The 54435-nt window shown below is 68.9% G+C and carries 61 protein-coding genes and 1 tRNA gene (2 of these 62 cut by a window edge); 33 read left to right on the forward strand and 29 right to left on the reverse strand.

Annotated features, from left to right (window positions below; all coding sequences use genetic code 11):
- Positions 1–595 carry the 5' portion of a M48 family metallopeptidase gene (locus tag NOW55_RS08750; RefSeq protein ID WP_256399716.1) on the reverse strand. 236 nt of this gene lie to the left of the window's left edge, so only the first 595 of its 831 coding nucleotides appear in the window; it begins with the start codon at positions 593–595; its stop codon lies beyond the left edge, outside the window.
- A gap of 353 nt (positions 596–948) precedes the next feature.
- Here NOW55_RS08750 and dapA point away from each other — a divergent pair, with 353 nt between their 5' ends.
- The 9 genes from dapA (at position 949) to NOW55_RS08795 (ending at position 9426) form a co-directional block, all read left to right on the forward strand.
- Positions 949–1872 carry a 4-hydroxy-tetrahydrodipicolinate synthase gene (gene dapA / locus NOW55_RS08755; RefSeq protein WP_256399717.1) on the forward strand — a complete coding sequence of 308 codons (924 nt, stop codon included), beginning with the start codon at positions 949–951 and terminating at the stop codon, positions 1870–1872.
- The gene (dapB, locus tag NOW55_RS08760) at positions 1872–2648 is read left to right on the forward strand and encodes a 4-hydroxy-tetrahydrodipicolinate reductase (protein WP_368407745.1); all 777 of its coding nucleotides are present in this window, start codon (positions 1872–1874) and stop codon (positions 2646–2648) included. The genes dapA and dapB overlap by 1 nt, the downstream gene beginning before the upstream one ends.
- The gene (locus NOW55_RS08765; RefSeq protein ID WP_256399718.1) at positions 2645–3472 is read left to right on the forward strand and encodes a 2,3,4,5-tetrahydropyridine-2,6-dicarboxylate N-succinyltransferase; all 828 of its coding nucleotides are present in this window, start codon (positions 2645–2647) and stop codon (positions 3470–3472) included. Before dapB ends, NOW55_RS08765 begins: the two co-directional genes overlap by 4 nt.
- Positions 3469–4794: a diaminopimelate decarboxylase gene (lysA, locus tag NOW55_RS08770; RefSeq protein WP_256399719.1), complete on the forward strand. Its 1326-nt coding sequence runs from the start codon at positions 3469–3471 to the stop codon at positions 4792–4794. Before NOW55_RS08765 ends, lysA begins: the two co-directional genes overlap by 4 nt.
- The gene (gene dapF, locus NOW55_RS08775) at positions 4791–5672 is read left to right on the forward strand and encodes a diaminopimelate epimerase (protein ID WP_256399720.1); all 882 of its coding nucleotides are present in this window, start codon (positions 4791–4793) and stop codon (positions 5670–5672) included. The genes lysA and dapF overlap by 4 nt, the downstream gene beginning before the upstream one ends.
- On the forward strand, positions 5672–6787 hold the full coding sequence (locus tag NOW55_RS08780; RefSeq protein ID WP_256399721.1) for a M20 family metallopeptidase: 1116 nt from the start codon (positions 5672–5674) through the stop codon (positions 6785–6787). Before dapF ends, NOW55_RS08780 begins: the two co-directional genes overlap by 1 nt.
- A 301-nt stretch (positions 6788–7088) precedes the next feature.
- The gene (locus NOW55_RS08785; RefSeq protein ID WP_256399722.1) at positions 7089–8042 is read left to right on the forward strand and encodes an ABC transporter ATP-binding protein; all 954 of its coding nucleotides are present in this window, start codon (positions 7089–7091) and stop codon (positions 8040–8042) included.
- A complete protein-coding gene (locus tag NOW55_RS08790) occupies positions 8042–8830 on the forward strand; it encodes a DUF2705 family protein (protein WP_256399723.1) in 789 nt (262 codons plus the stop codon). Before NOW55_RS08785 ends, NOW55_RS08790 begins: the two co-directional genes overlap by 1 nt.
- The gene (locus NOW55_RS08795) at positions 8827–9426 is read left to right on the forward strand and encodes a TetR/AcrR family transcriptional regulator (RefSeq protein ID WP_256399724.1); all 600 of its coding nucleotides are present in this window, start codon (positions 8827–8829) and stop codon (positions 9424–9426) included. The genes NOW55_RS08790 and NOW55_RS08795 overlap by 4 nt, the downstream gene beginning before the upstream one ends.
- Positions 9427–9429: 3 nt before the next feature.
- Here the strand turns inward: NOW55_RS08795 and NOW55_RS08800 are convergent, their stop codons facing one another.
- Both NOW55_RS08800 and purB read right to left on the reverse strand, forming a co-directional pair.
- A complete protein-coding gene (locus tag NOW55_RS08800; protein ID WP_256399725.1) occupies positions 9430–10512 on the reverse strand; it encodes a phosphotransferase family protein in 1083 nt (360 codons plus the stop codon).
- A gap of 361 nt (positions 10513–10873) precedes the next feature.
- Positions 10874–12253 (reverse strand): adenylosuccinate lyase, encoded by a 1380-nt coding sequence (gene purB / locus NOW55_RS08805; RefSeq protein ID WP_256399726.1) that lies wholly within the window; start codon positions 12251–12253, stop codon positions 10874–10876.
- 178 nt (positions 12254–12431) lie between these two features.
- On the opposite strand from purB, the gene purH reads away from it, so the two are divergent.
- Positions 12432–14057 carry a bifunctional phosphoribosylaminoimidazolecarboxamide formyltransferase/IMP cyclohydrolase gene (gene purH, locus NOW55_RS08810; RefSeq protein WP_256399727.1) on the forward strand — a complete coding sequence of 542 codons (1626 nt, stop codon included), beginning with the start codon at positions 12432–12434 and terminating at the stop codon, positions 14055–14057.
- Between the two features lie 83 nt (positions 14058–14140).
- Here the strand turns inward: purH and NOW55_RS08815 are convergent, their stop codons facing one another.
- Complete coding sequence (locus tag NOW55_RS08815) at positions 14141–15064, reverse strand: hypothetical protein (protein WP_256399728.1); 924 nt, start codon at positions 15062–15064, stop codon at positions 14141–14143.
- Between the two features lie 61 nt (positions 15065–15125).
- Between NOW55_RS08815 and NOW55_RS08820 the strand changes: the two genes are divergently transcribed.
- Positions 15126–15356, forward strand: coding sequence for a hypothetical protein (locus tag NOW55_RS08820; RefSeq protein WP_256399729.1), 231 nt, complete (start codon positions 15126–15128; stop codon positions 15354–15356).
- Positions 15357–15406: 50 nt separating this feature from the next.
- Positions 15407–16069, forward strand: coding sequence for a hypothetical protein (locus tag NOW55_RS08825; RefSeq protein WP_256399730.1), 663 nt, complete (start codon positions 15407–15409; stop codon positions 16067–16069).
- Here the strand turns inward: NOW55_RS08825 and NOW55_RS08830 are convergent, their stop codons facing one another.
- The 9 genes from NOW55_RS08830 to NOW55_RS08870 form a co-directional block, all read right to left on the reverse strand.
- Complete coding sequence (locus NOW55_RS08830; RefSeq protein ID WP_256399731.1) at positions 16070–16777, reverse strand: adenosylcobinamide amidohydrolase; 708 nt, start codon at positions 16775–16777, stop codon at positions 16070–16072.
- Positions 16755–17777: an aminotransferase class I/II-fold pyridoxal phosphate-dependent enzyme gene (locus NOW55_RS08835; RefSeq protein ID WP_256399732.1), complete on the reverse strand. Its 1023-nt coding sequence runs from the start codon at positions 17775–17777 to the stop codon at positions 16755–16757. The genes NOW55_RS08830 and NOW55_RS08835 overlap by 23 nt, the downstream gene beginning before the upstream one ends.
- A 17-nt stretch (positions 17778–17794) precedes the next feature.
- A complete protein-coding gene (locus NOW55_RS08840; RefSeq protein ID WP_256400401.1) occupies positions 17795–18391 on the reverse strand; it encodes an NTP transferase domain-containing protein in 597 nt (198 codons plus the stop codon).
- A complete protein-coding gene (gene cobS / locus NOW55_RS08845) occupies positions 18391–19176 on the reverse strand; it encodes an adenosylcobinamide-GDP ribazoletransferase (RefSeq protein ID WP_256399733.1) in 786 nt (261 codons plus the stop codon). Before cobS ends, NOW55_RS08840 begins: the two co-directional genes overlap by 1 nt.
- Positions 19167–20069: an adenosylcobinamide-phosphate synthase CbiB gene (cbiB, locus tag NOW55_RS08850; RefSeq protein WP_368407746.1), complete on the reverse strand. Its 903-nt coding sequence runs from the start codon at positions 20067–20069 to the stop codon at positions 19167–19169. The genes cobS and cbiB overlap by 10 nt, the downstream gene beginning before the upstream one ends.
- Positions 20070–20109: 40 nt before the next feature.
- The gene (locus NOW55_RS08855; protein WP_256399735.1) at positions 20110–20739 is read right to left on the reverse strand and encodes an HAD family hydrolase; all 630 of its coding nucleotides are present in this window, start codon (positions 20737–20739) and stop codon (positions 20110–20112) included.
- A 66-nt stretch (positions 20740–20805) separates the two neighbouring features.
- The gene (locus tag NOW55_RS08860; RefSeq protein WP_256399736.1) at positions 20806–21228 is read right to left on the reverse strand and encodes a Rieske (2Fe-2S) protein; all 423 of its coding nucleotides are present in this window, start codon (positions 21226–21228) and stop codon (positions 20806–20808) included.
- Positions 21229–21438: 210 nt separating this feature from the next.
- Entirely contained in the window at positions 21439–21630 is a 192-nt protein-coding gene (locus tag NOW55_RS08865) for a hypothetical protein (protein WP_256399737.1), read from the reverse strand.
- Between the two features lie 226 nt (positions 21631–21856).
- A tRNA-Tyr gene (locus tag NOW55_RS08870) sits at positions 21857–21930 on the reverse strand.
- 146 nt (positions 21931–22076) lie between these two features.
- On the opposite strand from NOW55_RS08870, the gene NOW55_RS08875 reads away from it, so the two are divergent.
- The 3 genes from NOW55_RS08875 to ftsZ all read left to right on the forward strand — a co-directional run bounded on the left by NOW55_RS08875 (position 22077) and on the right by ftsZ (position 24216).
- Complete coding sequence (locus NOW55_RS08875; RefSeq protein ID WP_256399738.1) at positions 22077–22595, forward strand: double zinc ribbon domain-containing protein; 519 nt, start codon at positions 22077–22079, stop codon at positions 22593–22595.
- 221 nt (positions 22596–22816) lie between these two features.
- Complete coding sequence (cdrS, locus tag NOW55_RS08880; RefSeq protein WP_256399739.1) at positions 22817–22993, forward strand: transcriptional regulator CdrS; 177 nt, start codon at positions 22817–22819, stop codon at positions 22991–22993.
- Positions 22994–22995: 2 nt separating this feature from the next.
- On the forward strand, positions 22996–24216 hold the full coding sequence (gene ftsZ / locus NOW55_RS08885; RefSeq protein ID WP_256399740.1) for a cell division protein FtsZ: 1221 nt from the start codon (positions 22996–22998) through the stop codon (positions 24214–24216).
- A 45-nt stretch (positions 24217–24261) separates the two neighbouring features.
- Here ftsZ and NOW55_RS08890 read toward each other — a convergent pair whose 3' ends face one another.
- From NOW55_RS08890 to NOW55_RS08900, 3 genes are all read right to left on the reverse strand, one after another.
- Positions 24262–24804, reverse strand: a complete 543-nt coding sequence (locus NOW55_RS08890) for a hypothetical protein (RefSeq protein WP_256399741.1) — start codon at positions 24802–24804, stop codon at positions 24262–24264.
- A gap of 109 nt (positions 24805–24913) precedes the next feature.
- Positions 24914–25894: a tRNA 2-thiolation protein NcsA gene (ncsA, locus tag NOW55_RS08895; RefSeq protein WP_256399742.1), complete on the reverse strand. Its 981-nt coding sequence runs from the start codon at positions 25892–25894 to the stop codon at positions 24914–24916.
- 46 nt (positions 25895–25940) lie between these two features.
- On the reverse strand, positions 25941–26636 hold the full coding sequence (locus NOW55_RS08900) for an alpha/beta fold hydrolase (protein WP_256399743.1): 696 nt from the start codon (positions 26634–26636) through the stop codon (positions 25941–25943).
- 134 nt (positions 26637–26770) lie between these two features.
- Between NOW55_RS08900 and NOW55_RS08905 the strand changes: the two genes are divergently transcribed.
- From NOW55_RS08905 to NOW55_RS08920, 4 genes are all read left to right on the forward strand, one after another.
- Positions 26771–27202, forward strand: coding sequence for a lamin tail domain-containing protein (locus NOW55_RS08905; protein ID WP_256399744.1), 432 nt, complete (start codon positions 26771–26773; stop codon positions 27200–27202).
- A 194-nt stretch (positions 27203–27396) separates the two neighbouring features.
- Positions 27397–27849, forward strand: coding sequence for a DUF4442 domain-containing protein (locus NOW55_RS08910; protein ID WP_256399745.1), 453 nt, complete (start codon positions 27397–27399; stop codon positions 27847–27849).
- A 133-nt stretch (positions 27850–27982) separates the two neighbouring features.
- Entirely contained in the window at positions 27983–30115 is a 2133-nt protein-coding gene (locus NOW55_RS08915; RefSeq protein WP_256399746.1) for a histidine kinase N-terminal 7TM domain-containing protein, read from the forward strand.
- 8 nt (positions 30116–30123) lie between these two features.
- Positions 30124–30777 (forward strand): DUF7095 family protein, encoded by a 654-nt coding sequence (locus NOW55_RS08920; RefSeq protein ID WP_256399747.1) that lies wholly within the window; start codon positions 30124–30126, stop codon positions 30775–30777.
- A gap of 142 nt (positions 30778–30919) precedes the next feature.
- Here NOW55_RS08920 and NOW55_RS08925 read toward each other — a convergent pair whose 3' ends face one another.
- The 9 genes from NOW55_RS08925 to NOW55_RS08965 all read right to left on the reverse strand — a co-directional run bounded on the left by NOW55_RS08925 (position 30920) and on the right by NOW55_RS08965 (position 39828).
- The gene (locus NOW55_RS08925) at positions 30920–32020 is read right to left on the reverse strand and encodes an aminopeptidase (protein WP_256399748.1); all 1101 of its coding nucleotides are present in this window, start codon (positions 32018–32020) and stop codon (positions 30920–30922) included.
- 91 nt (positions 32021–32111) lie between these two features.
- On the reverse strand, positions 32112–33200 hold the full coding sequence (locus NOW55_RS08930; protein ID WP_256399749.1) for an aminopeptidase: 1089 nt from the start codon (positions 33198–33200) through the stop codon (positions 32112–32114).
- A gap of 57 nt (positions 33201–33257) precedes the next feature.
- Entirely contained in the window at positions 33258–34211 is a 954-nt protein-coding gene (locus tag NOW55_RS08935; RefSeq protein ID WP_256399750.1) for a hypothetical protein, read from the reverse strand.
- Positions 34212–34507: 296 nt separating this feature from the next.
- Entirely contained in the window at positions 34508–35587 is a 1080-nt protein-coding gene (locus NOW55_RS08940) for an aminopeptidase (protein WP_256399751.1), read from the reverse strand.
- A 56-nt stretch (positions 35588–35643) separates the two neighbouring features.
- A complete protein-coding gene (locus NOW55_RS08945) occupies positions 35644–36549 on the reverse strand; it encodes an ArsR/SmtB family transcription factor (protein ID WP_256399752.1) in 906 nt (301 codons plus the stop codon).
- 70 nt (positions 36550–36619) lie between these two features.
- Complete coding sequence (locus tag NOW55_RS08950) at positions 36620–37423, reverse strand: class I SAM-dependent methyltransferase (protein WP_256399753.1); 804 nt, start codon at positions 37421–37423, stop codon at positions 36620–36622.
- A 205-nt stretch (positions 37424–37628) separates the two neighbouring features.
- Positions 37629–38465: a deoxyribonuclease IV gene (locus NOW55_RS08955; protein WP_256399754.1), complete on the reverse strand. Its 837-nt coding sequence runs from the start codon at positions 38463–38465 to the stop codon at positions 37629–37631.
- Between the two features lie 284 nt (positions 38466–38749).
- Positions 38750–39565 carry a lipoate--protein ligase family protein gene (locus NOW55_RS08960; protein WP_256399755.1) on the reverse strand — a complete coding sequence of 272 codons (816 nt, stop codon included), beginning with the start codon at positions 39563–39565 and terminating at the stop codon, positions 38750–38752.
- 59 nt (positions 39566–39624) lie between these two features.
- Positions 39625–39828 carry a hypothetical protein gene (locus NOW55_RS08965; protein ID WP_256399756.1) on the reverse strand — a complete coding sequence of 68 codons (204 nt, stop codon included), beginning with the start codon at positions 39826–39828 and terminating at the stop codon, positions 39625–39627.
- Between the two features lie 124 nt (positions 39829–39952).
- Here NOW55_RS08965 and NOW55_RS08970 point away from each other — a divergent pair, with 124 nt between their 5' ends.
- From NOW55_RS08970 to NOW55_RS09010, 9 genes are all read left to right on the forward strand, one after another.
- The gene (locus NOW55_RS08970; RefSeq protein WP_256399757.1) at positions 39953–40705 is read left to right on the forward strand and encodes a DUF2071 domain-containing protein; all 753 of its coding nucleotides are present in this window, start codon (positions 39953–39955) and stop codon (positions 40703–40705) included.
- 260 nt (positions 40706–40965) lie between these two features.
- Positions 40966–41874: a serine/threonine-protein kinase RIO2 gene (locus NOW55_RS08975; RefSeq protein WP_256399758.1), complete on the forward strand. Its 909-nt coding sequence runs from the start codon at positions 40966–40968 to the stop codon at positions 41872–41874.
- 660 nt (positions 41875–42534) lie between these two features.
- Positions 42535–42723, forward strand: a complete 189-nt coding sequence (locus tag NOW55_RS08980) for a hypothetical protein (protein ID WP_256399759.1) — start codon at positions 42535–42537, stop codon at positions 42721–42723.
- 90 nt (positions 42724–42813) lie between these two features.
- Positions 42814–44049, forward strand: a complete 1236-nt coding sequence (locus NOW55_RS08985) for a trans-sulfuration enzyme family protein (RefSeq protein ID WP_256399760.1) — start codon at positions 42814–42816, stop codon at positions 44047–44049.
- A gap of 370 nt (positions 44050–44419) precedes the next feature.
- Positions 44420–45100 (forward strand): hypothetical protein, encoded by a 681-nt coding sequence (locus NOW55_RS08990; protein WP_256399761.1) that lies wholly within the window; start codon positions 44420–44422, stop codon positions 45098–45100.
- A gap of 16 nt (positions 45101–45116) precedes the next feature.
- The gene (locus tag NOW55_RS08995) at positions 45117–45944 is read left to right on the forward strand and encodes a hypothetical protein (protein WP_256399762.1); all 828 of its coding nucleotides are present in this window, start codon (positions 45117–45119) and stop codon (positions 45942–45944) included.
- Positions 45945–45966: 22 nt separating this feature from the next.
- Positions 45967–46176 carry a hypothetical protein gene (locus NOW55_RS09000; RefSeq protein ID WP_256399763.1) on the forward strand — a complete coding sequence of 70 codons (210 nt, stop codon included), beginning with the start codon at positions 45967–45969 and terminating at the stop codon, positions 46174–46176.
- 102 nt (positions 46177–46278) lie between these two features.
- Positions 46279–46653, forward strand: coding sequence for a bacterio-opsin activator domain-containing protein (locus NOW55_RS09005; protein WP_256399764.1), 375 nt, complete (start codon positions 46279–46281; stop codon positions 46651–46653).
- 39 nt (positions 46654–46692) lie between these two features.
- Entirely contained in the window at positions 46693–47979 is a 1287-nt protein-coding gene (locus tag NOW55_RS09010) for an MFS transporter (protein WP_256399765.1), read from the forward strand.
- A 25-nt stretch (positions 47980–48004) separates the two neighbouring features.
- Here NOW55_RS09010 and NOW55_RS09015 read toward each other — a convergent pair whose 3' ends face one another.
- A complete protein-coding gene (locus tag NOW55_RS09015; protein WP_256399766.1) occupies positions 48005–48583 on the reverse strand; it encodes a DJ-1/PfpI family protein in 579 nt (192 codons plus the stop codon).
- Between the two features lie 51 nt (positions 48584–48634).
- On the opposite strand from NOW55_RS09015, the gene NOW55_RS09020 reads away from it, so the two are divergent.
- On the forward strand, positions 48635–49660 hold the full coding sequence (locus NOW55_RS09020; protein ID WP_256399767.1) for a deoxyhypusine synthase: 1026 nt from the start codon (positions 48635–48637) through the stop codon (positions 49658–49660).
- A 5-nt stretch (positions 49661–49665) separates the two neighbouring features.
- On the opposite strand, the gene pdhA is transcribed toward NOW55_RS09020, so the two are convergent.
- Positions 49666–50772, reverse strand: a complete 1107-nt coding sequence (gene pdhA, locus NOW55_RS09025) for a pyruvate dehydrogenase (acetyl-transferring) E1 component subunit alpha (RefSeq protein ID WP_256399768.1) — start codon at positions 50770–50772, stop codon at positions 49666–49668.
- A gap of 265 nt (positions 50773–51037) precedes the next feature.
- Here pdhA and NOW55_RS09030 point away from each other — a divergent pair, with 265 nt between their 5' ends.
- The 4 genes from NOW55_RS09030 to NOW55_RS09045 all read left to right on the forward strand — a co-directional run bounded on the left by NOW55_RS09030 (position 51038) and on the right by NOW55_RS09045 (position 53532).
- Positions 51038–51970 carry an alpha/beta hydrolase gene (locus NOW55_RS09030; protein ID WP_256399769.1) on the forward strand — a complete coding sequence of 311 codons (933 nt, stop codon included), beginning with the start codon at positions 51038–51040 and terminating at the stop codon, positions 51968–51970.
- A gap of 116 nt (positions 51971–52086) precedes the next feature.
- The gene (locus NOW55_RS09035; RefSeq protein ID WP_256399770.1) at positions 52087–52434 is read left to right on the forward strand and encodes a thioredoxin family protein; all 348 of its coding nucleotides are present in this window, start codon (positions 52087–52089) and stop codon (positions 52432–52434) included.
- 145 nt (positions 52435–52579) lie between these two features.
- Complete coding sequence (locus NOW55_RS09040; RefSeq protein ID WP_256399771.1) at positions 52580–53233, forward strand: lactate utilization protein; 654 nt, start codon at positions 52580–52582, stop codon at positions 53231–53233.
- Between the two features lie 65 nt (positions 53234–53298).
- Positions 53299–53532, forward strand: coding sequence for a DUF7385 family protein (locus NOW55_RS09045; protein WP_256399772.1), 234 nt, complete (start codon positions 53299–53301; stop codon positions 53530–53532).
- Between the two features lies 1 nt (position 53533).
- Here NOW55_RS09045 and NOW55_RS09050 read toward each other — a convergent pair whose 3' ends face one another.
- Together NOW55_RS09050 and NOW55_RS09055 are read right to left on the reverse strand one after the other, a co-directional pair.
- Complete coding sequence (locus NOW55_RS09050; protein WP_256399773.1) at positions 53534–54334, reverse strand: HAD-IIA family hydrolase; 801 nt, start codon at positions 54332–54334, stop codon at positions 53534–53536.
- 91 nt (positions 54335–54425) lie between these two features.
- Positions 54426–54435, reverse strand: the 3' end of a protein-coding gene (locus NOW55_RS09055; protein WP_256399774.1) for a HalOD1 output domain-containing protein. 359 nt of this gene lie beyond the right edge of the window; the window shows 10 of its 369 coding nt (coding positions 360–369); its start codon lies beyond the right edge, outside the window; its stop codon occupies positions 54426–54428.

Raw genomic sequence — 54435 nt, forward strand, 5'->3', positions numbered from 1 at the left:
TGGCGAGCACGAACACCATGACGAGCATCTGGGCCACCATGCCCGCGATCCAGCCAAGTATCCAGTCGACGATGGCGTTGTCGCCGGCGAGGATGACGACCAGCTGGACGGCCATGCCGACCATGGCGGCGACGGACTGACCGACGACCATCGTGACCACGTCGCGGTTCTTGATGTGTGCGAGCTCGTGGGCGAGGACGGCCTCGACCTCGTCCGGTTCGAGCACCTGCAGGAGTTCGGTCGAGACGACGACGACGCCCGCGCCCTTCCGGCCGGTTGCGAAGGCGTTCGGGACGCCCATCCGGGCGAGCTTGAGTTTCGGCTTCTCGATCTCCATGTCCGCCGAGAGCTCCTCGACCATGCGGTGTATCTCGCGGAACTCGTCCTCGGGCATGTCCTGTGCGCCGACGCTCCTGAGGGCGGCCCACTTGCCGAACTTGTACTGGAAGCCGACGAACAGCAGCGTCCCGACGGCGACGAACGGCCAGACGCCGGTGCCGAACACGCTGAGTGCGACGAGCGCCAGCGCGGAGTAGAATCCGAACAGGATGGTCCCGACGAACGCCATCCTGAGCTTGAGACCCGTGTGTTGCATCTGTAGACGGCGGTTGCGGCGCACGCTACTTAAACGCCAGCCAAACGTACCATGGGACTCCGGGGGAGTGGGAGTCACAGGCACGCCACTGTGGCCCATGTCACCGTGTTCGAGCCGCGACAGGTTCTGCCGGTCAGCACAAGCGTTATACTGGTCGCGCTCCGTGAACCATGTGATGACCGTCGCCGCTCAAAGCCGGGCTCGACCCGAGATGAGCGGCGCGTTCGGTTTCGGCTTTACAGGGAAATTCTATACACGGTAAGTGCTCGGTGCGGGCGTGGCGACCCCGTCCCGGGTGCACTCGACTTCTGAACCGTGTGACGACCGACGACTCCCGACGAAACCCGAACGAAATGACGACAATCGAACTCAGTGGCGTCCACCCCGCCATCACGACACCGTTCCACGACGACGGCAGCATCGACTACGACACACTCCGCGCGAACGTCCAGCGCCTCGAAACCGCAGGCGTCGACGGCATCGTGCCCGTCGGCTCGACCGGCGAGTCCGCGACCCTCAGCCACGACGAGCACGTCGACGTGGTCGCGGCCGTCGCCGACACCGTCTCCGACGTGCCAGTCATCGCCGGCTCCGGCAGCAACAACACCGCCGAGGCGCTCTCGCTCTCGCGCCGGTCCGTCGAGGCCGGTGCCGACGCGCTCCTGCTCATCTCGCCGTACTACAACAAGCCCGAGCAGCGCGGGCTCGTCGAGCACTACCGCACCATCGCCGACGAGGTCGACGTCCCACAGATCGTCTACGACGTGCCCTCGCGCACGGGGCAGGGGCTCACGCCCGACACGGTCGTCGAGCTCGCGAGCCACGACAACATCGCGGGCTTCAAGGCCGCCAGCGGCGACCTCGGTCAGATCAGCGAGATCGCAGAGCGCACCCGCGACGAGGCGTTCGCCGTCCTCTCCGGTGACGACGGCCTCACGCTGCCCATCTGCTCGGTCGGCGGCGTCGGCACCATCTCCGTGGTCGCCAACGTCGAGCCCGAGCGGACCTGTGCGCTCGTCCAGGCTGCGCTCGACGACGACTACGAGCGCGCCCGCGAGATCCACCACGAGCTCGGGCCGCTCACGCGCGAACTGTTCGTCGAGACCAACCCCATCCCGGTGAAGGAGGCGCTGCATATCCGGGGCCACGCGCCGCCGCACCTGCGCCTGCCCCTGACCCGTCTCTCCGAGGAGTACGTCGAGCCGCTGGCGGACCTGCTGGCCGACCTCGACGACTCGGCGAGCGGCGACGAGGCGCTCGCGGAGGTGGGCAACTGATGCGACTGGCCGTCACGGGCGCGTCCGGGCGGATGGGCGGCGAGGTGCTCGCCGCCGCGGCCGACCGCGACGCGAGCGTGGTGCTGGCCGTCTCGTCCGACGCCGACACGGTCGACCCGACCAGCGCCGAGGCGGACACCGAAATCGTCGCCGACGCCGACCTCCCCGCCGCGCTCGCGGCGCACGAGGTCGACGTCCTCGTCGACTTCACCGCGCCGGCGGCCCTCGCAGACTACGCTGCCGCCTGCGCCGACGCGGGTGTCGCGCTCGTGACGGGTACCACCGGACTGACCGACGAGCACCGGGCGGCACTGGCGGACGCGGCCGACTCCGTGCCGGTGCTCCACGCGCCGAACTTCTCGAAGGGCGTCGCCGTCCTCCACCGGCTGGTCGGGGACGCCGCCGCCGCGCTCGCGGACTACGACGTGGAGCTGGTCGAGGCCCACCACGACGGCAAGACCGACGCCCCCTCCGGCACCGCGCTCTCGCTGCTCGACGCCGTGGACGACGCCCGCGGCGAGTCGCCGCGCGTCCACGGGCGCGAGGGCGAAGCACCCAGAAGGGAGGGCGAGATCGGCGTCCACGCCGTCCGCGCGGGCGACGTGACCGGGATGCACGAGGTGTGGCTCGCCGGCGGTCGCGAGGAGCTCCGGCTCACCCACCGCGCCGAGTCGCGCCGCGTGTTCGCCGAGGGCGCGCTCGACGCCGCCGCGTGGTTGGCTGGACGCGACGCGGGCGAATACAGCTTCGCCGAAGTGCTGGAGGTGGGCGCATGAGCCTCGAGTCCGATATCCGGGACCTCTGGGCGCGCCACGAGGCCGACGAACTCGACGCGCACGCCCCCGAGACCCACGACGTGCTCCACGCGCTGCTCGACGCACTCGAAGCCGGCGAGGTCCGCGCCGCGGAGAAGCGCGACGGCGAGTGGCAGGCGAACGCGTGGGTGAAGCAGGGCGTCCTGCTCAACTTCGTCTGCCACGACATCTCGGCGTACGACTACGGCGGTGTCACCTACAACGACGTGCTCCCGCTGCAGGACACGAGCGACCTCGGTGCGCGCGGCAGCCGGAACACGCCCGACGGCACCGTCGTCCGGGCGGGCGCGCACATCGGCGCGGACTGCATCCTGATGAGCCCGAGCTTCGTCAACATCGGCGCGCACGTCGGTGACGGCACGCTCGTCGACTCCTGTGACACCGTCGGCTCCTGCGCCCAGATCGGAGCGAACGTCAAGCTCGGCGCGAACACGCTCATCGGCGGCGTCCTCGAACCCGTCGAGGGCGCGCCGGTCGTCGTCGAGGACGGCGTCTCGCTCGGGGCCGGCTGTCGGGTCACCTCGGGCTTCGTCGTCGGCGCGAACTCGGTCGTCGGGGAGAACACGCTGCTCACGCCCCGGATTCCGGTGTACGACCTCGTCGAGGAGGAGATCCTGTACGGCGAACTCCCGCCCGAGCGCCGGGCGTTCCAGCGCTTCGTCGAGTCCTCGCTCGGCGAGCACGACCTCATCGACGGCGGCGCGTACAAGCCCGCCGTCGTCGCCACCGGACTGGAGGCCGAGACGCTCGAAGCGACCCAGCGCGAGGAGGTGCTGCGCGAATGAACGGCGAGGTCGCGCGGGACGACCGGCAGGACGGCGGTGACGCCCCGGCCGACACGTCCGCCGGCGCGCCGTTCGACGGTCCCGCGGCCGACGGCGGCCCCGACATCCGCCGGCTCGACGACTGGGATGCGGGCGTCCTGCGTGACCTCGTCGCCGACTTCGGCGGGCCGCTGTACGTCCTCGACATCGACCGCGTCCGGGAGAACTACCGCCGACTCGCGGCGGCGTTCCCCGACGCGGACGTGTACTACGCCGCGAAGGCCAACGCGCTCGGGCGAGCACTCGCCGCGCTCGCCGACGAGGGTGCGGGCATCGAGTGTGCGAGCGCCGGCGAGGTGCTCCGGGCGCTCGACGCCGGCGTCCCCGCGGAGCGCGTGCAGTACACGGCGGTCAACCCGCCGGCGCGCGACCTCGACCTCGTCGTCGACCGCTGGCGCGAGCACCCTGAGCTGACCGTCACGGTCGGCGCGCTCGACACGCTCGACCGCCTCGCCGAGCGCGGCTACGACGGCCGGCTCTGCCTGCGGGTCACGCCCGGCGTCGGTGCGGGCCACCACGAGAAGGTCCGCACGGGCGGCGACGCCACCTTCGGCGTCCCGTACGACCGCGCGGTCGACGCGCTCGCCGCAGCCGACGAGTACGGCTTCGACGTGGTCGGCGTCCACGCCCACGCCGGCTCGGGCATCACCGACGCCGACGACCTTGCGGCCCACCGCGAGCTCGTCGGTCGGATGGGCGACCTCGTCCGCGAGGCTCCGTTCGACCTGGAGTTCGTCGACGTGGGCGGCGGCTTCGGCGTCCCCTACCACGCGGACGACGACCCGCTCGACCTCGACGCCGTCGCTGCAGCCACCCGCGACGCCCTGGGCGACGTGGACGCGACGCTCAGAGTCGAGCCCGGCCGCTACGTGGTGGCCGACGCGGGCGTGCTCCTGACCACGGTCAACACCGTCAAGGAGACGCCCGACACCGTCGTCACCGGCGTCGATGCCGGGATGACGACGCTCGCGCGCCCCGCGATGTACGGCGCGTACCACGCGATCCGGAACCTCTCCGCGGACGGCCGCGAGACGGTCCCCCAGACCGTCGCCGGCCCCATCTGCGAGAGTTCGGACACGTTCTGTACGGACCGCCCGCTCCCCGCCCCGGAGCGCGGCGACACCCTCGCCATCGGCAACGCCGGCGCGTACGGCTACGAGATGGCGAGCCACTACAACTCCCGGCCGCGACCAGCCACGGTCTCAGTCACGGCGGGGACGGCGACGCTCGCGCGACGGCGCGAGACGCTCGCCGACGTCACGAGACCGGAGGTACCAGAATGAGCATCTCACAACGACACGTACGATACGGCAAGTACCACGGCACCGGCAACGACTTCATCGTCGTCGACGCGGACGAGTACGTCCCCGACCGTGGGGCGTTCGCGGCACACCACTGCGACCGCGTCAACGGCATCGCTGGCGACGGCGAGCGCGCTGGCGCGGACGGCGTGCTCTTCCTCGCACTCGAGGACAAGTACAACCCGCCCCGCGTCGTCATGACGCTCGTCCAGCCCGACGGCTCGACCGCCGAGATGTGCGGCAACGGCGCGCGCGTCGCCGCCGAGTGGGCGATGGCCCGCACCGGCGCGAGCGAGGTCATGATCGACACCCAGGCGGGCACCCGCCACGCGCGACGGATCGACGGTCCCGACGGCGGGCCCGAGGTCGCCATCGAGATGGGCGAGCCATCCTTCGCGCCGGAGGTCGTCCCGCTCGACCGCGACGAGCCGCTCGTCGAGGGTCAGCTCGAGGGCTACGCGGTCACCGGTATCAACACCGGCGTCCCGCACGCCGTCATCTTCGTCGACGACGTGGCGGCGGTCGACCTCGCGGCCGACGCGCCGCCGATCCGCCACCACGACGTCTTTCCCGAGGGTGCGAACGTCACGTTCGCCGCACCGCGCGACACCGGTGGCTACGACCAGCGCACGTTCGAGCGCGGCGTCGAGGGCGAGACGCTCTCGTGTGGCACCGGCGCGGTCGCCATCGCCGCGGTCGCGGCCCATCTCGGGCGCTGCGAGGACGACGTGGTCACCGTCTCCCCGCCGGGCGGCGACCTCCGCGTCGAGGTGCCGGACGACGGGCCGGCCGTGCTCTACGGCCCAGTGGCCCACGAGTTCGACGGCGAGGTGCCGGTGACGCCGCCGACGGCCGACTGATGGACGAGGCGTTCGACCCCGTCGAGTTCCTGCACCGGGCGGTGCCGGTCGCGTCCCACGAGGACGTCTCCGAGATGCGGACGCTCCTCGTGGACGAGCTGGCGAGACACGGCGTCGACGCGACGGTCGACGACGCCGGCAACACCCTGGCGACACGCGGCTCGGGGCAGCCGCACGTCGTCCTGAACACGCACATCGACACCGTTCCGCCACACGTCCCCTACGAGTACGACGCCGACGCTGGCGTGATTCGGGGGCGCGGCTCTTGCGACGCGAAGGGACCGCTGGCGGCGCTGCTCGCTGCCTTTCTCACCACCGACCCCGGCGACGGCCGGGTGACACTGGCGGTAACGCCGGACGAGGAGGTGCTGTCGACCGGCGCACACCACCTCGTCACGGGGAACGACGGCGAGCCCGTGCCTGCAATCGCAGACGCGGACGCCTTCGTCGTCGGCGAGCCGACCGACCTCGACGTCTGCACCGCAGCGAAGGGCCGGTTTCAGGGCACCGTGACGCTCTCGGGCGAGAACGCACACGCGGCCGAACCTGGCTCTGGAGTCAACGCCGTGAGCGCGCTGGCGCGGGTGCTCGACGCGCTGGAAACGTTCGACGAGCGTGACGACGCGCCCGGGACACACCCGCAGCTCGGCCGAGCGACGCTCACGCCGACGACCGTGGAGGGCGGGACGGCGACGAATCAGGTCCCGGCGTCGGCGCAGCTGGTGCTGGACCGCCGGTCGATCCCACCCGAGACCGCCGACGGCTTCCGGGCGGCGCTGCTTGACCACCTCCGCGAGGCGGTGCCCGCCGACGTTGGTGTCGACTTCTCGTTCACCGACCGCGAGACGCCGTTCCTCGGGCCGTGGGCGACCGACGAGGACGCCGCGGTCGTCCGGGCCATGCGCGGGGCTGGCGCTGGCGCGTGTCGGCCGTTCACCGCGGCGACGGAGGCGTCGTACTTCGCCGAGCGCGCGCCGACGGTCGTCTTCGGCCCGGGGGTACTGGCCGACGACGAGGGCGCGGTCGCACACGCGCCGCGGGAGTACGTCACCGTCGACGCCGTCGAGCAGGCGGCGGCGGTGGTGACGGATGCGGTCGAATCACTGGTCGGCTGAGCGCGGAGCAGCAGCTATCGGTTTCGACTGGCGAACAGGCGGCACGTGCTTCTCCGTCCCGGGTGTGCCACGCTCCCGCCCAGGCCACGGAACGGCGGTGTTCAGACCACGCCGCGTCTGGTTACGTGCTGGTATTTGAACCCTCGTCCACGCAACCGCGTCGGGCCAGCAACGAACCATACTGCTTCTGGTGGGTCGGTTTCTTCGAGGAAAACGTCGAAACTCAGCTCTAGAGGCCACGAAGAACCTCGAAAATATCCGAACAGAATATTTATGGGTTCACGTATCTAATTCTGGAGTTATGAGCGCGATTTCGGTGGACGGGCTGACGAAGGAGTACGGAGACATCCTCGCCAACGACGCGGTGTCGTTCGAGGTCGCGGCGGGTGAGACGTTCGGCTACCTCGGGCCGAACGGGGCGGGGAAGACGACGACCATCCGGACCATCATGGGGTTCCAGTCCCCGACGTCGGGCACGGCGTCCGTTCTCGGTGCGGACGTGCGGGACGAGGCAGCGCTCGTCGAGGCGAAGGCGAACGTCGGCTACCTGCCGTCGAACCCGGGGTTCGACGGGACGGCGACCGGGACGGAGATTCTCGACCTGCACGCGTCGGTCAAGGGCGACTCGCGTCGCACGGAGCTACTCGACCTGTTCGACGTGCCCGTCGAGCGGAAGATCCGGAGCTACTCGACCGGCCAGAAGCAGAAGCTCGGGCTCGTGCAGGCGTTCATGCACGACCCGGACCTCGTCGTGATGGACGAGCCGACCGCCGGGCTGGACCCGCTCGTCCAGCAGCGTTTCAACGAGTTCGTCCGGGAGGAGACCGCGAACGGGACGACCATCTTCCTCTCCTCGCACGTCCTGAGCGAGGTGCAGCGGGTCTGCGACCGTGTGGGAATCATCCGCGACGGCCGCATCGTCACGGTCGAGCGCGTCGGCGACCTGCTCGACCGTAGCGGGAAGTTCGTCCGCCTCGGCGTCGCCAGCGACGTGGCCGCAGAGGACATCACGCTCGACGGGGTCCACGACGTGTCGGTTCGACCCGTCGATGGCGTCGCCGCCGAGGCAGCAGCTGGCGGCGCGGGCGGTGCCGTCACCGCGGCGGCGACCGAGCTCACGTTCACCTTCACGGGCGACCTCAACGAACTGGTCGACTTCGTCGACGACTTCGACGTGCTCGAACTCGACGTCGAGGAGGCACCGCTGGAGGACGTGTTCATGCGCTTCTACGACGACGAGGAGGTGACGGTCTGATGTTCGAGTTCGCGTGGTACCACGGCCGCCGCCGCATCAAGGGCGCGGGGGCGCTGACCGTCGGGCTCGGGCTGATGACCGCGCTGTACGTCTACATGTTCCCGACCATCACCAGCGAGGTGAACCTGGACGAGTACGTCGAGGCGTGGCCGCCCGCCCTCCGGGAGGCGTTCGGCGTGGAGTCGCTGAGCACCATCGAGGGCTTCCTCGCGACGGAGCTGTACGCCTTCGGCTGGGTCATCCTGCTCGGGCTGTACGTCGCCTACAGCGCCGCGTCGCTCGTCGCCGACGACGTCGAGCACGGCCGGATGGACATGACCCTCTCGCTGCCGGTGACCCGGTCGCGCGTGCTGCTGGAGAAGTTCGCCTCGATGCTCGTGCCGGTGTTCCTCGTGAACCTGGCGATGCCCGTCATCGTCTACGTCGGCGTGTTCGCCATCGACGAGTCCATCTCCGTCGCGGACCTCGTGATGGTCCACGCGCTGTCGATTCCGTACCTGCTCGCGGCGGCGGCGGTCGGGCTCCTCGCGTCGGTCGCGTTCGACCGGGCGAGCATCGCCCAGCGCGCCGCCATGGGCGTCGTCTTCGGGCTGTTCCTCGTCGACTCCGTCACCTCGGGCACCGACTTCGCGTGGCTCGGGGCGCTCTCCCCGACCCGCTACTACGACCCGGCCGCGATCCTCGTCCGCAGCAGCTGGGACCTCCAGGGGGCGGGTATCCTGCTCGGGGCGACGGTCGTGCTCGTCCTCGCCAGCCGTGAACTGTTCCGCCGGAAGGACATCCAATGAGCGGTGGATTCAGCGACGCAGAACGCGAACGGATCCGCGAGGGGCTCGTCGCCGAGGGTCGAGAGCTGTTCAGCCGCTACGGGCTGTCGAAGACGACGCTCGCCGACCTCACCGACCCGGTGGGTATCGCCACGAGCACGTTCTATCAGTTCTTCGACTCGAAGGAGGCGCTCTACCTCGAAATCCTCGAACGGGAGGGCGAGGAGCTGCTGCCCCGGATGCTCGCCCCGTTCGAGGAGCACGACGACCCAGAGAACGCCATCGTCGGCTTCCTCACCGCGCTGATGGACGAGATAGAGACGAACCCGCTGATGCGCCAGCTCGTAATCGACTCGGACGAACTCGACAGGCTCCGCGAGCACCACACCGAGGCGGAGCTGCGCGAGGAGCGCGAGCAGAGCCTCGCGTACTTCCTGCCGTACGTCGAGGCGTGGTACGAGGCGGGCCAGGTGGAGGGGCCGAGCCCGGAGACCGTCGCGAACGCCATCCGGTCGGTGTCGTTCCTGACGCTGCATCAGGAGGACATCGGGGAGGACCGCTACCGGGAGACGCGGGACCTCGTCATCCGGGCCGTGGCGAAGGGGCTGACGGCGTAGGCGCTACGGCTGCCACCGGGAGCAGCGCTCGTGGACGGTCGCTCGGAGCCGGTCGGCTCCCGCCTCGCGCTCGGCTTCGTCCACGTCGAACACGTCGAGTGCGGCGTCGAAGTTGAACAGCTCGTGGCAGTCGACGAGCAGCGCGTAGGCGTCTCGGTTCGCAGCGAACCGGTCGGCGGTCTCGTCACCGCCGGCTTCGCGGTAGCCGGCGACGAGGCCCGCACGGATGCGCTCGTGTCGGTCCGGCGCGTCGACCGTGAACGACCAGGAGCCGCCGGCCAGACTGCGCTCCACGAACGCGAGGTCGTACGCCGGTGTGCCGGCGAACTGGAACTCCCAGTCGAGGAACGCAGCGATCTCGCCGCTCTCCGGGTCGGCGAGCAGGTTGTCGAGCGAGTGGTCGATTCTGCAGACCGCCGGGTCGTCGGGGTCGTCCACGCGCTCGATGGCCGCCTCGACCGCTGGCGCGACCGTCTCCTGAAGGTCGGCGAAGCGCGTCTCGTCCAGCCCGGCGACCACGCCCTCGACCGACGACCGGAGACAGTCGCTCCAGTCCTCGACAGGGTCCGCGACGACGAGCTGGTCGGTGTCCGCGCTTGGGCGGCCGCCCGCGAGCGGCTCCTCGTACTCGACGCCGACGTAGCCGTAGTCGTCGACGGCGCCCATCGCGTGCAGGCTGGCGAGGTGCCGGCCGGACGAGCGTGCGAGGGCGTCGATCCGGTCAGCGGTCAGGTCGCCCAGCCAGGTCCGGTCGAAGTCCGCGCCGGGTTCCCGCGACGAGAGGAAGAAGGGTGCCGGGAGTTCGTCGTGCTCGTCGACGACGCCGAACACCTCGGGAACGGGGACGGTCGTGTGCTCGCCGACGATGGCGAGCATCCGCGCCTCCACGTCGCAGGTCGCCGGTTTCCCGTCGGGCGTCGCCTTGAGGACGCAGTCGCGCGGTCCGCTCCCGGTCTCGACGGTGAGCAGGTAGACGATCTGGTGGCCGGCCGTCGCGGGCGTCGCCTCGACCACCCGCCAGTTCGGTTCTATCTGCTGTACCATCCGCTGTATCGTGTCGCCATCGGTGGTTCTGTCGTCGTTCATGTGTCGTGTGTCTCTGTGGTTCGTGTCCGGCTGCTGTGCGTGGTGATACGTCCGTCGTCGGGACGGTGCGTGGTGTCGTGTGTGGAAGCGTGCATGGCTGGCTGGTCGCTGTGCTGCGATCGATGCAAAGCCAGTCGACGAAACGGCCCGTCGGCTGGCTACTGGTGAATGCGAGAGAGAACCGCCGACGCGGACGCTATCGGGGGCGTCGCGGTCGGCGGGGAACCGGCGTCGAGTCGAGCCCGGACGACGCGGTGCCCGGAGGTGGCTGGCTCGACGGCCGGGCGAGTTCAGTGACTCATCGTTGCCAGACGCATCGGGAACCGACGTAAAAGCCTTTGTGGAGGTGTGAGGGCTGGTTTCAGTCCAGCTCGTCCACCAGCTCGCTGCCGACACCCACGTAGCCGGCGGGGGTGAGCGCCTTCAGTTCCTCGCGGACGCGCTCGTCCACGTCGAGGTCGTCGAACAGGTCGTGGAAGTCCGCGATGGTGACGCGCTTGCCCCGGGTCAGCTCCTTGACGCGCTCGTAGGCCGCGGTGTCGCCCTCGCGTCGGAGGATGGTCTGGACGGCCTCGCCGATGACCTCGGGCGTGGCTTCGAGGTCGTCCCGGGCGACCTGTTCGTTGGGAACGACCTTCGCGAGCCCGCTCCCCGTCTTGCCGTAGGCGACGAGGCAGTGGGCGAACGCCGCGCCGATGTTGCGCTTGACCGTCGAGTCGGAGAGGTCGCGCTGGAGCCGCGAGGTGGTGACGTAGTCCGCCAGGAACGTCAGGTCGGAGTTCGCCTTCGAGAGGTTGCCCTCGCTGTTCTCGAAGTCGATGGGGTTGACCTTGTGGGGCATCGTCGACGAGCCGGTCTCGCCCGCGGCGGCCTCCTGGCCGAGGTAGCGCTTCGAGACGTAGAGCCAGGCGTCGCGGTCGAGGTCGAGCAGGACGTTGTTCGCCCCGCGGACCGCGTCGAACACGGCGGCGAGGTCGTCGCAGGGGTTGACCTGCGTCGTCAGCGGCTCGTGTGCGAAGCCGAGGCCGGTGACGAACTCGCGGCTGAACGCGCGCCAGTCTACGTCGGGGTAGGCGGCGACGTGCGCGGCGAGCGTGCCGGAGGCACCGCCGAGCTTGCCGGTGATGTCCTCGCTCGCGGCGCGGATGCGGGCCTCGGCGCGGCCGAGCCGGGCGGCGTAGACGGCGAACTCCTTGCCGAAGGTGGTCGGTGTGGCGGGCTGGCCGTGGGTGTGCGCGAGCATCGGTACGTCGCGGTACTCGCGGGCCATCCCGGTGAGCGTCTCCCGAATCGAGGCGAGCTCGGGCAGGAGCACGTCCTCGACGGCCCCGCGGACGAGCAGCCGGTGTGCGAGGTTGTTCACGTCCTCGCTGGTCAGACCGAAGTGGATCCACTGTGCGGCGTCGAGGCCGTCGGGCAGGTTGAGGCGGACGAAGTACTCGACGGCCTTCACGTCGTGGTTCGTCGCGGGGAGCTCCTCGTACCCCTCCGTCTCGATGGTCTTGACGAGCTGGGCGTCCTCGCCGTCCCAGTCCTCGTAGAGGGACCGGAGTTCCTCGCGCTGGTCGGCGTCGACCGACAGTGGGGTGGCGTCGAGGTCGGCGAGCGCGAGGAGGTACTCGACTTCGACCTGCACGCGAGCGCGCAGGAGCGCGGACTCGCTGGCGTACGGCGCGAGCGGACGTGTGCGACCGGCGTAGCGACCGTCCAGCGGCGAGACGGCGTCGAGGGGGTCGGGCATACGCGACACTGCTCCCCGACCCGGAAAAAGCGTGTCGGATGCGCGCTCGGAAACGCAGCCGTTCTATGCACGTTTGTGTTTATTCGGGGCGCCCGAACACGCCGAGACTGGTTGGTGGGTGCATAGAATCTCGGCGTGGACCGCAACTCCTTTTGCCCGGGCCGGACCCACTTCAGGTATGACACGCATCGCTGGCCTCGCCGGCAACCGCGGCCGGAACCTCCTGCACATCGACGACCTCGAACCGGGCGGCGCAGCGCTCGCCGTCGTGCTCGCGACCGATGCGGACGCGCCGGTGCTCGACGCCGCAGCCGAGCGCGGGATTCCGACCGAAGTCGTGCCCCGGGACGGCGACTCCCGGCGCGACCACGAGCGACGGGTGCTCGACGCGCTCTCACCCTACGAGTTCGACCTCGTCTGCCTCGACGGCTACATGCGCATCCTCAGCGACACGTTCCTCGACGAGGTCCCGACGACGCTGAACGTCCACCCGAGCCTCCTGCCCTCGTTCCCCGGCATGGACGCCTGGGGCGACGCGCTCGACGCGGGCGTCAAGACCGTCGGCTGCACCGTCCACGTCGTCACCGACGCGACCAACGCTGCCGGAAACGTCGTCGAGAGCGAGGTCGACGGCGGCCCCATCGTCACCCAGGAGCCCGTCCCCGTCTACGAGGGCGACGACCGTGAGAGCCTGAAGGAGCGCGTGCTCTACGAGGGCGAGTTCAAGGCCTACCCCCGCGCCGTGAAGTGGTTCGCCGAGGGTCGCGCCACGGTCGACCTCGAGTCGAACACGGTCGCCGTCGAGGCCGACGAGGGCGGCGCGCTGCCCGCCCGTCGGGTCGTCACCGAGGACCGCCACGCCGAGCTGCGCTACGGCGAGAACCCCCATCAGGACGCCGCGCTCTACGCCGACTACACCTGCGAGGAGCCCAGCGTCGTCCACGCCGACCAGCTGAACGAGGGCGCGAAGGCGCTGTCGTACAACAACTACAACGACGCCGACGGCGCGCTGAACCTCATCAAGGAGTTCGACGAGCCCGCCGCCGCCGTCATCAAGCACACCAACCCCGCCGGCTGCGCCACCGCCGACACGCTCGCCGAGGCGTACTCCGACGCGCTCTCGACCGACGCGAAGTCGGCCTACGGCGGCATCGTCGCACTCAACCGCGAGTGCGACGCCGAGACCGCCGAGCTGGTCAACGACTCGTTCAAGGAGGTCGTCGTCGCGCCCGGCTACACCGACGACGCGCTCGCGACCCTCACCGAGAAGAAGAACCTTCGCGTGCTCGACCTCGGCTGCGAGCCCGCCGCCCTGCGCGAGCGTTCCGAGCCGATGACCAGCAAGGACCTCGTCGGCGGCACGCTCGTCCAGGAGCGCGACCTCGCGGCGGTCACCCGCCGCGACCTCGAGGTCGTCACCGAGCGCGAGCCCACCGACGAGGAGATCGAGACGATGCTGTTCGCGTGGAAGGTCCAGAAGCACGTGAAGTCCAACGGCATCGTGTTCGCGAAGGACACGGAGACGGTCGGCCTCGGCGTCGGTCAGGTCTCCCGAGTCGACGCGGTCGAGATCGCCGCGATGAAGGCCGAACGCGACGCCGAAGGCAAGTCCGCTGACGGTGCCGTGATGGGCTCGGACGCGTTCTTCCCGTTCCCGGACGCCGTCGAGAAGGCCGCCGAGGCCGGCATCGAGGCCGTCATCCAGCCCGGCGGCTCGAAGCGCGACGACCAGGTCATCGAGGCCTGCGACGAGCTCGGGATGACGATGGTCATGACCGGCCAGCGGTGTTTCCGGCACGACTGAGCGCTAGCGAGGGAATGCCGGAAACTCGTGACAGCTCTGCTGGCACGGTGCTACAAACACGACTGAGCGGTCCAATCCAGCCGTTAGTCCTTCCGTTCGACGGGCACAGTCTTCTCCGTCCCGCCGAACCCCCAGGAGGCCTCGAACGTCACCTCCTGGGCTTCCCAGAGCGAGACCAACACGCTCCGTGAGGCCCTTCGCTGCTCACCTGCCGGCACCGTCAGCTGGACGGGCCACCCGCCGTCTTCGATCCTGTCGTGGTCGACGATACAGGTGAGCGTCCATGGTCGGTCGCCGTCGTTCCTCACGAGGAACTCGACCTCGACCTCCGTCGAGTCGTCCGAGGCCGAGATGACCTCGGGGAACGACGTGGCCACCGAGATGTCTGGCGAGTCTCCCATCGCGGACCGAACCCGGTCGGGTAGCTGGTATCGGTACCGTCTGTCCGGGGCGACGAACCAGAGCGCGGCAGTTCCGGGCACCTCGCCGACCGGCAGGGGAACGCCGAGGCGGGCCGTCCGGCCATCGGAATGGTCGCCGATATCCACATGTAGCTGCGAATAATCGAGGGAGATCGGGTTCCCATCGACGGTCACCTCGAACTGGGAGCCGGTGAGGATGTTCTCGTTGTCGTAATCGGACAGGTCCGCTTCGAGGACGGCGTAGATCCGGTCGTCACCACCCCGAACGTATCCACTGATTCCCACGACGAAGAAGTTCGCCCGGGTTCCGATGAACTGACCGAGCGTGATTGTTCCCTGAGGGAGTTCCACGTCGTCCCCAGGGGCGACGACGACGGTCTCGGTCGGTTCAGCAGCTGTCGTCTCCGTCGGCTGTTCGGTCCCTCCGGTGGGCGTGGCGGGGTGCTCGGTCGCCGTCCGGGTGTCCCGGGTCGTCGTCCGCCCGGTGGTCGGCGGTGGGTTCGTCGTCGATACAGCGGGCTGGTCCCGCTCGGAACAGCCGGCGAGGCCGACAACCAGACCGGCGAGGAGGGCGCGGCGGCGCATACCGGACACCTTATTTCCAACGGTAAGTGCTTTGCCCGTCGGGCGAGTCCGTGCAAATATCATGCCGAACGGCAAACCGGGCGACAGCCCCTACACCGACATCGTGACCCACGGGAGAGACATCTACAGCCCCGAGGTCGACGACCTGATTCGAGAGCTCGACTCGATGGGCGCGGCCATCGACGTCCACGACGTGTTGAACGGGTACGAACTGGACCCAGACGAGGAGGCACTGGCGGCGATGGCGGCCGACCTCCGCGAGCTGAAGCGGGAACGCGAGTCGGGCGACTGACCACGCCGGCACCGCCCAGTTGAAGTGTCACGACGGCATACCCCTCTCCAATGGGACGCTTCGGGGACAGCAAGGTCAAGGCGCTCACCGTCGGCCTGGTGCTGGGCCTGTTCGCCCTCGTCGGGACGACCGTCTGGGGGCTCCTCCAGGGCCTGCTCGCGCTGCTCGCGCCCGGCAGCCAGCCGCTGCTGGCGGCGGTCGTCGGCGCGGTCGCGCCGTGGCTGCTCGCGAGCATCCTCCTCGTCCTCCTCTCGGGCGGGCTGTTGCTCTGGCTCGTCATCACGCTGGCGAGTCGCATCTCCCTCCCGTCGCCACGGCTGGAGAGCGAGCGCCTCTCCCGGCTCGCCGCGGGCGTCGAGTACTACGTGCCGGCGGCGCGGGCGGCGGACCTCTCGGGCTGGCTCGCGCCGCCGGAACCGACGGCCGAGGAGAAGCTGGCGCAGGTCAAGGAGGACTACGTCGAGGGGAAGATATCCGGAGAGACGTTCGAGCGCAAGGTCGAGCAGCTCCACCGCGAGGAGGAGGCGTTGGACCGTTCCAGCATGCCCTCGCGGCTGGACAAGCTGCTCGACGACGCGGACAGACGGGCGGGGGACACCGACGAGGAACCGCCTGCGGACGACTTCTCCCGCACCGCCGTCGTCGACGCGATGGACGTGACCGTCGTCGACGAGCTCGGCGACGACGACGAGCCGGCGACCGAGCAGGCCTGACTACAGTTCGAAGGTGTCCGCGCGGGCGTCGGTGCTGACGCCGTAGCGCGCGTCGTCGACACCCGTCGGCGGCTCGTCGTCGCCGTATCTCGCGGCCAACGCCGCCGAGACTGACTCTCGAACGCACGCACGAGCGGCGGCACCGACGCGCGTCGCGCTCCCCGAGAAGGTCGCGGGCTCGCCGTCGGGGTCGCTGGCGACGACGACCGCGTCGCTCGTGGTGCCCGGGACGCCGACCGCGTCGAGCAGCGTCGCGGCCTTCGCCTCGGCGGCGACCGCGACGAGGTTCGCGAGCGCGCCGTCGGCCAGCGCGTGGGTCGTCCCGACGACGACGTTGACCGTGCCGGGGACGAGTTCGCCGTCGGGCAGTTCGCCGCCGGGCGGGTCCATCGGCAGCTCGGCAGGGTTCGAGACGCCGGCCGTGGCGCAGGCGACGACGGGTCCGAGTCGCGCGCCCCTGGCGTTCCGGGCCGCGACGCCGGTCAGGAGGACTGGCGCACCGTCGTCGACCTCGTCGGTGTCGAAGTCCGCATCCTCGACCTGCTCGGCGACGAACGCTTCCACGTCGTCGCAGTGCCAGTCCTCTGGGACGGTGACGCTGTAGGCCGCGTCGGCGACCCGGCGGCCGCCCCGCCACCCCGTCGAGAGCCACTCCGTCTCGGGCGCGCCGAGGCGGACCACGCCGTCACGCGTCGTCGGGGCGAACATCCAACACCTCCAGCGTGCGGTCGGTCGTGTCGTCGTTCTTGACGGCGACTCTGACGTGCGAGTCAAGTCCGCGGAACGTCCGGGCATCGCGGAGGACGACGCCCTGCTCGCGGGCGTCGGCCAGCAGCGCGTCGACGTCCCGGTCGCCGCAGTCGAGCAACAGGTACGGTGCTGCGGAGGGGTGGACCTCGAACGACGGTTCGAGGCCGTCGCGGAGTCGGCGACGTTCCCGGCGGACCGTCTCGCGGGTCTCGCGGACGAACCCGTGCTGGCGCAGACAGTGCGCGCCGACGGCCGCCGCGGGCGCGCCGAGGTTCCACGCGCGGCGGGCCGTCGCGAGGTCCTCCCGTGCCGCACCGGTCGCGACGGCGTAGCCCGCACGGAGACCCGGCAGCCCGTAGAGCTTCGTCAGCGAGCGCGCGACGACGACGGCGTCGTGGCCGGCGAGCGACGCCTGCCCGGTGTATCCGAGGAACGCCTCGTCGGCGAGCAGGCGCGTGCCGGCGTCGGCACAGCGGTCCGCGAGGGCGACGAGCGCGGAACGGTCGGGGAGCGCGCCGGTCGGGTTGTTCGGCGTGCAGACGACCACGGCCGCGAAGTCACCGGGGTCCACGTCCAGCACCGCTTCGGGTCGGAGGAACACCGGCTCGCCGTCCTGGAGGCGCACCTCGCGGGCGTACTCGCCGAAGCTCGGGGCCGGTACCGCGACACGGTCGCCCGGGTCGACGGCGGTCGCGAGCGCGAGCCGGATGGCCGCGAGCCCGCCCGGCGTCGGCACGACCTGGTCGGGGTCGACGCCGACGACCGTCGCCGCGGCCTCGCGGAACTCGGCATAGTCGTCGTCCGGGTAGCGCCGGGACTCGGCGAGTGTGGCGTCGTAGACGGCCGTCGTGCCGGGCGGCGACCGTGGGTTCGTGTTCGCGCTGAGGTCCAGGACGTCCCGGTCGGTCGTCCCGCCGTGGGGCACGCGCTCGGCGTCCCGCACCGACTCACGGTCCACGTCGGCTCACCTCCGAGTCACGGACCACGGGTGTCCACCTCCCCGGCGAGCGCCTCGGCGACGGCGGCGTCGCCGGGTCTGTTCACGTTCACGGCGAGTCTGGCGTCGTAGCTCACGAGCGTCTCGCTCTCGGTTTCGGGGCCGACCACGTTGAGTCCCGTGGGTGCGAACCCGTCCATCTCGGTGTCGACGCTCGCGCCCAGTTGCGCCTTCAGCGCGGCCGGGACCACGACGGTGAGGCTGTGTGTGGTCCCCTCACCGCCGGCTCCGGCCGGGTCCGACGTGGCCACCTCGACTGCACGGTCCACCGGCCCCGCGGCCAGCAGCGGGAGGTCGGCGGCGGCGGTCAGCACGGGTTCGCCACTGGCCGCCTCGATGGCCGCACCGAGGTCAGCGACGTAGCCCTCACCCGGCGTCTCGACGGTCGTCACGTCGGGCCGGTTCGCGAGGTGGGTCCGGGTTTCGGGCGCGTTCGGGGAAACAGCGGCGTACACGTCGTCGACGCGGCTGGCCGCGAGCGCACCGCAGACACGGTCGACCATCGGGACGCCGCCGACCCGGAACAGGGGCTTCTCGACGTCGCCCTCGAACCGGGTTCCCTCGCCGCCGCACATCACGAGAGCGTCCACGCGATCACCCCCACGTGCAGCCCGGCGACGCGGGCGAGTTCGTTGGTCGCACCGAACACGTCGCCGGAGACGCCGCCGAGCCGTCGGCGCGCCCAGCGGGCCGCGACGGCGGCGACCAGCAGCGCGGCGACGACGGGGAGGGTGGCGACGAGGAGTCCGGGAACGTCGCCACCGGCCCACCAGCCGACGCCAGCGACCGGCAACGCGAGCGCAACGGTGGCGAGGACACCGACCACGCCCGACCCGTCGGCGAGCGCACTTCCGAGGCCGTCGTGGGGCGGGTCCGCGACCGCGGCGAGCGTCGCCATCGCCGCCTTCGCGCCGACCTCGCTGGCGACGACGACGGCGACCGCTTCCCCGACACCGAGCCCGGCGACCGCGACGGCGGCCAGTGCGAGGCCGACGACGACGAGCGCGACCGCCGCAACCGCGCCGACGCCGGTCGTGGTGTCCTTCAGCACCTCGCGGCGGCGCTCGGGGTCGCCGTGGACGACGGCCGCGTCGCCGCAGTCCGCGACGCCGTCGAGGTGGGTGATGCCGGTGAGTCCGTAGGTCAGCAGGAGGTACCCGAAGGCGACGACGGTGGTGGGGACGCCGACGGGGACGCTTCCGGCCGCGACGAACGGCAGTGCGAGGCACGCGCCGACGAGGTAGCCGACCGGGACGGCCGCGACCGGCGATGCAGTGAAGGCGGTCCACGCCTGCTCGTCGTGACCGACCGGAATCCGGGTGAGGAAGCCCACTGCGCCCCGGAGCGCGCTCAGAGCCACGCGACCACCCCCGCGAGGATCGTCGCGACGACGCCGGACGAGGCGACCTGTAAGACACCGCGCTGGGCCTTCCGCGGGGAGGGGAGCGACGCACCGGCGTTGAGCACGTACACGCCCGGTTTCTCGAGTCGCACCTCCAGCGCGGCCGCGAGGGTCCCCATCGGCCACCCCGAGTTCGGCGACGGGACCTCGCGGAGCCACTGTCGGGCACGCAGGAGCGCGCGCGGCCGGCCCGCGACCTGTGCGAGCAGCAGCGCCGAGAGTCGCGCCGGGAGCCACATCACGAGGTCGTCGAGGCGCGCGCTCGGCCCGCCGACGGGCTTCGATCGATAGCCCAGCATCGAGTCCAGCGTGTTCACCGCCTTGACCCAGGCCGCTCCCGCCGCCGCCAGCGTGAGGGAGACTGGGGCGAGGACGGCGAACGCTGCCAGCGGTGCGACGAAGCCGTCGGCGAGGTTCTCGGCGGCGCTCTCGACCGCGGCGCTCCGGAGCAGGCCGGGCGAGAGCTCGCTGGCGTCGCGGCCCGCGAGCGAGCGCAGCGACTCCCGTGCCCCCGCGACGTCCTCGGTGGAGAGCTGAACGATACGGAGTGCCTCGGCGACGAGCATCCGGAGGCTCGTCGTGACCGTCAGCGCGAGCCCGGCGACGACCGCGCCCGCCCAGGGGTCGACCCACATCGACAGCCAGACGACACCGGCGATGACGCCCGCGGCGAGTAGCGGGAGCGCGAGCGCGGCGAGCACGCCGACGAGCCGGGGATGGGTCCACTCCCGGTCGACGGCGGCGACGAGCCGCCCGAACCACGCGACCGGGTGGAACCGGTTCGGGGGCTCGCCGACCACGACGTCGAGGACGACCGCGATGACGACCGCCGCGGTCGCGGTCATCGGCACGACGACCACCTCGGCGGCGTACCCCGACGTTCCGACGCCGTCATCCGTCCCACCCCAGCTCGTCGGCGAGGTCGGAGAGAGGCACGTCGGCAACGTCGACGAAGCGTCCGCCCAGTGCCTCGATACCCCCGTCGGTCCTGGGGTCGTCGCCGACGTGGACGAGATCTCCGGGGACGGCGTCGAGCCGGTCGGCCGTCGTCTCGAACATCTCGCAGGCGGGCTTGCGCCACCCGCAGCCGACGCTGCTCACGACGGCGTCGAAGTCGCCTCTGGAGAGTTCGGAGCGGATGAGCGTGCGGCCCACGAGCTCCGGCACCGAACAGTTCGAGCACAGTGCGACCGGACCCACCTCGCGTGCGGCCGCGACCGCGTCGACGGCACCCGGACGTGTCCGAATCTCGGGGTCGAACGCGGCGACGACCGCCCGGCGGGCCGCGTTCCCCGGTGCGTCGACGCCACGGCTCGCGAGCGCTGCGGAGACGTGCGCCGGGAGCGGGACCTCCGCCCCCTCGGGCGCATCGATGTGTCTCTCGCGGTAGGCCGCCGCCCAGTCGTCCGGGACCGCCACGTCGCGGGCCGACAGCTCGGCCCCGACACGCGCCGCCGGGTCGTCGCCCCCGGCATCGACGCGCTCGACCAGCGTCCCGAACAGGTCGAACGAGACTGCCACTACCGTGAGACTAGCGCAATTCTACTTGAACGACGCGGTCCCGGCGGGCCGGACGACACCGTCGTCCTACAGCCCGATGTGCGAGGTCGAACTCGGCATGTCGTCGTCATCGTCGTCTCCGTCGTCGTCCGCCCCGCCCTCGTGGCTGAACTCGTAGGTCGCGTCGTCGAGGTACACCGTCCCGTCCTCGACGGTGACGTCGACGGAGACGAGCGTCGTCTCCGCCGCCTCGCCGTTGTCGCAGTAGCCCGAGCAGCTGTCGAACATCGAGCCGTGCTTCGGACAGATGATCCGGCCGTCCCGCATCGCCGCACCGAACCCCCTGTCGAGCTGCTGTGCCTCGTGTGTACATCGGTTCACCCACGCCTCCACTCCCTCCTCGCAGGGGACGAGGATGACCTCCTCGGGCTCGCCGTAGGGGTCCCGCGCGGTGAACAGCCACGACCGCTCGTCGTGGACCGTCTCGACGTCCGTGAGCTCCGTCGTCATACCCGTGTCGTGGACGGCCACCCGCCTAACTTCTGTGGGTTGTCAGACACCCGCCGTTGCCCTCGCGGTCCCTCCGAGAAGGCACGGCAGCGCCCCTCGGTATCGACGTCGGACGGAGCGTGCCCACACGCTCGCGTTCCACCTCGCCGTCGCGGTCGCGCGTCTCGTCTGACTGCCTGTGCGGGGTCGGAGCAGTGGCCTCGAACGTCGTCAGCTCGATGTGCTCGCCGCGGTGAGACGCGGTAGGGAGCCGCGGAACGTCGAGCCGAGGACGACCTCCGGCCAACTGTCGGACGTGCCGGTGATGTGCGCACCACTGTAGACGAGATTCTCGCCGTTGTGCTGTGTCGTGACTGGGTCGCCGAACGAGGCATCGAACGGCGCGCCGCCGCCACTGTCCATCGACAGCCCGCGACAGCTGCGGTCGTCGTCGCGGCAGCGGCACCGAGCGTCGCGAGGTACTTTCTGATTCAGACGAAATATATGGGGTGCCGTCGGCAGCTTCCGCGCCGTTCCGGCGTCCGTGCGTGTTTACGGCTCTCCATCCTAGATCGCATTCGCACAGCTGCGTCAACCGATAGAATAGATACACCAGCGGGTCTCGACTGTGAATCGGCTTCCAGAGAAGTCCGCCCTCCCCGATTTGAACGGGGGGCAAGTCGATCTACAGTCGACTGCTCTACCAGTCTGAGCTAAGGGCGGGCGCACTCTCACGTAGTCGCCGAGTACGATTTAAGGGTTATCATTCGCGCTCCCTCCCCCCGGATGATGGGCGTGTAGTACGACGGGTGTCAGACGAGGCAGATAGATTGAAATAGTTGGCGCATAGAACTGTGTGCAAAGCGGGTATGAGTAAGATTACCGTGCGTGCGGACGACGAGCTGGTCGAGCGCCTGGAGGCGCGCGAAGAGTCGAAGAGCCAGCTCGTCCGGGAGGCGCTTCGGGCGTACCTCGCCGACGAGTTCGCCGACCCGCGCGGTGACTCGTCCGACGTGCAGGCCGCCACGCTGGACGGTTTCCTCGCCGACCGGGTGGCTGCACTCGTCGACGAGCGCGTGGAGCACCAACTGCGCACGCGACAGCAGGACGTGAACGTGAACCTCCGACTCGAGGGGGCGACTGCGGAACGTGCGTCGGTGTCCGACGAATCACTGGGGACGCCGGAGCGGGAGCCGAGGTCGGTCGACCGGGACTGTGGGCAGTGTGGCGTGGCGCTCGGCGAGGACCACGTGTACTGCCCGAACTGCGGTGAGAAGGCCTCGCGCCGGGTCTTCTGTGACTGTGGCGACGAGATCAGGTCGGACTGGGCGTTCTGCCCGAGCTGCGGTCGTCGGACGCCTGCAGCGGACGTGTTGGACTCGGCGTAGGACAGATCCGGGTCGTCGTCACATATGACGACGAATCGGACAGTGAGTTAGGCGGTACCTTTATTATGTATGACACAGTGCATACAATCGCGTAAGACGGGTGTCTTACACACAGGAATTCGGGAGAATACGGGGCTCCCGCGTACGAAATCGGTGTGTAAGACGGAACGCGTGCGAAAGAATCCCACGCGGAACGTCTTACCCAAAGGGGAATCAGAACCATGGAGCGTGTGACACTGCGAATACCGAAACAGCAGATCGAGGAGGTTGAACAGATGGTCGAGACGGGCGAGTACCCGAACCGGAGCGAAGCGATCCGGTCGGCAGTCCGTGAGATGCTCAACGAGCAGAACGACCGGTCGAACGAGAAAACCCAGCGAACCTGGGCCAAGGTCTAACGATGCAGGATATCGTCCAAGAAGCCCTCGAGCACGAGGAACGAGAGCAGAAACAGCAGGCCGACGCGACGGGTGACGAGTTCGGCGACCCGCGCATCGTCATCGTCGGTTGCGGTGGCGCCGGCAACAACACCGTCAACCGACTGTACAACATCGGTGTCGACGGTGCCGACACGGTCGCCATCAACACCGACAAGCAGCACCTCAAGATGATAGAGGCCGACACGAAGATACTCGTCGGCAAGTCCCTCACCAACGGGCTCGGCGCTGGCGGCGACCCCTCGATGGGCGAGCGCGCGACCGAGATGGCGCAGGGAACCATCAAGGAGGTGCTCGGCGACGCGGACCTCGTGTTCGTGACCGCCGGCATGGGCGGCGGGACCGGCACCGGTGCCGCTCCGGTCGTCTCCAGCATCGCCAAGGAGCAGGGCGCAATCGTCGTCGGCATGGTGTCGACGCCGTTCAACGTCGAGCGCGCCCGCACGGTGAAGGCCGAGGAGGGGCTGGAGAAGCTCCGCGAGGAGGCCGACTCCATCATCGTGCTGGACAACAACCGGCTGCTCGACTACGTCCCGAACCTGCCCATCGGCAAGGCGTTCTCGGTCATGGACCAGATCATCGCCGAGACGGTCAAGGGCATCTCGGAGACCATCACGCAGCCCAGTCTCATCAACCTGGACTACGCCGACATGACGTCCATCATGAACCAGGGTGGCGTCGCGGTGATGCTCGTCGGCGAGACACAGGACAAGAACAAGACCCGCGAGGTGGTGAACGACGCGATGAACCACCCGCTGCTGGACGTGGACTACCGTGGTGCATCCGGTGGACTCGTCCACATCACGGGTGGCCCCGACCTCACACTGAAGGAGGCCGAGGGCATCGCGAACAACATCACCGAACGGCTGGAGGCCAGTGCGAACGTCATCTGGGGCGCACGCATCCAGGAGAACTACAAGGGCAAGGTCCGTGTCATGGCCATCATGACTGGCGTCCAGAGCGCGCAGGTGCTCGGCCCGAGCACGCAGAAGCAGGCCAACAAGTCGCGCCAGGCCATCGACGGCGTCGACGAAGCCGAGTTCGAAGCCCAGCCCGGCGGTCAGCCGGTCCAGAACGGCGGCAACCAGTCCGTCAACGGCGGCGGCTCGAACTCCGGTAGCACCTGGGGCGACGGTGGTCAGGAGGAGATCGAGCAGAACAACGGCCTCGACGTCATCCGCTGACTCGGTATCCGCGCCTTCTTTCGACCCAACCGGCGGAGCGGCAGCTCAGTCCAGAACGGACGTAAACGTCGTCTCAGACCGGAACGCGCCGGTCGCGACGGCGAACGGGTCGACCGTCTCGTCGCCGTTGGTGACGACCCAGTCGCCACGCTGTGTCCACTCCCAGCCTGCGTCGCGGACGAGGGTCTCGCCGCAGTAGCTGCCGAACGAGCGGACGACGCGCTCGAACGCCCGTGCGTCGGCACCCCCGGCCGGATCGGGCTGGACGCCGACGAACCGGCGCGAGTCGAACCGCTCGTCGACGGCGTCATCGAGCCGTGCGAGCGAGTCGGTCGTGAAATCGAGGTCGTAGTCGCTCCAGAAGTCGGCACAGTCCTCGGCCTCGTGGGTGAACAGCTCGGGTGGGTCAGACGGACGCTCCGTCCCGACGGGGTCGAGGGCAGGGCCATCGTCGTCGGTATCGTCGGACGGAGCGGTGGCGTACATCCGGTCGGGGTCCGACGCCGGGGTCGCGCGCTCGGCCGGGTCCTCGATCGAACCGTCCGACGACGACCGGAGCAGGCTCCGCAGCGTGTCGAGCAGTCCCATGGTCGGCGTTTCGGGGGGCGTCGGAAATCCGTTTCGGGGCGTGTATTACACGTCACACGCTCGCCGACGATGCGTCTCACGCCCCGGATGGACGGCGAAAACAGTCGATTCAGACCGCTTCGAGCGAGTCGAGCAGCGAGCACTTCCGGCAGCGCTCTCTGGTCGTCGTCGCGCCGCAGTCCTCGCACTCGTGCAGGTCGGGGCCGTCGCCGTCCTCGTCGTACCGATCCGCGAGCACGCCCGCGAGCTCCTCGTAGCCGGCCATGATGGAGTGGCGGGTGCCGGGGTGGTTCTCCTCCAGCCCGTACAGCAGCTGCTGGATCTCCCCGCGGTAGGCCTCGCTGGAGTGCGGGCACTCCGTGATGTGGGCGGGCAGGTCGCGGAGATGGCAGTAGAGCGCGACCTCCTTCTCGGGCACGTCGCGCAGCGGCTTCGCGCGGGGGACGAACTCGTCCTGCTCGCTGCGGGCGTCGTCGCCGTCGAAGCCGCCGATCGAGGCGTCGAAGTGCTTGGCCATCTGGGCGACGTCGCCCTCCAGGAAGTTCATCATCGCGGTCTGGGCCTCGTCGTCGAGGTTGTGGCCCGTCAGGAGCTTGTCCGCGCCGAACTCGTCGGCGTAGCGTTCGAGCAGGTCTCGGCGGAACACGCCGCAGTAGGCACAGGCGGCCATGTTCTCGGGGTCGTCCTCGACCACGTCGTCCATGCGGACACCGAACTCCTCCTCGTAGGTGACCAGCTCGTGGCGCATCGAGAGCTCGTCGGCGAGTTCGACGCAGGCGTCGACGCTCTCGTCGCGGTAGCCCTCGATGCCCTCGTGGATGGTCAGCGCGACCAGCTCGATGCGGGGGTCCTCGGCGAACGTCTCGTCGAGGATCTGGGTGAGGACGACGCTGTCCTTCCCGCCGGAGAGCCCGATCACCCACGTCTCGGGGTCCTCGGGCGTGGCGTCGCGTGGCACCAGGCCGTCCTCGCGGACGCGCTTTCGCACCCGCTTCTCGACGGATTCGCGGAAGTGCGACTCACAGAGGTGTGCCCCGGAGTAGGCGGCGTGCATGACGGCCTCGCGGCCGCACCTGGTGCACTCGGTCATCGGCGGTTCCTACCCCGTCCGGCGGGATACGGGTTTCGCTGTCGGTTCAGACCGCGTCCAGCCCACCGTCCACCGACCGGAGGACCGCGTCCACGTACGCGTCGCGACGGCGCGAGGAGAACAGCTCGTGGCCGCCCTCGTAGATGCGGATCTGGTCGGCGTCGGCCGCCTCGCCGATGGCTCTGACGCTGACGACCTGGTCCCGCAGCGAGCAGAACACCACGGCGTCCTCGTCGATGGCTGGCCGGTCGCGGTGGCCACGACGCGCCTCGCGGACGAACCGCGGCGACACCTTGGCAGGGATAGCTGCCAGCTGCCGGTCGGTCGTCAGCTCGCCGATGGCGCGCCGGTCGTCGACCCCGGAGGGGATGAACCTCGCGTCGAGCCCCAGCTTCGAGACGAGCGAGAACAGCGCGCCCTTCGACTCCGGCGGGAAGTCCCACCACGGGCTCAGGTAGGTCGTCGTCTCGGCCCCGTCGAGGAACGCCGCGATGAGCCCGCCTGTGCTGTGGCCCGCGAGCCGGAACTCGTCGAGGTCGGCGACGTACGACCGCACCGGCTCCACGTAGTCCGCGTAGAAGTCGTCCGGGAAGACGGGTATCTGGAGCGCGTGGACACGGTAGCCCGCGTCGGCGAACTGCCCGACCAGCCAGTCCACGTTCTCGTGCTCGTGGCGGTTCCCCCAGCCGAGGACGAACACCAGGTCCGCATCCCCGTTCTCGTTCGTGACCCGTGGTTGCATACCACGTCCGTCGGACCGGCGCGCCATAAACGTCCCAGAACTGTCGACCCACCGTCTCTCCCGGCCGCTCCGCCAGCGCGGTCCGTCTCCCCGTGTCGGACACGTATTTGTGCCTCCCCCTGCAAGCCCGTGCCATGTATCCGGCGTCCCGCCGTGCGGTCCTGACCACGGTCGTCGCGAGCCTCGGCGGCTGCCTCAGCACGTTCGACACCGTCGAGGCCCCCGGCACCCACCCGTCCGACGCCGAGCTCCGTCTCGACATCGAACGCCCCGGCGAGAACGGCGAACGCGTCTACGTCCACAACGACGGCGCGACCGACGTGCCGATGCGTGGCTACACCCTGGAGTACGACGACGGCGTCGTCTACGAGTTCGACCGCCTCACGCTCGAACCCGGGAGCTGGGTCGCCGTCGAGTCCACGAGCGTCATCGAGGGCATGGACCGCTCCGACCCCCCGAAGTTCGTCCGCGGTGCGAACCGCGACGAGCACCTCTGTCCCGACGGCCGCGTCACACTCGTCGGCCCGCAGGGCACCATCGTCGGCAGTACGACGTGTCCGGGCTGACCCAGCGTTCGTCGTCTGTTACCCGGGACTTTCTGGGCGATGTCGATCGCAGCGATACCATCGACGGGCGGGGCGGTCTGGCTGTCTCCGCCACACGCGACGCCGTCGACCGAGCACAGCGGCGTCGAAAACACGAGACGACGCGACATCAGTTCCACAGCACTCACAACCTCGAACGGCCTCGAACAGAACCAATGAGCGAATCGTGGCGCACCCGGCTGCAGCGGCTCGGGTTCAACCTGTGGCCGTCGTATCGGGGGACGGGCGGACGGGTCCGGTACATCGCCGAGGACTGGCAGGAGGTCAGGGTCGAGATCCCGCAGAACCTCCGGACGCGGAACTACATGGGGACGACGTTCGGCGGGAGCATCTACGGGGCGTGTGACCCCATCTACGCGATGATGCTCATCCAGGCGTTGCCGGACGAGTACACGGTGTGGGACAGGGCTGCGTCGGTGGCGTTCAAACGCCCCGGCACCGAGGACCTGTACGCCCGGTTCCGGCTGTCCGACGAGGAACTGACGACGATACGGGAGCGCCTGCGGAGCGAGGAGAGCGTCGACCGCGAGTACGAGGTCGACGTCATCTCGGCCGACGGGACGACGCACGCGACCGTCGAGAAGACGGTGTACGTGGGGCGGGACTGACGGCAACAACCTTCTTTGGCGTCTGGACCTCATACCAGACGATTATCGTATTTCGTCCTCCCTGTCGGTCGCCGTCGTTCGAGCGGCAGCCAGCCGTGGGTCCGCGGGACGGACCGCTCCGCCGGGGTGAGCGATGGCGCTGCAGCTGACGCCGTACCACCTGCCGCTGGTCTGCTCGCTGGTGCTCTCGGTCGCGGTCGCCGCATTCGCGGTCCGGAACCGGGACGTGCCGGGTGGTGCACCGCTCGCGGTGTTCGCGGCCGCGACGGCGGTCTGGACGGCCGGCGAGCTCGGCAACGTCAGCGCGACGGGGACGGCCGCGAAGACGCTGTGGACGAACGTCGAGATCACGGCCTCGACGCTGGTTCCGCCGGCGTTCCTGCTGCTCGCGCTGGAGTACACGGGCCGGCTCGACGGGCTGGACCGTCGACTGCTCGGCGCGCTGGGCGTCGAACCTGTGGTGCTCTCCCTGCTCGTCTGGACGTCGGGGCACGGTCTCGTCAGACGGGCGACCGGCCGTCGGCTCGCCGAGGGTGGCTACTGGATCATCACCGAGTCGCTCGGCCCGGCCTTTTTCGCACACGTCGCCTACTCCTACCTCGTCATCGGCCTCGGTATCGCCCTCATCGTGCGGACGTCGCTGCTCTCCCGCGGGGTGTACCTCGTCCAGGGGACTGCGTTCGTCCTCGGGGTCGCCGTCGTCCTCGTGGCGAACGTCGCCTACGTCTCCGGCCTCACCCCGCCGGGGCTCGACCCGACGAACATGGCCTTCGCCGTCTGCAGTCTGCTCCTGCTCGCGGCGATCCGCAGCCAGCGCTTGCTCGACGTGTCGCCGGCGACGCGCGAGCTCGCCCGCGACGAGCTCATCGCGACGCTGCCCGACGCCATCGTCGTCCTCAACGAGTCCAACCGGGTGGTCGACGCGAACCCGGCCGCCGAGGAGGTGTTCGACATCTCCACGTCGGACGTAATCGGCGAGCCGCTGGCGGCGGTGGCCCCGTCGCTGGCCGCCGCGCTCGAGGACGGGACGCGCATGCTCGCGCTCGAGCGTGGCGGCGAGACCAGACACTACGACCTGCGGGAGTCGGAGCTCGACCGCGGCTACGGAACCGTCACCGGCCGGGTCGTCACGCTCCGGGACGTCACCGACCGAAAGCAGACCGAGGAGCGCTACCAGGCGCTGCTCGACCGCTCGCTCGACATCGTCACCGTCATCGACGAGGCCGGTGCCATCACCTACGAGACGCCGTCGGTCGAGGAGGTGCTCGGCTACGCCCAGCCCGAACTCGTCGGCGAGTCGGCGCTGGAGTACGTCCACCCCGACGACCGCGAGCACATCGCGGAGACGCTGACCGGGCAACTCGCCGAGCCGGGCTCCGAGGCGACGCTGGAGTTCCGGTTCCTGCACGCCGACGGCTCCTGGCGCTGGCTGGAGGCCCGCGCACGCAACCGGACCGACGACCCCGTCGTCGACGGCATCATCGTCAACTCCCGGGACGTGACCGAGCGCAAGCGACGCGAGCAGCAGACCGACGTCATGCGCCGGCTCCTCCGGCACAACCTCCGGAACGACATGACCGTCGTTCAGGGCTACGCCGACCTGCTCTCGGAGGCCGCGGTCGACGGCGAGGCGGAGACGCGCCCCGGCGACGACGCACCGACCGACCCACCCATCGCGGAGTACGTCGACGCCATCGAGGAGCGCGTCGAGAAGGTCGTCGAGCGCAGCGACAAGCTCCAGCGCGTCACCGCCGAGCTGCGCGCCGACGAGCGGCGACTCGTCGACCCGACCATGGTCATCGAGAAGACCGTCGACAGCGTGCGGCTCGCTCACCCCGACGTGAGCGTCGAGACCGACCTCGAGGACCTTCCGCCGGTGCGGGCCGGCGACGCGTTCGAGGTCGCGTTCACCGAGCTGGTGGAGAACAGCATCGAGCACTGCGACGGCGAGCCCGCGATCACCATCACGGCGACTGCCGAGCCCGAGGATGTCCGCGTGCAGGTCAGCGACGACGGCCCGGGCATCCCCGTCGACGAGCTCGACCCGCTGCGGAACCGCAAGGAGACGGCGCTCGAACACGGTAGCGGCGTCGGGCTCTGGCTCGTCATCTGGGTCGTCCGTTCGGTCCGTGGCGATCTCGAGTTCGACGTCGAGGACGGCACGACAGTCACCCTCAGGCTCCCCCGGGCAGACAGGCCGACCGGCGTCAGCGCTGCCGACACGTCCGCCGACGGAGCGAGGGCGTTATCCACCTCCGACGAGTAGCCGCGGGTATGAGCCTCCCACGCGACGACGCGCTCGACCGCGTCGCGGCTATCCTCGACACCATCGAGCACGAGGAGATGCCCGTGCCGGTCCGCGAGGTCTGGGTGTACGGCGACGTGGCGCTCGGCCTGGATCCCGTCGACCGCCTCGACGTCTACCTCACGAAGGACATCCTGCTCGGCGGCGACGCCTCCCGCGCCGACGAGTTCGAGGCGGAGTACGGCGTCCAGGGCGTCGGACAGACCGTCCGGACGGAGTGGGCCGACGAGTACCCGGAGCACCTCCGCGCGAACGCCAACGGCCACGCCGCCCCCGAGAAGTGCCTCGGCGCGCACCTGCTCCCCGACGAGGACGAACCCGTCCATCTGGAGGTGTGCAACGCCAGCTTCGACGACAACGTCACCCAGCGCCTCGCCGGCGCGAAGCGGCGCGAGGACTGGTCGACCCTGCTCGACCCCCGCGGCGTCTGTCTCTGGGTCGACGGCCGGCGCAGCGACGAGGCGATGCGCAAACTTCGCGAGTCCGAACTGGCGCTGCCGACGCTCTCCCGGGCGCTCGGGATGCTGGGACTGGAGGACGAGCAGGCGGAGGCGGCCGCCGCCGAACTGCACCAGTGGCGCGAGCAGCAGGAGGGTGCGACGGTGCGCGGCGACGTGGTGTAGACGCGCTCCCGCTCGCGGGTCGCTCGCGCTCCCCGCTCGAATCTCGGAGACGTCTCCCTGCGCTCGGCGTCTCCCTACTCCTCCACGGCTCGCTGCGCTCGCCGTTTCGGTTCGAGATTTCTCGCTGGCGCTCGAACCCTCGCTACTCCTCGAACCCGTCCTCGAACCAGAACGTGCCGTCCTGCTGGACGAGTTCGCCGTCGATGGTGATGGTCGAGTCCTCGCTCATGTCGACGATCATGTCCATGTGGATGGCGGACTCGTTGCGCTCGACGTCGCAGTCCTCGGGGACGTTCTCCTCGTAGGCACGCCCGAGGGCCATGTGGACGGTGTCGCCCATCTTCTCGTCGAACAGCATGTTGTAGGTGAACCGGTCGATGTCGCGGTTCATGCCGATACCCAGTTCACCGATTCGCTTCGCGCCGTCGTCGGTGTCCAGCACGGCTGCCAGCACCTCCTCGTTCTTGCCGGCGCTGAAGTCGACGACCTCGCCGTCCTCGAACGTCAGGTGGACGTCCTGTACCTCCCGCCCGTGAGCCATCAGCGGCATGTCGAACAGCACCTCGCCCTCGACCGAATCGGGGACGGGCGCGGTGAACACCTCGCCGCCGGGCAGGTTGTTCTCGGCGTGGTCGTTCTTGCCGACGGTGCCCTCGATGCTCATCACGATGTCCGTCGTGTCGCCGCTCACGATGTGGACCTCGCTGCCCTCGTCGAGCCTGTCGGCCATCGGTTGCTGGAACTCGCGCTGTTCCTCCCAGTCCTTGTTGATGGCGTTCCAGACGAACTCCTCGTACGCTTCGGTGCTCATCTCGGCGTCCTGTGCGTTGCCCGGGGCGGGGTACTGCGTGCCCACCCACCGTTTCTCCATCATCTGGGACTGGATGGGCTGGAACAGCGTCGCCATCGCCGTGTTCTTCTCCGGCGGGATGTCCCCCTGCTCGTGGGTGTTCTTCGCCGCTCGGATGCCCACGGTGGCGTCGACGTGCTCGACCATCGCCGCCAGCGTGTCCGGGACGTCGTCGTAGTTCTCGGGGTCCATCGCGTGCATGAACGCCCGGTGCGCTCGCGAAGGCCGGCTCCACACGACGGGGAACGCGCCCCGTTTTCCGATCTCCTCGTGGAGCGCGATGAGCAGGTCCTCGGCGAGTTCGCCCCCGGAGAGGAGGACCTCGTCGCCTGCCTGCAGGTCGATGGAGTGTTCGACGATGATGCGTGCGTGTTCGCGGACTCTGTCGTCCATAACTGGGGGTGTCCCGCACGGGGGATAATGATTTTCAGAACGATTATTCTGTATAGCGATTGATGGTTTGTCGCGGGGGGAGTCCCCCCGACTACTCGAACCCGTCCTCGAATCTGAACGTCCCGTCGCGCTGCACGACCTCGCCGTCGACCGCGATGAACGAGTCCTCGCTCATGTCGACGAGCATATCGACGTGGAGCGAGCTCTCGTTGCCCGACATCCCCTCGGGGACGACCTCGTCGAGACACCGCCCGAGCGCGAGGTGGACGGTGTCGCCCATCTTCTCGTCGAACAGCATGTGGTTCGTGAGCCGGTCGATGTCGCGGTTCATGCCGATGCCGAGTTCGCCGAGGCGATGCGAGCCGTCGTCACGTTCGAGGATGGATTCGAGGGTATCCTCGCCCGACTCCGCCTCGAACTCCACGACCTCGCCGTCCTCGAACCGGAGCCAGACGTTCTCCAGCTCCTCGCCGCGGGTGACGACGGGCAGGTCGAACAGCACCTCGCCCTCGACGCCGTCGGGCACCGGCACCGTGTACGCCTCGCCGCCGGGCAGGTTCCGCTTCGCGTCGTCGTTCCCGGCGTCCATCCCGGCGACCGAGAGCGTGATGTCCGTCCGGTCGCCCGAGACGATGCGGACCTCGTCGGCGGGGTCGAGGATGTCGACCAGCTGCTGCTGGAACGCCCGTTGTGCGTCCCAGTCCTTGTCGATGGCGTCGTAGACGAACGCCTCGTAGGCGTCGGTGCTCATCTCGGCCGCCTGTGCATTGCCCGGCAGCGGGTGCATCGTCCCGACCCAGGGCATGTCGAGGTGTGCCTCCATGATGGGCTGGTTCGCCTCACCCAGCGCGTTCGACACCTCGTCGGGCACGTCGCTCGTCTCTCTCGTGTTTGCCATCCCCCAGGCCATGACGAGCTTGTCCGCCGCTTCGAGCGCCGCCAGCTTGTGCTCCTTCAGCGCCGCCGCATCTGGGTCGAACTCGCGGAGGTACGCCCGGGATGCGCGGGGGCTCGCCCCGATTCGCATCGGAATCGCGTCGCGCTTTCCCAGCTCCTCGTACAGCGCGACGACGAACTCCTCGACCGCGGGTTTCGCGTCCACCAGCACCCGGTCGCCGGGCTGGACGTCGAGACAGTGGTCGACGACGATCTCTGCATGGTTCCTGATTCGCGGGTCCATGCACACAGGCTGTGGCGTGGGCCACAAAACGGCTCGCAGAAATTCGTTTCTGTGCGATTACCGAGAGTGGTCGGTGGTGAACCGGCCGACCATCGCACCGGCGAGGACGACACATGGTGTGGCGACGCACGAAGCCGTCTGGACGAGGAGGTAGAGGGCCCCCTCCGGGTCGACGAGGTAGCCGGAATCGGGCGACGCCACCAGCACCTGGCCGAGGTAGAGGGAGACGTACCCGAACACGGCGGCAACGAGTACGATTCCGAACACCGACCGCCACTCGCTCGCCGGGTCGTGCTGCCGACCCCAGACGGAGCCGAGGCCGAACAGCAGTACCCAGTTGAGGACGAAGCTCAGCGGGAAGGCGGTGGCGGTCAGCAGTCGCAGCAACGCGGGGTCCGTCTGCAGGTCGAGCAGGAAGACGAGCCCGAACCCGGTGACGTGCCACCGCGCCAGACCGGCGAGGAGGCCTGCAACGCCGAGTCCAATCGCCCATCGGAGCGACAGCGTCGAATCCGCGCCGGACTCCCGGACGGACCGTTCCGACACGCGGTGCCGGACGGACGCGACAGACGCACCGCCGAGCAGGACGAACGGTGTGGCGAGTATCGGCAGCACCTCGACGAGGCCGAAGCCGGCGATCCCGAGTGGCCACCCGTAGGCTGCCTGCTCGGGGAACAGAAACCGGGGAAGCACGGCCAGCCCGAATCCGAGGAGATGCGACGCCGTGACGGCGACGAGTGCGTGCTGATACTCGGACTCCACTGCAACGTCCGTCGCCCACAGGTAGCCGACGGCCAGCAGCAGGAACGGGTTCATCAGTGCCAGCAGGAGTCCCAGCTGCTGGGAGGAGAGTGCTCCCGTGAGGACCCCCGGATACGTACTGAGGGCGACCTCGGCTCCCTGTACTGCGCCGACCAGGAACCCGACGACGCCGAGCAGGGGGAGCCAGCGCCGCGGGTTCCCGTCCGCATGTGTCGAAACACCAGAAACGTGTGCATTCGTATCAGTCATCTGTAATCGAATCCGTGAGTGTGAAACGCAATTATCTGTCCACTATTAAATATTCCTGCCAGAACTGGACAGAACGAATAAATTATCGCTGTGCGTTGGTAAGCTGTCGGAGCAGGTGCGACTCGCGCCGGCTGCTGTCGGCTTCCGCACGGAATCGCCCTACTTCTCCACAGCTCGCTGGCGCTCACCGTTCCTGTACGAGGTTCTTCGCTGGCGCTCAGAACCTCGCTACTGCTCGCGGGTCGCGTTGCTCCCCGCTCGCGTGTTGGAGATGCCTCCCTGCGCTCGGCGTCTCCCTACTCCTCGAACCGGAACGTCCCGTCTCGCTGTACGACCTCGCCGTCGACCTCGATGAACGAGTCCTCGCTCATATCGACGATCATGTCCATGTGCATCGCGCTCTCGTTGAACGGCTGGCCGTCGGGCACGGTGTGCTCGATGGCCTGCCCGATGGCGAGGTGGATGGTGTCGCCCATCTTCTCGTCGAACAGGATGTTGTAGGTGAACCGGTCGATGTCGCGGTTCATCCCGATGCCGAGCTCGCCGAGACGGCGCGCGCCCTCGTCGGTGTCGAGCACGGCACCGAGCAAGTCCTCGTTCTTCTCGGCGGCGTGCTCGACGACCTCGCCCGCTTCGAACTTGAGCCAGGCGTCCTCGATCTCGCGGCCCTGTGCGACGAGGGGTTTGTCGAACAGCACCTCGCCCTCGACGCTGTCGGGGACGGGCGCGGTGTACACCTCGCCGCCGGGGAGGTTGAGTTCGGCGTAGTCGTTCGCGGTGACCATGCCGTCGACGCTCATCCGGATGTCCGTCGTGTCGCCTGAGACGATGCGGACCTCGTCCGCGGGGTCGAGGATCTCGACCATCTGCTCCTGGAACGTCCGTTGTGCGTCCCAGTCCTTGTTGACGGCGTCGTAGAGGAACTCCTCGTAGGCTGCGGTGCTCATCTCGGCGTCCTGTGCGTTGCCCGGGGCGGGGTACTGCGTGGCGACCCAGCGCTTGTCCATGCGCTCGACGCTGACGGGTCGCCATGCCTGCGTCATCGCGGAGCGTGTCTCGGGGTCGACGTCGCCCGTCTCGTTCGTGTTCTCGTCGGCGCGGACGATGATGACCACGTCCGTCTCCTCCATCTCGGCGAGCTTGTGCCCGGGGAGCGTGAAGGAGTCGGGGTCGGAGGCGCGCATGAACGCCCGGCTCGCCCGCGAGCTGCGCAGGCTGTAGGTCGGGTTCGCGCCCTTCTCGCCCAGCTTCTCGGCGATGGCGACGACCAGGTCCTCGGCGACCGGTGGTGCGCTGACGATGACGTTGTCGTCTTCCTCGACCTGCGTGGAGTGTTCGACGATTATCTCCGCGTGCCGCTCGACTCGTGGGTCCATGTCCGAGTGGAATCGCGTCGTGATGTTAACGGTTTCCAGAAGCAGTTTTCTGTCACTTAGGTTGTGGTTCGCTCGCTGGCGACGACGGCGCCCTGCCCGTCCAGCGTGAGGTCGAGCCGTTCGTCGTCGACCTCGACGCGCACCCGATACCGCGGCGGGTCCTCGCCCGTCCGGACCGTCTCGCCGTCGGTGAGGAACGGGAGCGTCCACGGGAGCCGGTTGGCGACGTCGATACCGTGGTCGTCGCAGAACGCGACGAACCGCTGGTCGCGGAGCACCACGACGCCGGCCGACGAGCGGGTGAACGCGCCACAGCGCTCGCAGCTGGTCCGGAACGTGTAGTCGATGTCGGCGTCGTCGGGGGCCGCGACGATCTCGCGTTCGACCCATCCAGCGCACTCGTGACAGATGCCGCCGACGAGCAGTTCGATGCGGGCGTACGTCGTCCGCGTTGCGAGCGCGAGGAGCTCGCGCATCGACCGGTCGGTCGCGGCTCCCGGCGGCACCGTCGTGCGGAGGATGGTGTGGTCGTTCTCGCAGCCGACGTCGAGGTCGCCGCCGTCGAACCGGGCGACGAGCTCGGCGTCGCACCTCGTGCACGTGTCGCCGAGTGGCTCCGGGTCGAGTTCGACGTCGGTGTCGTAGGTTCCCCCGAGGATGGCCCCGACGACCTCGCGCCCGGCGTAGGTGAGCACGTAGCCGTCGTCGGTCTCCTCGACGAACCGGCCGCGGAGCTTCCCGAGGTGGTAGTTGAACCGCCCCGAGTCGGCGACGCCGGTGCGGTCGCGGAGTTCGGAGAACGTCAGGGCGCGCTGTTCTGGGTCAGCGCGACGCGCATCGACCAGCGCCTCCAGGATGGCGACGCGGGTCTCGTCGCCGAGCACGGCGAAGGCGTCCGAGGCAGCCCCCACCCCGGGCGCTTCGTCGGCCGTCTCCTCCGCTGTCGTCGTGTCGTCGCTCATGGACGACGCAACTCCCGCCGCCAGCAAAAGTCCCTCGGCGTCGGTCGGTCACGACGACCACCAGTCGGGGTCAGTCGCGGTCGGCCACGCGCCCGACCGTCACGTAGAACGGCACCGTCTCGGTCCGTCGGTAGTCGCCGTCGGCGGCCTGCGCGGCGGCCTCGCGGCCCATCTCGCGCCACGACTCCCGGAGGTCGTCGTACTCGCTATCCGAGAGTGTCGTTCGCAGGCTGGCCTCGTCGCTGGCCAGTCCCGCGCCGCTGGCCTTCTTCGCGACCGCCTGCAGGTCGGCCTCGTCGTACGGCGGTGCGAGCGTCCGGGTGTGCTCGTACCGGCGCGTCTCCACGTCGACCAGTCCGGCCTCGCCCAGGAGTTCCGCTGCCTCGCTCCCGAGCGCCGGGTCCACCTCGCTCCCGGCGATGTAGGCCGCCCGTGCCGCCCGTGCCAGCCCGGCCTCCCGGTCGACCGTCGACTCGACAGTGACGGCGGCGTTGTCCGGCTCCACGACCGCCACCCGGTCGGCGGCGACACGGGCGAACTCCCGCACCGCGACGCTCGGGTCGGGCAGGTTCACCAGCAGCGCCTGACAGGTCACGAGGTCGAAGGCGTCGTCGCGGAACGGGAGCCGCGTCGCATCGCCCGCCACGACCGGGACGAACTCGCGGGCCACCGCCAGCAGCGCCGGGTCGGCGTCACAGCCCACGACCCGGCCGGCCGTCTCCTCGGCGAGCACGCGCGAGAACTCGCCCGTCCCACAGCCCACGTCGAGGACGCTGTCCGCACTTCCGAGTTCGAGCGGTTCGAGCGCCGCCCGCGAGTCCGCCCACATCCCGCTGCGGGTGTGTTCGAGGTACTCCGCGTCGAATCGTCGCACGGACGGGCTTGGGAGGCGTCGGTGAAAAGCGATTGGAAGCGGGGCGGGAGCCGGTAGCGATGGTGGCGGAGCAGCCGGTAGGCGCGCGGCTCGCGAGCGTGGCAAGCGTGGCGAGCGCAGCGAGCCCCGGGAGTCGAGAACCTCGGGGCTTTCCGGCTGTTCGTCGGGCTTCGTCACCATCCGAAAACGAGCCGAAGAACCAGTCTCAGACGTCGTCCCGAAGCTCCCGGACCTTGTCGACGTTCCAGGCGAAGCTCCGGCCGTCCTCGGTGGGGGTCTCCAGCACGAGGGGCTGGTCGCGGACCAGTTCGTGGTTGACGAACGCGCGCATGCCGTCGTCGCCGATGTAGCCGTCGCCGATGTGGGCGTGTTCGTCCTTGTTCGTCCCGCACTCGTGCTTGGAGTCGTTGAGGTGGACGCAGGCCAGTTTCTCCGCGCCGACGACGTCGTCGAACTCGGTCATCGTCTCCTCGACGGCTTCGGGCGTCGAGAGGTCGTAGCCCGCGGCGAACATGTGGGCGGTGTCGAGGCATACTTCGAGGTCGTGATCGGACTGTTCCAGCACGCTCGCGAGGTGCTCGAAGTCGCCGCCGAGCTTGGTGCCCGAGCCCGCGTCGGACTCGACGAGGACGGTGACGCCGTCGGGCACGTCGAGCTCGTCGAGCGCGCTCGCGGCGTTCTCGATGCCGCCCTCGACGCCCGCGCCGGTGTGTGCGCCGAGGTGGACGTTGACGTAGTCGATGTCGAGTTCGGCGGCCGCGTCGACCTCCTGCTGCATCGAGTCGATGGACTTCTCGCGAAGCCCGTCCTTGGGCGTGCAGAGGTTGACGAGGTACGACGCGTGGATGACCCACGGGCCCTCCAGCGACTCCGCGGTGCCGTCGCGGAAGGCTGTGGCCTCCTCGTCCTCGATGCTGCCGTGGTCCCACACCTGCGGGGAGTGCGTGAAGATCTGTCCGCAGTTGCCGCCGATTTCGAGCTGGTTCCCGACGGCGTTGTCGACACCGCCCGCGATGGAGACGTGTGCGCCTACCTTGACCATACCGACGGGTGGGGGTAGCGGGTCAAAGTGGCTTCGGAAGCGGTTGAAGACGAGATTAGTGCGTGAGTAGGGAAGGAACACGACTGTCTCGAAAGGCCTCGCTGGTTTTCCCAAAATCAAATGCCGTCCCATGACTAGCCAGAACGCCCCGAGTCGCTCGGCTCCGGTGCTCATCCCTCACACGAGCGCGGCGAGCGGCCTTCGGCACGCTCGCCACCCGGCTGAGTAGTCGATGCAGCAGGGCAAAAGTTTACAATAGTTGTAAACCTCCGGCCGAAAACGGTCTACCGCGAGTCGTCGCGCTCGCGCACCCACGCGTCGGCAGCGTACTTCGACTCGACCAGTTCTGCTGCAGCGTCGAGTTCATCGTCGGTCCAGGCTCCCTCGTCGGCACCCGCCCAGTCCGCAAGCGAGTCCTCCAGCGCGGCGACGAACGTCTCGCGATCGACGTCGGCCTGCTGGCGGATGCCGGTGACGCGCTCGCGGAACCGGTCCGGGGTCACGTCGTGGTCGGCGAACACGCCGAGGTGGCTGTCGGGCGCGAGGTCGAAGGAGATGGAGCCGTGCTGGATGACCGCGTCGCGCTGGCGGTACTGGGCGTTGCCCGAGAGCTTGCGCGGTTCGTCGTCGCCGTAGGCGAGCACGTCGTGGGCGGGGTGGATACCCCGCAGATAGCAGGCCGGCTGGTGGATGCGGGGGTACTCCGCGTCGGCGAAGTCGGCGTCGACGCCGACGGAACGGATGGCCTCGAGGACCGGCTCGCAGAGCAGCTCGTAGCAGTCCATGAGCGAGCCCGGCAGCTCGTCGGCGGGCGCGATGATGCTGTAGGAGACGTCGGCGTGGCTGTCGTGGTAGATGCCGCCGCCACCGGTCTGGCGGCGGGTCACGTCGATACCTTCGCGCTCGCAGAACTCCCAGTCGACGCTCTCTGCGGCCTGCTGGTAGCCCATCGAGAGGCAGCTCGGCTCCCACTGGTAGACGCGGAGGGTGCGGACGCCGTCGGTCGTGGCCGACGCCGCCGCGACCTCGTCCAGCGCCATGTTCGTCGGGCCGTCGCGTGACTCCTCGCGAATCAGTCGCCACTCCCTGTCCGCAGGCATACCTGCGGGTTCGTGGGGTCAGGGGAAAGGCGTTGCGTGACGCCCCCCGCGACCGGGCGCTAGCCGGCGTCGGTGTCGGGTGCCTCGACCGCCTCGTCCAACCCGTCGTCACGTGCGGTCTGCTCGACGTACGACTCGATCTCGTCGTCGACCTCGCGCTCCGCCTCGGCAGCACTCTCGTCCTGCTCGTCGACGAACTCCGTCTCGCCGGTCACCTTCTGGAACAGTGCGCTGTAATCCGAACCTGACTGTGTCTTGGACATCGGTGGTTCCTCCGTACCCTCCAGTTCGGGTGGACCGGCTTGGCTGTCCGGCCTACCTGGTTTGGCCCGCGCTGGACACCTTGCTCCCCAAAGGTGTTTCACGCTGCCAGCCCCAGCGAGAGGCATGCGCTGGGTGCCGACGTTCCGGGGCGTCATCGACCGACGCATCCTCGTCAACTTCGCCATCGAGCCGCAGGTGCTCGACCCGGTGCTCCCCGACCGCTTCCGTCCCCGGACCGTCGACGGCCCGGCGGGCGAGCGTGCCATCGGTGGTATCTGCTGCATCCGCCTGACAGCGATGCGGCCGCGTGGCCTCCCGGCCGCCGTCGGTGTCACCTCCGAGAACGCGGCCCACCGCATCGGGGTCGAGTGGGAGGGCGACGACGGCGAGACGCGCTCGGGCGTGTACGTCCCCCGGCGGGACACCTCCTCGCGCCTCAACAGCGTCTTCGGCTCCCGGAGCTTCGGCCGGCACTACCACGCCGACTTCGCGGTCACCGAGGACGCCGACCGCTACCGGCTCCACATGCGGAACGACGACCACGACGTGACCGTCGAAGTCGACGCCATGGAGACGGACGGACTGCCCGACGGCAGCGTCTTCCCCGACGTGGGGGCGGCCTCCGCGTACCACGAGTGCGGTGCGGTCGGCTACTGTCCGACCCCGACCGGCGACCGGCTCGCGGGCGTCGAACTCGCCACCGACGAGTGGCACGTCGAGCCGCTCTCGGTCGAGTCGGTGCGCGCGAGCTTCTTCGAGCAGTTCCCAGAGGACGCCGTCACGTTCGACAACGCGCTGCTGATGTGCGACATCGGCCACGAGTGGCAGCCGCGGCGGTCGTTCACGGTCGAGCGGCCGACCCGCCCGGGCCGGTGATGCGCGGTCTCGTCGAGTTTCACGTTGACTGAGTAGGTGAGTGGACGGCCTGGTCCCGCTCGCCTCGCTCAGGGGGGATTTTGGGAGGGATTCGCGTTCCCCGGTCGTCGCGAGTGCGGAAACTCGCTCGATTGGTCGGTACCGACCCGTCGAGCGGCTGGTTTCGGCCAGTCCACGATTTCATATCGCGCTATAGAGTTTACTTCCCGTGCAGACGGGGACACATCGGGCTTTTACCTCCCCACCGGTTACGGGTCGCCATGGTACAGAACGTCGCCCCGCTCGTCGCCGAGCTGGAGCCCGAGGACTTCCACCTGCTCTCGGGCGTCGAGCAGGGGATGCGCTTCTCCGAGTGGGTCCAGCGCTCGAAGATCCCGAAGTTCTCGCGACTCACCGCCGAGGAGGTCGACTACCGACTCGACCGGTGTCTCGACAGGGGCCTGCTGGAACGGAAGACCATCCAGTACGAGGGCTACAAGCTGCAGTTCGAGGGGTACGACGCGCTCGCGCTGCACACGTTCGCGGAGCGGGACACCGTCACCGGCTTCGGCTCCTCGCTGGGCGTCGGGAAGGAGTCCGACGTGTACGAGGTGCAGTCCTACCGGCCGATGGCCCTGAAGTACCACCGGGAGGGGTTCACCAACTTCCGGCAGGTGATGAAAGAGCGCGACTACACCTCCGACCGCGAGCACGTCTCCTGGCTCTACACCGCACGCAAGGCCGCCGAGCGCGAGTACGAGCGGCTCGAGGAGCTCTACCCCGACGTGTCCGTCCCCCAACCCATCGACCAGAACCGCCACGCAATCGTGATGGAGAAGATGGAGGGCGTCGAGCTCTCCCGGGCGAAGCTCGACGATGCACAGGTCGTGGGCGTGCTCGACCTGGTGCTCGCGGAGATGGCGGAGGCCTACCGGGAGGGGTTCGTCCACGCCGACATGAGCGAGTACAACGTCTTCGTCGACGAGAGCGGTGTGACGGTGTTCGACTGGCCACAGGCGGTCGAGAGCGACCACGAGAACGCTGCCGAGTTCCTCGCGCGCGACGTGCGGAACATCGTCGGCTACTTCGCACGCAAGTACCCGGCCCAGGTTCCCGAAGTCGACGAAGCGGCGGTCGTCGAGAGCATCGAGACGGGCGAGTTCGAGTCGGTGCGGGAGCATAGCGACTGAGTCGGTCGGTTTTCCGATGTCGGTCTCGGTTTCGGGGCTCCCTCCGTCCACCTTGTGATAAACTTCATTCTACGATACCAATCCGATGCGCTCGTTTCGGGCCCGGCGCCCTGCCATCGCTCCGGTTGACATCCCCCGCGTCGTGGTCGGTATTCCGTGCAGACCGCCCGACGAGCCGCCGGATGGGAGGCAGTATAAATAACTTCCCTCGGCTTTCCGACCCGGTGGGAGGACGGTCCGGTATTATACCACTGCCACCTGTTCGGAGTGGTATGACAGGACGAAACGACGCCGACGGCCACAGCCGGCGGGAGCCGCTCACCGCCAGCGCTGGGGCGCTGGCGACGGCCGTCACCGCGTCGCTGTCGGGCTGTACCGCGGCGATGCCCCCGCTCGGACAGGAGATCCGTTACGGGCGGGTCGAGGTTCCCCCGGCCGGTGACCCCGTCTACCGCCGCTGGGTCCCTCCTGTCGACGAGAGTGCCGACAGGAACAGCCCGCTCTGGGACGACCTCATGGTCACGACACCCCGACAGACCGGGAGCGACTCGGTCGACCGGGCCCACGTGGGGCGCGGCTTCCTCAAGTCGAGCATGGACTACTTCGGCATCGGCTACGACAACTACGTTCCGCGCACTCGGTCGGTAAGACAACCGGCCGATGTGGTACCTCTCCGTGGGGCTCATCGTCCTGACCGCGGTCACCTACAGCGTCGCGTTCGTCGGGACCGTCCTGCTGCAGGGGTGCGTGCTCCCGCTGCCGTACCAGGACTACTTCAGACTCGGGGTCCGGGTGCTCCAGCTGGCCGGCCTCACCTGCATCGCGTACTCCCTCCACATCCGCGAGTGACGACGAGGATACCTCGGGGGAATAAATCCTCGCGGACAAATTACTAAGAATTGGTAAGTTATTAGCCCGACCGTCTCGTTTTCGTGAAGCATGGACGACGAACGGTCATCGAAGCGGTTCGAGACGCTCGCAGTCGCACACGGCGAGGAGGCGACGCCCGGCGCGCCGAACGTCGGGGACGTGGTCTCGCCGATCCACCTCTCCTCGACGTTCGCGCTCCCGGGGCTGGACACGGAGATGAGCCTCGAGGACGTGGACCCGTCGAAGGGCGAGTTCCTCTACTCCCGGCTCTCGAACCCGACCCGGCACGCGCTCGAGGAGCGCCTCGCGGCGCTCGAGGGCGGCGAGCACGCCTACGCGTTCTCCTCGGGCACCGCGGCCATCTTCACGAGCGTCCTCGCGGTCGTCGAGCCTGGCGACCACGTCGTCGCGTTCGACGACCTCTACGCCGGCACCCGCCGGATGTTCGAGAACGTGTTCCGCGACCGGCTCGCCGTCGACGTCTCCTTCGTCGACGCGACCGACACCGAGAACGTCGCGGACGCGATGACCGACGAGACCGCCCTCGTCTGGATGGAGACGCCGACGAACCCCAGGATGAAGCTCTGTGACCTCGCGGCCATCGCCGAGCTCGCGGACGCCCACGACGCCGTCTTCGGCGTCGACAACACGTTCATGAGCCCGTACTTCCAGACGCCGCTCGAACTCGGCGCGGACGTGGTCGCGCACTCGACGACGAAGTTCATCAACGGACACTCCGACTCCATCGGCGGCGCGGTCGTCACGAACGACGACGCCATCGCCGACGAGGTCGTCTTCCTCCAGCAGGTCGGCATCGGCGACATGCTCTCGCCGTTCGACAGCTACCTCGTCCTCCGCGGGACGAAGACGCTCCCGATGCGGATGCGCCAGCACGAGGCCAACGCCACCGCTATCGCCGAGTACCTCGACGACCACGAGCTCGTCGAGTCGGTGTACTATCCGGGGCTCCCGAGCCACCCGCAGCACGAGCTCGCGAGCGAGCAGATGACGGGCTACGGTGGGGTCCTCAGCTTCGAGCTGGTCGGCGGCCTCGAGGACGCGAAGGCGTTCCTCGAACACCTCGAGACGTTCACGCTCGCCGTCTCACTCGGCGGCGTCGAGTCGCTCGTCGAACTCCCGGCCGCGATGACCCACGAACCGGTCCCGCGCGAGGAGCGCGAGGCACTCGGCATCACCGACACGCTCGTCCGCGTCTCCGTCGGCGTCGAGCACGTCGAGGACCTCGTCGCCGATCTCGAACGCGGCTTTGCGGTGCTCGAGGAGCGTATCGCGACGCCGACGTGACGCTATCGGCATTCTGTTAACCAGTGTGGACGATTCGCTTTATTGAGGGGATCTCTTTGCCCGACAACTGTGGCCTATGCAGACCACTGTTGTCACGCGTCGAATTTACTAAATTTTAGTAATATCGGAATAAATATATGGTGGTGTTCGGATTGTGTATCGGATGGTAAAAGACATCCCCGATGGCACTTCTCGAAGAAAATTACTATCAAGGATTGTCGTTGGTACCGCAGCGCTTGCCGGCCTTCCGGCACTGAGTGCCGCCTCCGACGAGGAACGCGAACGTGCGACCAGTGCCGACTCGTCGAGGCGGCTCCTCGATGAACTCAACAACCCCCGAATCCTCCGAGCGTCCCGCAAGGAGGTCGAGATGGGTGAGGACCTGACCCTCACGTCAACGATCGTCCACACCGTGGTCGGCGACCTGATATACGCGGAAATCGGCGACGAGCACAAAGGAATCCAGTTCCACCTGCAGTCGCGTGGCAGTCGAGCGGCGAGCAGTCACTCGATTCCGACGCGTTACGAGGGTGTACCCGAAGGCGGGAAGGGTATTCTCCTCGTCGATACGGCGAACACGATGGACGAGGTCGGGTACCTACGGGATGTCTCCACCGAAGAGACCGCCCGTCTGGAATCGGTCGTCGGGGTTGACGCGACACGCATCATGTACAATTCGACGGTGGGGCGACACGGCGGATACGAGGTGCACACCTCGGTCGAGGGTCGCGTCGGTCACCACGGTGACGCCGGTCCCACCCCGATCGACAGCGACAGAGAAGCGTACCTCGTCCCGACGGACGAGCGAGGCGACCTGCTCGAGGCGGACGTCGAACACGTCGCGGAGCCCGACGCTGTTCGGGCGCAGGGCGAGTGCCGAACCTGGGTGAACGCCTGTCTCTCATCGATTGTTACGTGTTCCGGCTGTCTGATGGCGTGTGCGTCCGTCGGCGTCGGCGCGCTCCCGATGGCACTGGCCTGTATCGCCTGCAACATGGGCTGCCATGCTGCACTTCCGACCACCTGTGGACTGGCAGTCCAGAACTGCTAACCAGAGGAGACAAACGATGACGAAACAACATTCGTTCGACAGACGTAACGTACTCAAATCCATCGCAGGCGCGGCGACCGGTGCCGTCGGCGTCGGTCTGGCGGGAACTGCCGGCGCACGGAGCAGCATCGCGCCGGGTGAACGAGGTATCCTCGAACTCCGGAAGGTGCAGCGCGTCTATGAGGCCGCCGGTCGCCCTGCGGTTCGTCGCGGCGAGGAGTTCGTCGGGGCGGTCGGGAGCCACGATCTGACATCGTACACGTTCGAGACAGCCCTCGGAACGCTCCGGTACATCGAGTTCCGCTCTTACGAGGTCGCACAGTTCATGTTCGGTGACGACCTGCGCCGAAGCGAGCTCCCGCGGCAGTACGCGCTCGCCGCCGAGGTCGAGGACGCCTGCGTGATGAGCGACTTCGAAGGCGGTATCAACTACCTCCGATCGGCGACGGCGGAGGAGGAGCGCGGTCTCCAGCAGGCAACCGGGAAACGGGCGGACGAGACCACGATGTTCTACAGTTCGCGCCTCGAAGGCTACGGTGTGGTCACCCGCGACGAGGATCACCCGGAGAATTTCGTCGTGGACCCGACTGACGGTGTCGGCACGACGGCGAGCCGTACGCTCGCTGATGGTTCAGTCCGAACGGTCACACCGATGGAGGAGTGCAACATCTCTGCGTGTGCTGCATGTGGCGTGTTCAGCATGGCTGTCGTAGGTTGTCTGGTCGCGTGCGCCTCCGCAGGCGTCGGCAACATCGCCGCCGCAGTCGGCTGCATCGCGTGCCTCGTCGCCGCAGGGGTCGGAGTTGGATACAACTGCTCCGAATGCCTCGACACGTGCGAATAACCCGGCGAAAACCTGTCTCACGATGGAACCGAATACCAACGTCACGCTCGCTACACTGTCGGTCCTGCTGCTGACGATGAGCGCGTACTTCCTGTACGTCTGGTTCGGCGTTCAGGGTGGAGAGAGTCAGCTGACGAACACGGAAACGATCGTTTTACTGCTCCTGTCTGTGTTTAACGCGGTTATCGCAATCGGCTTCGGCGTCGAAGCGATCAGGCGGAGCCTGTCCTGATGGACGACCGGGGATGTCGGAATCCTCCTTCGCAAGACCGATAGTTCCTCTCTCTGTCTGTCGCCGTGATAGACGATCGCATCCCCACCCGAGTCCAGTGCCATGGAGACAGTCGCGGAGGTTCGGCTCTCACACGACGGGTTCGTCCTCGCGGAGACCATCGCGGCACACCCGAACCTGACGGTCCAGCTGACGGCGCAGGCACCGACGCCGGAGGGTGACTGGCTGCTGTTCCTGACCGCGGCGGGCGACGACGCGGGACCGCTCCTGGAGGCGCTGCACGACGACCCGACGGTGACCGAGCCGTGCGCACTCAGCGAGACGCTGGACCACTGCGTCTACCGCGTCCGCATCGTCGACGGCATCCGCGTCTCCGGGGTCCTCGGCGACCCCGCCGACGAGCTCGACATCTCCCGTCGGGCGGCCTCCGAGCGGCTCCGGCGGGCCGTCGGCTCGCTGCTCGAAGAGACGTTCTGAATCGAAACGGTTTCGGCGGCGACCTCCCGAGTCCAGTTCGTGTCCGACGACGACAGGCAGTTCTACGCACTCTACCTCGCTCGCTTCGCGACCGGCTTCGGCTTCGTCACGCTGGCGACCCTGCTGCCGACGTACATCACCCTGTACGACCCGTCGGGGCTAGTCATCGGTCTGTTCACGACGGCGTTCACCCTCGCCCAGACCGTCGCAGTCGTCCCCCTCGCGTGGGCCGGCGACCGGTACGACAAGCGCACGGTCCTCGTCGGGAGCCTGCTGGTCGGCATCGTCGCCTACGCCGGCTTCGGGGCCATCGCGCTGTTCGACGGGGCGAGCCTGGCGTTCATCGCCGCCCGGGCGGTCCAGGGCATCGCCGTCACCGGCTCCGGCCTGATGACGCTCTCGCTCGTCGGCGAACGCTCCGCGTACGACGAGCGCGCGAGCCGCATCGGCACCGCCAACGCCGCCCGCTTCGCCGCGGCCATCGTCGGCGGGCTCTCCGCGGGCGTCGTCTACGACGCCTTCGGCTTCACGCCGATCTACACCACCATCGTCGTGCTGCTCGCGGTCGTGTCCGTGTGGCTGTGGCTCGACATGGAGCCCGACGAGACGCGCATCGAGGGCTTTCCCTTCTCCGACCTCGCGCTGAACGAGCGCATCCTCACCCTGACGAGCTTCCGCGCACAGTACGCCTTCGCGGTCACGCTCGTCCGGACGTGGGTGCCCATCTACGCCGGGGTCACCGTCGCCCAGGGCGGGCTCGGTTACGAGTCCGCACTCGTCGTCGGCGTCGTCCTCACCAGCGAGAAGGCGACGAACATGCTGCTCCAACCGTACACCGGCCGGCTCTCGGACCGGTTCAACCGCTCGTTCTTCGTCTTCTTCGGGGGGTCGATGTACGCCAGTGTCGCCGTGCTCGTCCCGTTCTCGCCGTTCCTCGGCGACTGGCTCGGACTCCCCGGCTCCTACCCGGTCGTCGGGACGCTCTCGGCCGCGTTCCCCGTCGTCGTCGGCCTGAACATGCTGCTCGGCGTCGCGGACTCCTTCCGCGAACCGGCGAGTATGGCGCTGTTCGCCGACGAGGGCAGCGACGGGAACGGTGTCGCCTCCAGCTTCGGGGTGCGAGAGCTCGTCTGGCGACCCGGCAGCGTGCTCGCGCCGATGCTCGGTGGCTTCCTCATGACCGGCCCGGGGATGCACTGGGTGTTCCTCACCGGGGGCGCGTTCGCGCTGACCGGCGTCGTCGCCTTCCTTGGCGCGACGTGGTACACCGAGGGCTACGGGGCGATGACCGACTTCGGAACCGACGGCACGGCCATCGACCCCTGACCACGCCCGCCATCCGGGGCATCCGCTACACCCGTGGGACGTACTCCATCTCCGTCGCGACCGCGTCGCCGACCTCGTCGCCGCACTCCCGTCGGACGATGTAGAGCGCGAGGTCCAGCCCCGCGGTCACGCCGCCGCAGGTGAGCACGTCGCCGTCGTCGACGATGCGGTCGTCGCGCACGTCGGCGAACACCGAGAGGTCGTCCATCGCTGTGTGGTGGGTCGTCGCCGGCCGGTTCGTCAGCACGCCAGCCGCCGCGAGCAGCATCGCGCCGGTGCAGACGCTCGCCAGCTGCGTCGTCGGGGCGAGCGTCCGGAGCACGTCGGGGATGGTGCCGTCGTCGAACTCCTGGCGCGCACCGGGGGCATCGCGGTCGCTCCAGCCGCCGCCGGGAACGAGTATCAGGTCGGGGTCGACGTCCTCCAGTGCGGCGTCGGGCTCCACGCGGAGCCCGTGGCTGGCGGTCACGGTCGTCGGCTCGCGGACGGTCACGAGTGTCGCCTCCATCTCGCCGCCGAGCTCGCCGGCGGTCTGGAACACCTCGTAGGGACCGACCGCATCCAGCTCGTCGAACCCGTCGTACAGCACGATAGCGACGTTCATAGCTCACCTACAAGTGTAACGCTCTTATCTGTCGGGGACGATTTTCCGGCCATGACCGACGACGACACGAAGGACAACGTGATTCCGGGCTCCGAGGAGGAGCTCGCCACACCCGACGTTCGCGGGTACGACTTCACCGGCGAGTTCGACCTCGCGGAGCTGCTCGCGAGCTACGAGACCACCGGTTTCCAGGCGACCCACCTCGCCGAGGCCATCGACATCGTGAAGCGGATGCGCGACGACGGCGCGACGATCTACTGCACGTACACCTCGAACATCGTCTCCTCGGGCCTGCGCGAGACGCTCGCGTACCTCGCCCGCGAGAACCTCGTCGACGTGATGATAACCACCTCCGGCTCCATCACGGAGGACGTCATCAAGACCGAGAAGCCGTTCAAGATGGGCGAGTGGGACGTCGATGAGGCCGCGATGCGCGAGCGTGGCATCAACAGGTTGGGGAACATCTTCGTCCCGTCGGACCGGTACGTCTGGCTGGAGGAGTACCTCAACGACTTCTTCCCCGAGTTCTTCGCCGAGGAGAAGGTGCGGACACCGGTCGAGTTCTCCCGCGAACTGGGCGCGACCATCGACGACGAGCACTCCATCCTCGCGAACGCCGCGGACAACGACATCCCCATCTTCTGTCCGGCGCTCACCGACGCCGAGGTCGGCAACTTCCTCTACTACTACAAGCAGGGCTACGACTCGGACGTGGGCATCGAGATCCTCCAGGACTACGACGACCTCATCGAGGAGGGCCTGCTCGCGGACAAGACCGGCCTCATCGTCATCGGTGGCGGGCTTCCGAAACACCACGCCATCATGACGAACCTGTTCCGCGGTGGCGCGGACTACGCCGTCTACATCTCCACGGGCGTCGAGGGCGACGGCTCGCTCTCCGGTGCGCCGCCGGACGAGGCCGTCTCGTGGGGCAAGATCAAGGAGGAGGTGACGAACCACGTGGAGGTCAAGGCGGAGGCGACGCTCGTCACGCCCCTGCTCGTCGCTGAAGCGTTCAAGAAGTACGAACCCGCGGGAGGCGAGGACGAGGCGGAAGCGACCGCGGCCGACGACTGACCCTTCTAATCCTCCAGCAGTTCGTCGTCCCCGAACTCCGCGCGCAGTTCGCGGAGGTACTCGCGCTGCCGGTCGAGCTTCGCCGGGCGCTCCGCGTAGGTGTGCTCGAAGATGTTGTCCGGGTCCGGCTCGAACGACTCGGCCTCCTGCACCGCGGCCTCGATGCGCTCGTCGATATCGCTCTCGACGGCCTCGACGCCCGCCTCGTCGATGCGGCCGCTCTCCAGCATGAACGACTCCAGGCGGGGCACCGGGTCGTAGCGCTTCCACTCCTCGGTGCGGTCCTCGTCGCGATAGACGCCGGGGTCGTCGGAGGTCGAGTGCGCGCCGAGACGGTACTGGATCGCCTCGATCAGCGTCGGGCGCTTCTCGCCGTCGAGGGGCTCGCGTGCCCCGGCGACGGCGTCGCGGGTCACCTCGTAGACGGCGAGCGGGTCCATCCCGTCGACGCGGACGCCGTCGAAGCCGTAGGCGGTGGCCTTCTGGGCGATGGTCTCGCTGGCGGTCTGTCGTTCCCGGGGCACCGAGATGGCCCACTGGTTGTTGTTGCAGAAGAAGACGACGGGGGCGTCGAACACGCCGGCGAAGTTCATGCCCTCGTGGAAGTCGCCCTCGGAGGTTGCTCCGTCGCCGAAGTGGACGAGCGAGACGCGCGTGTCGCCGTCGAGCCGCGAGGCCCAGCCGTGGCCGACGGCGTGGAGCACCTGCGTCGAGATGGGGTTCGCCACCGGGAACACGTTCCGGTCCACGAGGCTCGCGTTGCCCGACTCGGAGCCCATCCAGTACTCGAGGTTCGCCGCCATCGGCGCGCCGCGGGCCAGCATCGCGCCGTTCTCGCGGTAGGAGGGGAACAGCCAGTCCTCGTCGTTGAGCGCGTGGACGCTCCCGACCTGTGCACCCTCCTGCCCGTAGATTGGTGGGTAGGTGCCCATCCGGCCCTGCCGCTGGAGGGAGACCGCCTTGCGGTCGAACCGACGGGCGAGCTTCAGGTCCTCGTACAGGTCCCGGAGCTCGGCGTCGGAGAGCGGGACGGACGCCCCGTCGACGAGCGACCCGTCGACGTCGAGCACCCGGTGAACGTCGTCATCGTCGGTAGTGATGCCCAGAGACATGCCAAGCTAGCTGAACCCATGGCAGTATCTGCGATAAAACTGCCGCCAGGCGCCGTGGCTGGTGGTCGTCTGGCGGGCAGGCGACGCGTGAGCCGCCGTGGCGGGGACCCGTCGGCGGTGTGGCCGCACACGGACGCGTCGCGCACCCGCTGGCCCGTGTGCGGTGGCGGTCAGGGCACACCGGTGGTGGCCTCGGCATGGTATATGAACCCCGGCTCGTCTGGAACCCGGACGATTATGCCGTGACGGCGTGTAGTTCGGCCCAGTGACTCACCTCGACCCCGCGTACGAGCGCGCCCTCGCGGCGTTCCCCGACCACCCCGAGTGGCACGAGCTCGGCGTCGAGCGCGCGAGGGAACTGGAGGCGGAGCTGTTCTCGCGGTCGACAGACGGCGACGTGGTGACGACCGAGCGGACCGTCGACCGCCCGGGCGGCGAGGGGGCGGTTCCGGTCCGTGTCTACCGACCACCCGGCCTCGACGAGCCGGCACCGGCGCTGGTGTTCGCCCACGGCGGCGGGTTCGTCCTCGGAACCCTCGACTCCGCGGACGACCTCGCCCGCCGACTGGCGGCGAACACCGGCAGCGTGGTCGTCTCGGTCGACTACCGGCTCGCGCCGGAGCACCCGTGTCCGGCGGGGATGGACGACGTGACCGCCGTCATCGAGTGGACCGTCGAGTCGGCCGACGCCCTCGGCGTCGACGCCGCGCAGGTCGGCGTCGCGGGTTCGAGCGCGGGCGCGAACCTCGCCACGATGGCCGCTCGGCGGGTCGATGTTCCGCTCTCGGTCGCCGTGCTGTTCTACCCGATGCTCGACCCGACGCTCGGCACGCCGTCCCACGAGGAGCACGCCGACGCGCCGCTGCTCACCCGTGCGGACCTCGACTGGTTCTGGCGGCTCTACCGCGACGACGGTGCGATCCCGGTCGACGACCCGCTGCTCTCGCCACTCCCGGACGTCGGTGGGGAGCCGTCGTCGCTCGCGGACTCGCCGTCGACGGTCGTCGTCACCGCCGGCTGCGACCCCCTGCGAGACGACGGCGCGCGGTACGCCGACGCGCTCGCGGCGGCCAGGGTGGCGGTCGACCACCGCCACTATCCGGGTGCGCCCCACGGGTTCCTCTCGCTGGCGGACGCGGTGCCGGCGGCGGCCGATGCGTGGGACGACCTCGCGGCGGCCGTCTTGGCGCGGCGGTGAGACGCCGACGGCGCGAAGTCATCCGGCGCTGATGCGCGGGCCGCGTCACCCGGCGCTGATGCGCGGGCCGCGTCACCCGGCGGAGCCGTTACATTGCTCGGCCGGGTACTGACGGTATGAGCACACGAAGCGACGCCAAGCCGGTCCGACTCGCCGACGGTGACGAACTCGACGACCTGCTCGCCGAGGAGCCGGTGGTCCTCCTCGAACTGTACACGAAGGGCTGTGGCAAGTGCCAGGCGATGGAGCCGGTGATCGGCACCGTCGCCCGGGTCACCGACGCGGCGGTCGCGATGGTCAACCCCGGCGACGACATGACGCTGCTCGACCGGTTCGAGGTGCGGAGCACGCCGACGTTCGTCCTCTTCAGGGACGGCGAGCAGGTCGCGACGCTGGCCGACGGCTTCGTCGAGACCGAACGGATGGTCCGGTTCGTCGAGTCGGGCGGGGAGAGCGAGGCGTGAACGGGCGGCCGGACGGCACGTGAACGCGTGTCGTAACACCGCTGTAACCTGCTTACACCGGCGTCCGAGAGCAGTTATGGGCGTCGCGCACCGAGTGTGAGTCGACGCGCGGCGGCTCCCACCGCCGCGAGACCCACACCTCATCATGTCCGAAAAAGCCGAGTACCTCACGGAAGTATCTGCGGACGAATCGTACGACCAGCTCCCCGACGAGGGGACCGTTCAGGAGACGGTCGAGAACCTCGAAGCGCGTGGCTTCGACGTCGTCGTCGTCGACACCGCCGAGGAAGCGCTCGACGAACTCGTCGACGCCATCCCGGCCGGTGCGTCGGTGATGAACGGCCACTCGACGACGCTCGAACAGATCGGCTTCGTCGACCACCTGAACGGCGACGACCACGACTGGGAGAACCTCGCCGGGCAGGTCTGGAGCATCGACGACGACGAAGAGCGCCAGCAGTTCCGGCGCGAGGCCCAGACGGCCGACTACTTCCTCGGCAGCGTCAACGGCATCGCGAAGACGGGCGAGCTCGTCGCCGCCGACGCCTCGGGCAGCCGCATCGGCGCGTACCCGTTCGCTGCCGGCAACCTGCTGCTCGTCTCGGGCGTGAACAAGGTCGTCGACGACCTCGACGCCGCCCTCGACCGCCTCGAGGAGTTCGTCTTCCCGCTGGAGGACGCCCGCGCACAGGACGCCTACGGCGCTGGCTCGGTCGTCGCCAAGCAGCTCATCTACCGGCAGGAGAACGAGGCGGGCCGGACGACGGTCGTGCTCGTGCGCGACGACCTCGGCTACTGAGCCGGCTCACGTCGCGACCTGGCAACGCGTCTGATTTTATGTGCTGTCACCCGGTAGGGGGTCGTATGGAGGACGTGGACTTCGACGAGCTCGTGGCGTCGCTGACGCTGCGGGAGGAGAACCAGTCGGTGAAGAGCTACCAGAACACGGTCGCGGTCGCCTGCCCGGCGTGCGAGGAACCGTTCGACGACCTCGTGGTCTGCAAGGAGAACCCGACGAGCCTCGACCTGACGATGCAGCTCGACCTCTGTGTCGGCAGCGTCGACGACCAGGCGGTCATCTTCACGCACAAGCAGTAGCTCAGAGTACCGAGGCCACGTCACCGAGCGAGTCGATGACGTGGTCCGGCTCGACGCCCGAACCGCCGATCTCTTCGCGCCGGGTCGCCCCGGTGAGCACGAGCGCCGTCTCCATTCCGGCGCGCTCGCCCATCAGGATGTCCGTGTGGAGGTTGTCGCCGACGACCAGACAGTCGCCGGGGGCGACGCCCAGTCGCTCGGTGACGGCGTCGGCCATGTGTTCGGAGGGCTTACCGACGACGAGCGGGTCGCGGCCGGTCATCCCCTCGATGGCCCCGATGGTGCAGCCGGCACCGGGCTTGAGCCCGTCCTCGGTCGGGAACGTCCGGTCGGTGTTGGTCGCGACGAACAGCGTCCCGGAGTCGAACGCCCAGAGCGTCTCCGTGAGCAGGTCGAAGTCGATGTCGTAGGCCTTCCCGGCGGCGACCACGTCGGCCGGCTCCTGGTCCCTCGGGCGCGAGGCCGGGTCCGGCTCGGAGACGATGGTGAGCCCCGCCCCTCGGAGCTCGTCGTAGAGCACGTCGGAGCCGACGACGTACACGTCGGCGTTCGGGTGATGCTCGGCGAGGTACGTCGCCGTCGCCGACGCCGAGGTGGAGACACCGGCCACGTCGCCGGGGATGCCCATGGACTCGAGCGTGTCAGGGAACGCCTCGCGGTCGACGCTCGTGCTGTTCGTGACGAACTGGACGGCGAGCCCGGCGTCGGTGAGGGCGTCGATGCCCTCGGCCGCACCCGGAATCACTTCTTCGCCGCGCCAGACGGTCCCGTCGAGGTCGACGATGGCCGCGCGCCGTGTCATCGGGTGGGGGTTGGGGCGGGAGGGTCGTAACTCCCGGTGTCGGTGGCCGTCGCAGTAGCCGCGAGAAGTGGACGACGGGTCGGCGGGTTCGCTACGTTCCG

Source organism: Haloarchaeobius litoreus (genome assembly GCF_024495425.1).
GTDB lineage: Archaea > Halobacteriota > Halobacteria > Halobacteriales > Natrialbaceae > Haloarchaeobius > Haloarchaeobius litoreus.

Coding starts and splice junctions, on each gene's coding strand:
- NOW55_RS08840 (WP_256400401.1), bottom strand. CDS start 18,391: ATGTGCGGCGGCGAGGGAACCCGGTTCGAGGGCGACGTCGAGAAGCCC.
- NOW55_RS09050 (WP_256399773.1), bottom strand. CDS start 54,334: ATGACACGGCGCGCGGCCATCGTCGACCTCGACGGGACCGTCTGGCGC.
- NOW55_RS08930 (WP_256399749.1), bottom strand. CDS start 33,200: ATGGACCCGCGAATCAGGAACCATGCAGAGATCGTCGTCGACCACTGT.
- NOW55_RS08815 (WP_256399728.1), bottom strand. CDS start 15,064: ATGCGCCGCCGCGCCCTCCTCGCCGGTCTGGTTGTCGGCCTCGCCGGC.
- dapA (WP_256399717.1), top strand. CDS start 949: ATGACGACAATCGAACTCAGTGGCGTCCACCCCGCCATCACGACACCG.
- NOW55_RS08940 (WP_256399751.1), bottom strand. CDS start 35,587: ATGGACCCACGAGTCGAGCGGCACGCGGAGATAATCGTCGAACACTCC.
- NOW55_RS08800 (WP_256399725.1), bottom strand. CDS start 10,512: ATGAACGACGACAGAACCACCGATGGCGACACGATACAGCGGATGGTA.
- NOW55_RS08785 (WP_256399722.1), top strand. CDS start 7,089: ATGAGCGCGATTTCGGTGGACGGGCTGACGAAGGAGTACGGAGACATC.
- NOW55_RS09020 (WP_256399767.1), top strand. CDS start 48,635: ATGACCGACGACGACACGAAGGACAACGTGATTCCGGGCTCCGAGGAG.
- NOW55_RS08825 (WP_256399730.1), top strand. CDS start 15,407: ATGGGACGCTTCGGGGACAGCAAGGTCAAGGCGCTCACCGTCGGCCTG.
- NOW55_RS08995 (WP_256399762.1), top strand. CDS start 45,117: ATGACGAAACAACATTCGTTCGACAGACGTAACGTACTCAAATCCATC.
- NOW55_RS08985 (WP_256399760.1), top strand. CDS start 42,814: ATGGACGACGAACGGTCATCGAAGCGGTTCGAGACGCTCGCAGTCGCA.
- NOW55_RS09035 (WP_256399770.1), top strand. CDS start 52,087: ATGAGCACACGAAGCGACGCCAAGCCGGTCCGACTCGCCGACGGTGAC.
- NOW55_RS08925 (WP_256399748.1), bottom strand. CDS start 32,020: ATGGACGACAGAGTCCGCGAACACGCACGCATCATCGTCGAACACTCC.
- ftsZ (WP_256399740.1), top strand. CDS start 22,996: ATGCAGGATATCGTCCAAGAAGCCCTCGAGCACGAGGAACGAGAGCAG.
- cdrS (WP_256399739.1), top strand. CDS start 22,817: ATGGAGCGTGTGACACTGCGAATACCGAAACAGCAGATCGAGGAGGTT.
- NOW55_RS08975 (WP_256399758.1), top strand. CDS start 40,966: ATGGTACAGAACGTCGCCCCGCTCGTCGCCGAGCTGGAGCCCGAGGAC.
- NOW55_RS08935 (WP_256399750.1), bottom strand. CDS start 34,211: ATGACTGATACGAATGCACACGTTTCTGGTGTTTCGACACATGCGGAC.
- NOW55_RS09000 (WP_256399763.1), top strand. CDS start 45,967: ATGGAACCGAATACCAACGTCACGCTCGCTACACTGTCGGTCCTGCTG.
- NOW55_RS08830 (WP_256399731.1), bottom strand. CDS start 16,777: ATGTTCGCCCCGACGACGCGTGACGGCGTGGTCCGCCTCGGCGCGCCC.
- pdhA (WP_256399768.1), bottom strand. CDS start 50,772: ATGTCTCTGGGCATCACTACCGACGATGACGACGTTCACCGGGTGCTC.
- NOW55_RS08915 (WP_256399746.1), top strand. CDS start 27,983: ATGGCGCTGCAGCTGACGCCGTACCACCTGCCGCTGGTCTGCTCGCTG.
- NOW55_RS08890 (WP_256399741.1), bottom strand. CDS start 24,804: ATGGGACTGCTCGACACGCTGCGGAGCCTGCTCCGGTCGTCGTCGGAC.
- NOW55_RS08900 (WP_256399743.1), bottom strand. CDS start 26,636: ATGCAACCACGGGTCACGAACGAGAACGGGGATGCGGACCTGGTGTTC.
- NOW55_RS09015 (WP_256399766.1), bottom strand. CDS start 48,583: ATGAACGTCGCTATCGTGCTGTACGACGGGTTCGACGAGCTGGATGCG.
- ncsA (WP_256399742.1), bottom strand. CDS start 25,894: ATGACCGAGTGCACCAGGTGCGGCCGCGAGGCCGTCATGCACGCCGCC.
- NOW55_RS08790 (WP_256399723.1), top strand. CDS start 8,042: ATGTTCGAGTTCGCGTGGTACCACGGCCGCCGCCGCATCAAGGGCGCG.
- NOW55_RS09005 (WP_256399764.1), top strand. CDS start 46,279: ATGGAGACAGTCGCGGAGGTTCGGCTCTCACACGACGGGTTCGTCCTC.
- NOW55_RS08910 (WP_256399745.1), top strand. CDS start 27,397: ATGAGCGAATCGTGGCGCACCCGGCTGCAGCGGCTCGGGTTCAACCTG.
- NOW55_RS09040 (WP_256399771.1), top strand. CDS start 52,580: ATGTCCGAAAAAGCCGAGTACCTCACGGAAGTATCTGCGGACGAATCG.
- lysA (WP_256399719.1), top strand. CDS start 3,469: ATGAACGGCGAGGTCGCGCGGGACGACCGGCAGGACGGCGGTGACGCC.
- NOW55_RS08795 (WP_256399724.1), top strand. CDS start 8,827: ATGAGCGGTGGATTCAGCGACGCAGAACGCGAACGGATCCGCGAGGGG.
- dapF (WP_256399720.1), top strand. CDS start 4,791: ATGAGCATCTCACAACGACACGTACGATACGGCAAGTACCACGGCACC.
- NOW55_RS08820 (WP_256399729.1), top strand. CDS start 15,126: ATGCCGAACGGCAAACCGGGCGACAGCCCCTACACCGACATCGTGACC.
- NOW55_RS08875 (WP_256399738.1), top strand. CDS start 22,077: ATGAGTAAGATTACCGTGCGTGCGGACGACGAGCTGGTCGAGCGCCTG.
- NOW55_RS08860 (WP_256399736.1), bottom strand. CDS start 21,228: ATGACGACGGAGCTCACGGACGTCGAGACGGTCCACGACGAGCGGTCG.
- NOW55_RS08960 (WP_256399755.1), bottom strand. CDS start 39,565: ATGCCTGCGGACAGGGAGTGGCGACTGATTCGCGAGGAGTCACGCGAC.
- NOW55_RS08920 (WP_256399747.1), top strand. CDS start 30,124: ATGAGCCTCCCACGCGACGACGCGCTCGACCGCGTCGCGGCTATCCTC.
- NOW55_RS08780 (WP_256399721.1), top strand. CDS start 5,672: ATGGACGAGGCGTTCGACCCCGTCGAGTTCCTGCACCGGGCGGTGCCG.
- NOW55_RS08955 (WP_256399754.1), bottom strand. CDS start 38,465: ATGGTCAAGGTAGGCGCACACGTCTCCATCGCGGGCGGTGTCGACAAC.
- NOW55_RS08945 (WP_256399752.1), bottom strand. CDS start 36,549: ATGAGCGACGACACGACGACAGCGGAGGAGACGGCCGACGAAGCGCCC.
- NOW55_RS08970 (WP_256399757.1), top strand. CDS start 39,953: ATGCGCTGGGTGCCGACGTTCCGGGGCGTCATCGACCGACGCATCCTC.
- purB (WP_256399726.1), bottom strand. CDS start 12,253: ATGCCCGACCCCCTCGACGCCGTCTCGCCGCTGGACGGTCGCTACGCC.
- NOW55_RS09045 (WP_256399772.1), top strand. CDS start 53,299: ATGGAGGACGTGGACTTCGACGAGCTCGTGGCGTCGCTGACGCTGCGG.
- purH (WP_256399727.1), top strand. CDS start 12,432: ATGACACGCATCGCTGGCCTCGCCGGCAACCGCGGCCGGAACCTCCTG.
- NOW55_RS08980 (WP_256399759.1), top strand. CDS start 42,535: ATGTGGTACCTCTCCGTGGGGCTCATCGTCCTGACCGCGGTCACCTAC.
- NOW55_RS08865 (WP_256399737.1), bottom strand. CDS start 21,630: ATGGACAGTGGCGGCGGCGCGCCGTTCGATGCCTCGTTCGGCGACCCA.
- NOW55_RS08990 (WP_256399761.1), top strand. CDS start 44,420: ATGGGTGAGGACCTGACCCTCACGTCAACGATCGTCCACACCGTGGTC.
- NOW55_RS08965 (WP_256399756.1), bottom strand. CDS start 39,828: ATGTCCAAGACACAGTCAGGTTCGGATTACAGCGCACTGTTCCAGAAG.
- NOW55_RS08765 (WP_256399718.1), top strand. CDS start 2,645: ATGAGCCTCGAGTCCGATATCCGGGACCTCTGGGCGCGCCACGAGGCC.
- NOW55_RS08905 (WP_256399744.1), top strand. CDS start 26,771: ATGTATCCGGCGTCCCGCCGTGCGGTCCTGACCACGGTCGTCGCGAGC.
- dapB (WP_368407745.1), top strand. CDS start 1,872: ATGCGACTGGCCGTCACGGGCGCGTCCGGGCGGATGGGCGGCGAGGTG.